The sequence below is a fragment of the Streptomyces sp. NPDC056161 genome, assembly GCF_042268025.1.
In the GTDB taxonomy this organism is placed as follows: Bacteria; Actinomycetota; Actinomycetes; order Streptomycetales; family Streptomycetaceae; genus Streptomyces.
In genome coordinates, this window is record NZ_JBHJUV010000003.1 from 130,712 (window position 1) to 185,437 (window position 54,726).

Below are 54,726 nucleotides of genomic sequence, written 5' to 3' on the forward strand. Positions count from 1 at the left end.
GGGGTCCACCCCGGGGCGGGGGGGGGGGGGGGGGGCCCCGGGGCGCCCCCGCGGGGGGGGGGGGCGGGCCCCCCCCCCCCCCCGCCGACTGCGTGTGGCGTTCAGCGAGCCGTGGGCTCGCGCACCGGCTCGGCCGCGGCGGCCACCGGCTTGCGGGGCGCCGGCACCACCCGCTGGGCGGTGGCCGGCGTCGTGGCCGCGGGGGCGGCCGTACGAGACTTGGGCAGGGGTACCGTCATGGCGACCAGCAGCCCCAGGACGAGCGCCGCGAGGGCGATCACGGCGATACCCAGTCCCGAACTCGTCTGCGACAGCAGCAGCATGGCGAGCGTCGAGAAGATGACGGTGCACGAACCGTAGGCGAGCTGTGCGGCAGTCGGACGAGGCATGGCAATCGTGTCCTCGGAGGATATCGGGGGTGAGGCGGTCAACCGGCCTGGCTTTCAGCCGACTTCCGGGCGTTCCACTTTCGACTCTATTCGCGTGCATGCCCGAGTGGAACGGTTGGTAAGCGTGGCCTAACCCACGGTACCGGGGCACGGGGGGCGCACGGAGTCATGCATCCGGCAAGTGCCCTGGCCCACGCGCCCGTTGGGTGCTCCGTCGGTGTCGCCGGGCCCGCTTCGCGTCGGAGTCCGTACATAGTCCAGTTGTCCTGCTCAAGTCAAGACCTGTCTTTTCTCCTAAACCTCTAGTCAAATTACGTCACTTGACTACACGCGTTGATCACGCACGGACCCCTCCATGCCCAGGACCCGTCCTGTTCGTGCGCGCGACGCTGGGGAGGAACTCAAGTGACCAGCAGACCCTGGACGTTCAGAGTCGCCGCGGTCGGTGTCGCGCTCGCGGCGGCGTCCGCCACGTTCGCGACGTTCGCCGTCGCGGAGGCGAGCACCACGGCCGCGTCGGCCGCCGCGAACCGGCACGACCCGGCCCCGGTGAAGCAGGAGACGCACGACCTCGACGGCCCGCTGAGCAGGACCCAGGACGCTCAGCGCCAGGAGGCGCTCGACCAGGTCATCGCCGGCCGGGCCACGGTGCAGGACCGCGACGGTTCGCAGGTCGTCCAGCTCAAGAGCAAGAAGGGCGACAGCAAGTACGTCGAACTGGGCCGGGAGAAGACCGACGAGATCTTCACGATCCTCGTCGAGTTCGGCGACCAGACCGACCCCCGCTACGGCGGCTCCGCCGGCCCCCAGCACAACGAGATAGCCGCGCCGGACCGCGCCGGTGACAACAGCACCGACTGGCAGGCCGACTACGACCAGAAGCACTACGAGGACCTCTACTTCGGCACCGGCAAGAACACCGAGTCGCTGAAGAAGTACTACGAGAAGCAGTCCTCGGGCCGCTACTCGGTGGACGGCGAGGTCTCCGACTGGGTCAAGGTCCCCTACAACGAGGCCCGCTACGGCAACAACGCGTGCGGCTCCAGCACCTGCTCCAGCGTCTGGAACGTGGTGAGCGACGGCCTGAAGTCCTGGGTCGCCGGGCAGAAGGCGGCCGGCCGCTCCGACGCCGACATCAAGGCGGACGTGGCCAAGTACGACCAGTGGGACCGCTACGACTACGACGGCGACGGCGACTTCAACGAGCCCGACGGCTACATCGACCACTTCCAGATCGTGCACGCCGGTGAGGACGAGTCCGCGGGCGGCGGCGCCCAGGGCGAGGACGCGATCTGGGCGCACCGCTGGTACGCCTACGGCACCGACGCCGGCGCCACCGGCCCCGACGACAACAAGCTCGGCGGCGCCGAGATCGGCGACACCGGCATCTGGGTCGGCGACTACACCATCCAGCCGGAGAACGGCGGCCTGGGCGTCTTCGCCCACGAGTACGGCCACGACCTCGGCCTGCCGGACGAGTACGACACCGCGGGCGGCGAGAACTCCACCGGCTTCTGGACCCTGATGTCCTCCGGCTCCTGGCTCGGCCGGGGCGAGGACGCCATCGGTGACCTGCCCGGCGACATGAACGCCTGGGACAAGCTCCAGCTGGGCTGGCTCGACTACGACGTGGCGAAGGCGGGCAGCAGGTCCGCGCACAAGCTGGGCGTCGCCGAGTACAACACCAAGAACCCGCAGGCGCTGGTCGTCACCCTCCCGGACAAGGAGGTCACCACCGAGATCGTCGCCCCGGCGCAGGGCTCGACGCAGTGGTGGAGCGGCAGCGGCAACGACCTCAAGAACACCCTGACCCGGTCCGTCGACCTGACGGGCAAGTCGTCGGCCACGCTGTCCCTGGACGGCTGGTGGGCCATCGAGGCGAACTACGACTACCTCTACACGGAGGTCTCCACCGACGGCGGCGCCAACTGGACCGCGCTCGACGGCACGGCGGACGGCCAGGCCATCGGTCGGGACGGCAGCGACAAGCCCGCCCTCACCGGGTTCTCGGACGCGTACAAGAAGCTGTCGTACCCGCTCGACGCCTACGCGGGCCAGAAGATCGACCTGCGGTTCCGTTACGCCACCGACGGCGGTGTGGCGGAAGACGGCTTCGCGGCCGATCAGATCGCCGTGACCGCGGACGGCGCGACGGTCTTCGCCGACGACGCCGAGAGCGCGGACGCGGCCTGGACGGCGAACGGCTTCTCCCGGATCGGCGCGTCCTTCACCAAGGACTACGCGCAGTACTACGTCGCCGAGAACCGCCAGTACGTGTCGTACGACACGACGTTGAAGACCGGCCCGTACAACTTCGGCTTCTCGACGACCCGTCCGGACTGGGTGGAGCACTACCCGTACCAGAACGGCCTGTTGATCTGGAAGTGGGACACCTCCGAGCAGGACAACAACACCGGCCAGCACCCCGGCACCGGCCTCATCCTCCCGATCGACTCGCACCCGGCCGCGCTGCGCTGGTCGGACGGCACGCTGATGCGGGGCCGCATCCAGGCCTACGACTCGCCGTTCAGCCTGGAGCGCACGGACGGCATCACGCTGCACAAGGCGGATGTGCCGACCCGGATCAAGTCGTCGCAGGGGGTGCCGGTCTTCAACGACCACACCAGCACCTACTACGACTCGTCGAACCCGGCGTCCGGTGTCAAGATCACTGACACCAACACCAAGATCAAGATCGACAAGCAGGCCCGTGATGGCTCGACGATCGACATCGAAGTCGGCCCCGCGGTGAAGTAGCTCGCATCCTCGCAGGTCAGAGACGTATCGGCGGCGACCCCTTGGCGGGTCGCCGCCGATCGTGTTTAGGTGCGTCCTGTGGCGCTCTTATTGACACCGACCGAAACGGGGATGTGACTGAATGGCCGCAGGAGGTTTCTGCAAGCTGCCGAACGGCACGGTGGTGGTGGCACTGAACCTGCCCAGCCCCGCCGCCGACGGCGCGCCCGCGGGCACGACCGCGGGTGTGGTGCGTGTGCTGGTGCACGCCCGGAACCGGGCCCGCGCCCTGACGCGGCTGCGCAACCTGGGCATGCGGGCGGTCTACCTGCGTGGCAACGCGGCTCCGCCGACGCCGGACGAGATCACGGCGGTGCTGCACCATCCGGACGGGCTGATATGGCGTACCGCGCCTGACAACGGTGTCGGGACGGCTGACCTGGTCACGGAGCTGTGGCATCCGATCAGGGCGCTGCGGCGCGCTCGCGCTCCGCTGGGTGGGCTGTGACGTGCGCTCCGCTGGGCGGCGCGCCGTGAAACGCCGGGTGCGGGTGCGTGGGGGCGGTGGGGCGTGAGGGGTGTCGGTTGTCTGCGGGTGCGTCGTGGCTGGGCGCTCCCCCAAGTTCTCGGCTTCGCTCGAACAGGGGGGACCCCCAGTTCCCCGCGCCCCTGTGGGGCGCGGCCCTCCGGGGCACTAGACGACCGGTTTGCCCGACAGTTCCACGCCTGCCTCTCGTAGGTCTTCGAGGGCGTGCTGGGTGGTGTCGGCGGAGACGCCCGCGGTCAGGTCCAGCAGGACGTGCGTGCGGAATCCCTCCCGCACGGCGTCCAGGGCGGTGGCGCGTACGCAGTGGTCCGTGGCGATGCCCACCACGTCCACCTCGTCGACCTCCCGGGCCCGCAGCCAGTCGGCCAGCGGGACGCCGTTCTCGTCGGCGCCCTCGAAGCCGCTGTACGCCGCCGCGTACGCCCCCTTGTCGAAGACGGCGTCGATCGCGCCGGAGGCGACCGCGGGGGCGAAGTTCGGGTGGAAGCCCACGCCCTCGGTGCCGGCGACGCAGTGCGCGGGCCAGGAGCGGACGTAGTCGGGGTCGTCGGCGAAGTGGCCACCGGGCGCGATGTGGCGGTCACGGGTGGCCACCACGTGCCGGTAGCCGGCCGGGTCCCCCGAGTTCTCGGCTTCGCTCGAACAGGGGGGACCCCCATGGCCGATCAGCTCGGTGATGGCGGCGGCCACATCGGCGCCCCCGGCCACCGCGAGGCTGCCCCCCTCGCAGAAGTCGTTCTGCACGTCTACGACGATCAAGGCGCGGCGCATGGTCGGTGTCCTTCGACTGGCGGTCCCCAGCTCGTGGCGGGCGGGGGAGTGTGAAGTTACGAGCCTAGAGACTTCTGCTCCGGGGCGGGAGGGGTGCGGCCGGGGCGGTCGGGGCGGTCGGCCCCGGCACGCCCACTAGTACCCCGGGCCTCCGTGTACGTACTCCGTCGCGAGGACGGGTTCCCCGCGCGACAGCTGGGTCGCGGACAGCGGCAGCCTGGCGCGTACGGCGATGTGCCGGTCGCGGACGACGTCCAGCGGCTCGTGGGCCACCACCTCGCCGCCCTTGGCCAGCTCGACCAGGAGCTGCCGGTCGGCCAGCTCCGCGGGCACCGGCCCGGTGCCGATGACCTCGGTCTCCGCCACCCCGTAGGCGTCCAGCCGGCGCGCGGCCCACTTGCGTCCGCCGATGGAGGTCTTGCCGCCGGTGGATCGTTTCGCCACCGGTACCAGCGGGGCCTGCGGGTCGGCCGACTCGGCGCGCGCCACCAGCTTGTAGACCATCGAGCAGGTCGGGTGCCCGGAGCCGGTCACCAGCTGGGTGCCGACGCCGTACGCGTCCACCGGGGCGGCGGCGAGCGAGGCGATGGCGTACTCGTCGAGGTCCGAGGTCACGATGATCTTCGTGTCGGTCGCGCCCAGCTCGTCCAGTTGCTGCCGCACCCGGTGCGCGACCAGTAGCAGGTCCCCCGAGTCGATGCGCACCGCGCCCAGCTCGGGCCCGGCGACCTCGACGGCCGTCCGGACCGCCTCGGCGACGTCGTAGGTGTCCACCAGCAGCGTGGTGCCCCGTCCGAGCGAGTCCACCTGGGCCCGGAAGGCGTCCCGTTCGCTGTCGTGCAGCAGGGTGAAGGCGTGCGCGGAGGTGCCCACCGTAGGGATGCCGTAGCGGAAGCCGGCGGCCAGGTCCGAGGTGGTGGTGAAACCGCCGATGTAGGCGGCGCGCGCGGCGGCCACCGCGGACAGCTCGTGGGTGCGCCGGGCGCCCATCTCGATCAGCGGCCGGCCCCCGGCGGCCGAGGCCATCCGGGAGGCCGCCGCCGCGATGGCCGAGTCGTGGTTGAGGATGGAGAGGATCACGGTCTCCAGGAGCACGCACTCGGCGAACGAGCCCTCCACCCGCAGCACCGGCGAGCCCGGGAAGTACACCTCGCCCTCCGGGTAGCCCCAGATGTCACCCGTGAAGCGGTACTCGGACAGCCATTGGAGGGTGTCCTCGTCGACGATCTGCCGCTCCCGCAGGAAGTCGAGGACGCCCACGTCGAAGCGGAAGTCCTCGACCGCGTCCAGCACCCGCCCGGTGCCCGCCACGACGCCGTAGCGGCGCCCGTTCGGCAGCCGCCGGGTGAAGACCTCGAACACGCTCCGCCGCCCGGCGGTGCCCGCCCTGAGGGCCGCCTGGAGCATCGTCAGCTCGTACTGGTCCGTGAAGAGTGCCGTCGACGGCACGCCCACCCGCCTGCCGCCACCGCCCCGGCGCGGCGGTGTCCCGCGCCCTTCGTCCTCCGGCAGCCCAAGGTCCGCTGTGTCCATGAACCCGCATGCTACCCCCATCTCGTCAGTGTGACGATTTTTGCTGCGCATGGCAGCATGGGCGATGTGACGTCACCCGCGCCCGTAGAGATCGAACGCACCGAGTCGGCGGAGGAGGTCTTCGCCGTACCCGAGCCGGACGTCCCCTGGGTCACGATCGTGCACAACGACCCGGTCAACCTCATGAGCTATGTCACGTATGTCTTCCAGACGTATTTCGGCTATCCCAAGGACAAGGCCACCAAGCTCATGCTCGATGTCCACCACAAGGGCCGGGCGGTCGTCTCCAGCGGCAGTCGCGAGGAGATGGAGCGCGACGTGCAGGCGATGCACGGCTACGGTCTGTGGGCCACCCTCCAGCAGGACCGGAAGTAACGACGCCACCGATGTCAGGACACTTCGAACCGCTCCCCGGCGGCGGCGCGGCCGTCGCGCTCGACGACGTCGAGATTTCCATCATCCGGTCGCTGGCCGTCCAGCTGCTGGAACTGATCGGTCCCGGCACCGCCCCCGCGGACGCCCCCGCCGACCCGCTCGCCGAACTGTTCACCGAGGGGCCCAGTGAGCCGCCCGCCGACCCGGTGCTGCGCCGCCTCTTCCCGGACGCCTACGGCGACCCCGGGCGGACGGCGGACTCGCCCGCCCGCGCGGCGGAGCAGGAGGCGTCCTCCGCCGAGTTCCGCCGCTACACCGAGAACGACCTGCGGGCGGGCAAGCGGGAGAACGCCCTCGCGGTGATCCGCGCCCTGGACGCGCTGGCCGCGTCCGGCGAGGGCGGGGCGGTCCTCAAGCTGTCGCCCGAGGAGTCCCGGCAGTGGCTGGGCGCGCTCAACGACCTGCGGCTGGCGATCGGCTCCCGGCTGGAGATCACCGACGAGGACGACACCGAACTGCTCTACCGGCTGGCGGACGACGACCCGCGCAAGCCGATGGTGATGGCGTACCTGTGGCTCGGCGGACTCCAGGAGACCCTGGTCTCGACGCTCATGCCCTGATTCGTCCGCATTCCCTGTTCATTCCCCGTTCGCTCAGAGGACGCTCAAATCCGGATAACGATCCCGTCACCAAAGTGACCGGTTTTGATCGGATTGCTTGCAATTTATCCCGTTTTTTCCTGTGCGGTGCGTCACAGTGCACCGGTGTGATCAGCGGGGCTGCCGTGGTACATCTTCACGACCGCCCGGCGGACACCATCCATGTCCCGTCAGGTGTGCGGCCGGCCGGTCGATCACCGGCAAGGCCCAGCTCCATCAGTCGTGGGGGGACCGGAATCCGGTTCGTGGTCGGCCGAAGGGCCCGGACCGGCGTGGAGAAAGGCACACCGCACATGACCCCATCGCAGGTCACCGAGGCACCGGAAGAGGGCTACGAGCGCGGGCTCGGCAGCCGTCAGGTCCAGATGATCGCGATCGGCGGCGCCGTCGGCGTCGGCCTGTTCCTGGGAGCCGGGGCGAACATCGCCAAGGCCGGACCCAGTCTCATCCTGATGTACGCCGTCTCCGGCGCCATCATCTTCTTCATCATGCGGGCACTCGGCGAGCTGCTGCTCTACCGGCCCGTCACAGGCTCCTTCGCCGAGTACTCACGGGAGTTCCTCGGCCCGTTCTTCGGCTACTTCACCGGCTGGACGTACTGGATGATGTGGGTGGTGACCGGCATGGCCGAGCTGACGGCCGCCGCGATCTACATCCACTACTGGTTCCCGTCCGTCCCGCAGTGGCTGACGGCCCTGGTCTTCCTCGTCGTCCTGTTCGTGGCCAACCTGATCTCCGTGAAGCTGTTCGGCGAGATCGAGTTCTGGTTCTCGATGGTCAAGGTCACCGCGCTGATCGGCATGATCGTGATCGGGCTCGGTGTGCTCACCTTCGGCTTCAGCGCCGCCGGTGACACGGCCACCGTCTCCAACCTCTGGCAGTTCGACGGCTTCTTCCCCAAGGGCATCGGCTCCTCCCTGATGACCCTCCAGGGCGTGATGTTCGCCTACCTCGCCGTGGAACTGGTCGGCGTCACCGCGGGCGAGTCGGAGAACCCGGAGAAGACCCTCCCGAAGGCCATCAACACCCTGCCCTGGCGGATCGCGCTGTTCTACGTCGGCGCCCTCACCGTCATCCTGTGCGTGGTGAAGTGGACCGAGTTCGCCGAAGGCGTCAGCCCCTTCGTGAAGGCGTTCGCCGTCATCGGCATCCCGGCCGGCGCGGGCATCGTCAACTTCGTGGTGCTCACCGCGGCCCTGTCGTCCTGCAACTCCGGCATGTACTCCACGGGCCGCATGCTGCGCACCCTCGCGGACAACGGCGAGGCCCCCAAGGCGTTCGGCCGGCTGTCGGCCTCGAAGACCCCGGCGTTCGCCATCACGGTCTCCGTCGCCTTCATGTGCATCGGCGTGGTCCTCAACTACGTCGTCCCGGAGAAGGCGTTCGGCTACGTCACCTCCGTCGCCACCGCGGCCGGCATCTGGACCTGGCTGATGATCCTGATCAGCCACATCCGCTACCGCCGCGCCGTCGTCGCGGGCCGGCTGCCCGCGTCCTCCTTCCCCGCGCCCGGCGGATCGGTGTGCAGCTGGATCGCCGTCGCGTTCCTCCTCTTCGTCACCGGACTGATCGCGTACGACGCCGACGCCCGGGTCTGCCTGTACGTGATGGCGGGCTGGGCCGCCGCGCTCGGCATCGGCTGGCTGTTCCTGCGCAAGGGCACCCCCGGGACCACCGACCGCCGCGAACCGGCGCTGGAGCAGGTGGGCTGAAGTCCGGCCCACCGAACACCGCGCCACCGAGGACGTCCGGCCGCAGCACACCCGACAGGGCGAACGCTGCGGCAGCCGCTCCGGACGTCCGTCATATGGGCCGCTCCGTACCGCCCCTCGGTACGGAGCGGCCCCACTGCTTATCCTGGCCCGCATGCTGACCCTCACCCAGGACCTGTACGACCGGATCGTCGCCCACGCCCGCGCGGACCACCCGGACGAGGCGTGCGGCGTGGTCGCGGGTCCGGCGGGCACCGGCCGCCCCGAGCGCTTCGTCCCGATGCTCAACGCCGCCCGCTCGCCCACGTTCTACGAGTTCGACTCGCAGGACCTCCTGAAGCTCTACCGCGAACTGGACGACCGCGACGAGGAGCCGGTGATCATCTACCACTCCCACACCGCGACCGAGGCATACCCGTCCCGCACCGACATCGGCTACGCGAACGAGCCCGGCGCCCACTACGTCCTGGTCTCCACCGCAGACACCGACGGCCTCGGCGAGTTCCAGTTCCGCTCCTTCCGGATCCTCGACGGCGAGGTCACCGAGGAGGAAGTCAAGGTCGTGGCGGCGTACTGACCGCAATTCGGTCAGAATTCATCCACCATGCGAGATCGCATTCCGGGAGGCGGACCGGGAATCGATACGATGTGCCCATGGTTCTCCACGACGTGAGCGAGAAAGCGCCGGGCATGCTGCTCGTGGCGCGGCTGCACGTCGATCTGTGCAGGCTGAACAGCGCCATCTGTTGACGTTTCCGTGCCGCCGTGCGGCCGTGAGCCGCGGCGCTCCCCCCCCCCACGTGCCGAAAGCCGGGGGACCCACCGTGCGCCCGATCCGATTCTTCCGACAGGAGCCCGCAACCATGGCCATCGAGGTCCGCATCCCCACCATCCTCCGCCAGTACACCGACGGCCAGAAGGCGGTGGAGGGCAACGGCGACACCGTCGCCGCGCTGTTCGCCGACCTCGAAACCCGGCACGCGGGCATCCAGGGCCGCCTCATCGACGAGGCGAAGGACGGCCAACTGCGCCGCTTCGTCAACGTCTACCTGAACGACGAGGACGTCCGGTTCGTCGACGGCATCGACACCAAGCTGTCCGACGGCGACGTCGTGACCATCCTGCCGGCGGTGGCCGGCGGCATGGCCTGACAGGCCCTGATCCCCATGCGCTACGACTCCCCGCTCGCCGCGGTGGGCAACACCCCGCTGGTGTGCCTGCCGCGCCTCTCGCCGTCCGCCGACGTCCGGATCTGGGCCAAGCTGGAGGACCGCAACCCGACCGGCTCGGTCAAGGACCGCCCCGCCCTGCACATGGTCGAGCAGGCGGAGAAGGACGGCCGGCTCACCCCGGGGTGCACGATCCTGGAGCCCACCTCGGGCAACACTGGCATCTCGCTGGCCATGGCGGCCAAGCTCAAGGGCTACCGCATGGTGTGCGTGATGCCCGAGAACACCTCGCAGGAACGCCGGGACCTGCTCGGCATGTGGGGCGCGGAGATCATCTCCTCACCGGCCGCGGGCGGCTCCAACACCGCCGTGCGCGTCGCCAAGGAACTCGCCGCCGAGCACCCGGACTGGGTGATGCTCTACCAGTACGGCAACCCGGACAACGCCGGCGCCCACTACGCCACCACCGGTCCGGAGATCCTCGCCGACCTCCCCTCGATCACCCACTTCGTCGCCGGACTCGGCACCACCGGCACCCTCATGGGCGTCGGCCGCTACCTGCGCGAGCACAAGCCCGACGTGCAGATCGTCGCCGCCGAGCCCCGCTACGACGACCTCGTGTACGGCCTGCGCAACCTCGACGAGGGCTTCGTACCGGAGCTGTACGACGCCTCCGTGCTCACCACCCGCTTCTCGGTCGGCTCGGCCGACGCGGTCACCCGCACCCGGGAACTCCTCCAGCAGGAGGGCATCTTCGCCGGCGTCTCCACGGGCGCCGCGCTGCACGCCGCGATCGGCGTCGGCCGCAAGGCCGCGCGGGCCGGCGAGAGCGCCGACATCGTCTTCATCGTGGCCGACGGCGGCTGGAAGTACCTCTCCACCGGCGTCTACACGGCGGCCACCACCGAAGAGGCCATCGAGACGCTGCACGGCCAGCTCTGGGCGTAGCGCCCCGCCCCAGCCCTTCGACCGCCGAGTGGCGGACCCCGGCCGGTGGAAACCGGCGGGGGTCCGCGACGGATCCGGACGGCCGGGTGGAACGTCATATCCGTACCGGTCCGAGACCTTCGCGGAAAGGCGGTCGCCCCATGCGCCGTACGACGATCCACCGGATCCACCGCACGACGCTCGCCGCCGCGGCGGCCGTGGCGCTGCTCGCCGGCTGCGGCACGGCGGGCGACGGCTCGGGCACGGGGGACAGCGCGGGCGGCGGACGCAGCGCGGGCAGCGGCACCCCCTCGTCGACCCCGTCCGGCCCGTCCGCACCGGCGACCCCGTCCACGTCAGGCACCCCCTCCGTACCCGGCAACCCCTCCGGCGGCTGCGTGACGCAGGCCGAGCTGACCGCCGCCGACGACGGCCACAGCCTGTGCCTGACGCGCGGCGGGGTGGTACGGATCGATCTGGCCGGCATCCCGGACCGCCCCTGGCAGCCGCTCACCGCCACCGGCAACGCGCTCAAGGCCGTCAACGCGGGCGTCGTCGTCCAGCCGGGCCACGCGCTCGCCGCCTACGAAGCCGTCGCCGCCGGCACCGCCCGACTCACCTCGTACCGCCCGCTGTGCGCCCAGGGCAGCCCCGGCCAGGTCGCCTGCCAGGGCCTGCAGAACTGGACGGTCACCGTACGGGTCCGCTGAGCCACCCGTCGGGCCCGCCGCCCGGACGCGCTCAGGTCGCCAGGTGCCGCACCTGGTCCCACAGCACCGGATCGACCACGCCCACCCGGCGCCGGAAGTCCCACACCGGCACCTGGCGCAACTCGTCCGTCTCCAGGAAGCTCTGCCGGCCCTGCGCGTCGCCCACCGAACCCGGCGGGAGCGGGATCACCCCGGCCTGTTCGTCGCGGTACCTGCTGGTGATCTTCGCGACCGTGGCCCGCTTGCCGTGCACCGCGAGCACCAGACAGGGCCGGTCCTCCGCCCGCCCGTCCCGCGCCGCCGCCCCGCCCGAGGCGCCGCGCGCGACCCCTTCGGGCACCGGCCCCTCCGGCTCGTGCGGCACGCTCGCCCACCAGATGTCACCCGGCCGCGGCCGCTCCACGCCGGCCCGGGGACCCTCGTCGCGCCCCGATGACCACGTCCTGCGCCGGGGCGGCCGGCGGCCGCGTCCCCAGCCGTCGACGAGCGTGGCGATCAGCGCGAGCAGCACCACCGCCGCGAGCGCCAGCCACCAGGACGTGTCCATAGGCTTGACGGTACCGGCGCGTGCAACCCCGCGCGCGCCCTCTGTCATATCGCCTGCGCCCCCGGTCCAGCCGAACCGGTGACACCACAGGTGAGTTCGCCCACAACGCCCCCTGGCAAAGGCGCGACCCGAGCTTTCGCGCTTTACGCTCGACGGACCGCACGACCCCTGTCTGCCTTTTTCCGAACCCCCTTTCGCCCCTAGTGGATCGTTCCTTCCGGTTCGGTCCAGCCGGATTCACCGCCAACGGAGGTTTCTGCTTCATGAAGCTCACCGTCGTCGGCTGCTCGGGGTCGTTTCCGTCCGCGGACTCGGCCTGTTCGAGCTACCTCGTGGAGGCCGACGGCTTCCGGCTGCTCCTCGACCTGGGCAACGGCGCCCTCGGCGAGTTGCAGCGCCACTGCGGTCTCTACGACCTCGACGCGATCTTCCTCAGCCATCTGCACGCCGACCACTGCATCGACATGTGCGCCTACTTCGTGGCGCGCTACTACCGCCACGACGGCGGACGCGCCGCCCCGATCCCCGTCTACGGACCCGAGGGCACGGAGCAGCGCCTGACCACCGCCTACGCCGACACCCCCACCGCCTCCTCCATGAGCGAGGTCTTCGACTTCCACACCATCAAGCCGTCCACGTTCGAGATCGGCCCGTTCACCGTGCACACCGAGCGGGTGCGGCACCCCGTGGAGGCGTACGCCATCCGGGTCGAACACGGCGGGAAGTCACTGACGTACTCCGGGGACACGGGTGTCACCGCGGCACTCGACGAGCTGGCCCGGGACACCGACCTCTTCCTGTGCGAGGCCGCGTTCACCCACGGCAAGGAGAACATCCCCGACCTGCACCTCAACGGCCGGGAGGCGGGCCAGAGCGCCACCCGCGCGGGTGCCCGGCGCCTGGTCCTCACCCACATCCCGCCGTGGACCGACCCCGAGGTCAACCTGGCGGACGCGCGCGCCGTCTTCGACGGCCCGGTGGAACTGGCGGCGCCCAGGGCGACGTACGAGATCTAGACCGTACGGGATCCGCGCGCGATCCGGACCGCACGGAGTCCAGGCCCGTGCGCACACCGGAGGGTCCCCACACCGGAAGGCCCCGGACACCGGACGGCCCCGGAACCGAGCATCGGTTCCGGGGCCGTCCGGTCGTTCCGGGGCGGGGCTCACGCCTTGGTGAGGTCCTCGACCTCCTCCTCGGGCTCACGGCCCGGGGTCTTCAGATCGAACTTGATGATCGCGAAACGGAAGGTCACGTAATAGATCACCGCGAAGACCAGACCGATCGGGATGATCAGCCATGGCTTGGTCGCCAGATGCCAGTTGAGCGCGTAGTCGATGAAGCCGGCCGAGAAGTTGAAGCCGTCGTGCACACCCAGGGCCCAGGTCACCGCCATCGACGCCGCGGTCAGCACCGCGTGCAGCACGTACAGGACCGGCGCGACGAACATGAAGGAGAACTCGATCGGCTCGGTGACACCGGTGACGAACGAGGTCAGCGCCAGGGAGACCATCATGCCCAGCACCACCTTGCGGCGCTCGGGACGGGCGCAGTGCGCGATGGCGAGCGCGGCGGCCGGCAGACCGAACATCATGATCGGGAAGAACCCGGACTGGAACAGACCGGCGGACGGGTCACCGGCCAGGAACCGGGTGATGTCACCGTGCACGATGTCGCCGGCCGAGTTCTTGAAGTCGCCGAGCTGGAACCAGGCCACCGTGTTCACGAACTGGTGCATGCCCACCGGGATCAGCGCCCGGTTCACGGCGCCGAACAGGGCCGCGCCACCCGAACCGAGACCGGTCAGCCACTCGCCGAAGTTCGAGATGCCCTCACCGACCGGCTTCCAGAGCAGGCCGAAGAAGACACCCATCACGAGGCCGACGAAGGCCATGATGATCGGCACGAGCCGGCGGCCGTTGAAGAAGCCCAGCCAGTCGACCAGCTTGGTCCGGTGGAAGCGCTGCCACAGCACGGCGGCGAGCAGACCCATGATGATGCCCCCGAGCACCCCGGGGTCGTTGTAGGTGGCGGCCACGTCCGGGCCGTTCTTGATCACCGCGTCGGTGACCGGGAAAGCCTGGAGAACCTTGCTGTACACGAGGAAGCCGACCACCGCGGCCAGCGCGGTCGAACCGTCCGCCTTCTTGGCGAACCCGATGGCCACGCCGATGCAGAACAGGATCGGAAGGGCGCCGGTCAGGGCGCCGCCCGCGTTGCTGAACACGGCGGCGACCTTGTCCCAGCCGAGGCCGTCCTTGCCGAAGATGTCGTCCTGGCCGAGCCGGACCATGATCCCCGCCGCCGGCAGCACGGCGATCGGGAGCTGCAGGCTGCGGCCGACCTTCTGCAGGCCCTGGAACAGGCCGGATCCCCGCTTCTTCGCGGGAGCCGCCGTCGCGGTGGCGGTGCTCATGCGTCCTCCATCGGGTGGTGGTCTACACCACTCAGTGGTGTAGACCTGTTGTAACACGGTGGAGGGCACCCACGGAACTGAGAATTCCATAGCATGGTGCCGGGTTTGGGTCACACTTTGGTGACGTTGCCGAAGGCCCGCCGACCAGCCCCCCGACACCGCACCGACACCGCACCGATCACGCCTCGGAGACGTCCTCGACCTCCTCCACCGGCTCCCGCCCCGGCGTCCGCAGCCCGAACCGGGCGATCGCGAAACGGAACACCACGTAATAGACGACGGCGAAACACAGACCGATCGGCACGATCAGCCACGGCCGCGTCGCCAGACCCCAGTTGATGACGTAGTCGATCAGACCCGCCGAGAAACTGAAACCGTCGTGCACCCCCAGCCCCCACGTCACCGCCATCGACACCCCCGTCAGCACCGCGTGCACCACGTACAACAACGGCGCGACGAACATGAACGAGTACTCGATCGGCTCGGTGATGCCCGTCACGAACGACGTGAGCCCCACCGACACCATCAGACCACCCACCTCCGCACGGCGGTCCGGCCGCGCGCTGTGCGTGATCGCCAGCGCCGCCGCGGGCAACGCGAACATCATGATCGGGAAGAAACCCGACGTGAACAGCCCCGCCTGCGGATCACCCGCCAGGAACATGTTGATGTCACCGTGCACCACCGTGCCGTCCGGCTCCGTATAACTGCCGAACTGGAACCAGATGGGCACGTTCAGGAACTGATGCAGACCCACCACGAGCAACGCCCGGTTCGCCACCCCGAAGACCCCCGCACCCCACGCCCCCAGACCCCGCATCCACCCGCTGAAACCCTCCAGCGCGGCACCGACCGGCGGCCAGACCCACAGACACAACGCCGCGAACACGATCGCCACGAACGCCATCACGATCGGCACCAACCGACGCCCGTTGAAGAAACCCAGCCAGTCCACCAGCCGCGTGCGATGGAACCGCGCCCAGAAGAACGCCGCCAGCAGCCCCACCACGATGCCCCCGAAAACCCCCGGATTCTGATACGTGAAGGCCGTCACCGTCCCGTCCCGCGCCTGACAGCCGACCGCCACCGCCCGCGCACCCGCCGCACAGCCCTGCGGGAACTGACGCAGCACGTTGTAGTAGACGAGGAAACCCACCACCGCGGCCAACGCCGTCGAACCGTCCGCCTTCCTCGCCATCCCGATCGCCACCCCGACACAGAACAACAACGGCAACCCCAGCGAACCGTCGAGCAGCGCACCCCCCGCCCCCGCCATCACCTTCGAGACGACCGTCCAGCCCAGCCCCCGCACCCCGAACACATCAGGCTGGCCCAGCCTGTTGAGGATGCCCGCCGCCGGCAGCACCGCGATGGGCAGTTGCAGACTGCGCCCCATCTTCTGCAACCCCTGGAACAGACCGCTCCAGCGCGCGCGGGCGGGAGAGACCGTGCTGTCCGCGCTCATCCCGTCCCTCCGCGCCCCTCGGCTCACAAGCGGGCTTGGCGACCGTCTCCCGGGTGGTGTAGACCAGTTTCGGACGGTTCCGCTGCCGTGAACGCCATCCTTAGATACGCAGGACAAGGACGCTCGCGAAGCTGGGCCAACTGTGGGTTACTGCGACAAAGCGGTTCAGACCAGGGAGAGGGAACATGGCCAGCAAGGCAGAGAAGATCGTCGCCGGACTCGGCGGCATCGACAACATCGAGGAGATCGAGGGCTGCATCACCCGCCTGCGCACCGAGGTCACCGACCCCTCCAAGGTCGACGAAGCCGCACTGAAAGCCGCCGGCGCCCACGGCGTCGTCAAGATGGGCACCGCCATCCAGGTCGTCATCGGCACGGACGCCGACCCGATCGCCTCGGAGATCGAAGACATGATGTGAGCCGCACGGCCCACCCGTGAGGGGCCCCGCCGCCTGCGGCCGGGCTCCTCACGCATGCCGGGCTCCTCACGCATGCCGGGCTCCTCACGCATGCCGGGCTCCTCACGGATGCCGGGCTCCTCACGGATGCCGGGCTCCTCACGCATGCCGGGCTCCTCACGCATGCCGGGCTCCTCACGCATGCCGGGCTCCTCACACATGCCGGCGCGCCTCCGGCACGGGCAAGGCACCGGGCCCCGGTTGTCGGCCAGTGCGCGAGCGTGGGAGCAGACCGCGCGGTTCCCGGGGCGCGCCGAAGGGCGCGTGCCCCGACCGCCCCCGGGAGACCCCAGGACCGACCCTCCCCGGCCGCCCCACACCCGGCCCGGCGCCCACCCGCCCAGGCACTAGGCTCAACTCCATGTCTCGAATCGACGGCCGCACCCCAGAACAACTCCGCCCGGTCACCATCGAACGCGGCTGGAGCAAGCACGCCGAAGGCTCCGTCCTCGTCTCCTTCGGCGACACCAAGGTCTTCTGCACCGCATCCGTCACCGAAGGCGTCCCCCGCTGGCGCAAGGGCAGCGGCGAAGGCTGGGTCACCGCCGAGTACGCCATGCTGCCCCGCGCCACCAACACCCGCGGCGACCGCGAATCCGTCAAGGGCAAGATCGGCGGCCGCACCCACGAGATCTCCCGGCTCATCGGCCGCTCCCTGCGCGCCGTCATCGACTACAAAGCCCTCGGCGAGAACACCATCGTCCTCGACTGCGACGTCCTCCAGGCCGACGGCGGCACCCGCACCGCCGCCATCACCGGCGCCTACGTCGCCCTCGCCGACGCCATCACCTGGGCCCAGGGCAAGAAACTGATCCGCCCCGGCCGCCGCCCACTCACCGGCACCGTCAGCGCCGTCTCCGTCGGCATCGTCGGCGGCATCCCACTCCTCGACCTCTGCTACGAGGAAGACGTCCGCGCCGACACGGACATGAACGTCGTCTGCACCGGCGACGGCCGCTTCGTCGAGGTCCAGGGCACCGCCGAAGCCGAACCCTTCGCCCGCGACGAACTCAACGCCCTCCTCGACCTCGCGGTCACCGGCTGCACCGACCTCGCGGCCCTCCAGCACAAGGCGCTCGACACCACCCTCGAACAGTAAAGGGCACGCCAAACAGAACCCTCCCGCGGGGCAACCCCGCCGACCTCCCCGGCGTCCCCATGGGTACGGGCGCACGACACAGGGGTGTGCGCCCGGCCAGCCCGAACCGGGGGAGGAACCCAGCCATGGCCGCGAGCCGACGCCGCCGTCGAGCCCGTATCACCGCCTTCGCCGCCGTGACAGCCGGCGTCGCACTCACCACCGGCCTCGCCACCGGATGCGACAGCGTCAACAAGGCCCTCGACTGCGTCCGCACCGCCGACTCCATCGCCGACAGCGTCACCCGACTCCAACAGGCGGTGGAGACCGCGACCACCGACCCCACCCAGGCCGCCGAATCCCTCGACGCCATCCAGAAGAACCTCGACAAGATCGGCGACACCACCGACAACGCCGACGTCAACAAAGCGGTCGACGACCTCGGCACAGCCGTCGACACCATCCGCACGGCGATCAAGAACGGCGACACCACCCCCGACGTCGGACCGGTCACCGACGCGGCGGGCGAACTGACCAAGGTCTGCACCCCGTAAACCACCGGCCGCAGCAAGGGATACTGGCCCCCATGACCCGCTTGATCCTCGCCACCCGCAACGCCGGAAAGATCACCGAACTGCGCTCCATCCTCGCCGACGCGGGCCTGCCCCACGAACTCGTCGGCGCGGACGCCTACCCCGACGTCCCCGACGTCAAGGAGACGGGCGTCACCTTCGCCGAGAACGCACTCCTGAAGGCACACGCCCTCGCCCAGGCCACCGGCCTGCCCGCCGTCGCCGACGACTCCGGCCTGTGCGTCGACGTCATGAACGGCGCCCCCGGCATCTTCTCCGCCCGCTGGGCCGGACGACACGGCGACGACAAGGCCAACCTGGACCTGCTGCTCGCCCAGCTCTCCGACATCGCCGACGAACACCGCGGCGCGCACTTCGCCTGCGCGGCGGCCCTGGCCCTGCCCGACGGCCGCGAGGCGGTGGTCGAGGGCCAACTGCGGGGCACCCTCCGCCACGCCCCCGCGGGCACCAACGGCTTCGGCTACGACCCGATCCTCCAGCCGGACGACGCCACCCGCACCTGCGCCGAACTCACCCCGGCCGAGAAGAACGCCATCAGCCACCGGGGGAAGGCGTTCCGGGCGTTGGTGCCGGTGGTGCGGGAGTTGTTGGGCTGAGGCGTACGCCGGAACGGCCTGCCGCATCGATCCTTCGATGCGCAGGCCGTTCATGTGCGGCGGAAGGGATTCGAACCCTCAAGCCCTTTCAGGGGCCACAGATCCTAAGTCTGCTGCGTCGCCATTGCGCCACCGCCGCCAGTCCCTGACATCGTACCGGGCGTCGTCGGCTGCCTTTGGCCTCCCCTGCACCATGTGCTGGTGATCGCGTGACAGTTCGGGCATAGCAGCCGCAGGTTCTCGCGCCGATTGTCCTTCCAGTCGCCGTTCACGTGGTCGATCTCCAGTGTCATGGGTTTCCCGAGCCACTGTGGTCCCACCCCGCACCCGGCGCACTTGTCTGGGACACCGACTGAATGGAGCGCACGGCGCAGCCGCGATGTTTGTGTCCGCTGCCCGTCTTCGCGCCGCACCAGAACCTCCTCGGGGTGCCGACTGTTCGGAGCCCGCTTCCCTCTCCGGTGTCCCTGTCCCACGAAGTGGGCGGTTGAAAGACGCTCCTCCGCGATCCGCTTCCTGAGGCCGGCGCGTTGCCCAGCGTTGTCCGGGCGGCCCAGGCGGCGAAGCACCTCCGCCAGGGAAGCCGACTCGGCTACTGCGTCGTGCAACTCGCTGGACGTGGGACGGGGGAGCCTGCCGACTGCGGGGAAATGCGAGACGTCGATGTCGAAGTCGGCGAATCGCTTCATGATGTACCGGCGGAGGCTCCCATAGGGTCGGGTGCCGAAGTGGGCGATGACCTCGTCGACGTCGGAGCATTGCTCGGCAGCCTCCGTCAGCCGCTCCCTGGTGTACCGCACGACCTCACTCACGAGGCGCCGTCCGTGACGGAACGGCTACCACGGCCTCGGTAATTGTCCGTCGTCGAGTGACAGTTGGGGCAGAGCAGCCGCAGGTTCTGGATCTCGTTGTTGCGCCAGTCACCGTCGATGTGGTCGACCTCAAGTGGCAGTGGTTCGCCCAGCCAGACCGGTGCCATGCCGCACAAGGCGCAGCGCTCGTCGAGACCGTGTTCCCGCATGGCCTGCTTGAGACGGCTGCTCTGCATTCGCCGGGCCGTGGCGGCTGACTGCTTCACCAGCAAACCCTCCGGCGCCCGACGGCGGCTCCCGTCTCCCTTCCGGGTCGGTAGCCGGAAGTGCGAGGTGTCGATGCCGTACGCCTTGATCCGACGGCTGATGTGCGTGTGATGCCCGCCCACCACGTCTAGGCCGAGACGGCGCAGCACCTCGGTCATGCTGGTCGAAGCCGACACCGCCGCTTGAAGGATCTCCCGGGTCCATCTGACCCCCTCCTTCTCGAAGTGCGACGTGTCGACCCCCAGCTTCCGCATCCGCTCCCTGAGGTAGTTCCTGGTGGAACTCCGCGGATCCACCCCCAGCCGCTCCAGGGCCTCGGACAACGTCCGCGCTCCCTGAACCGCGGCCTCCAGCCGCTCCCTGCTGTAGGCACTGCCCCCCATACCGATCCCCCTCCGTTCCCAGCCACTCGTTCGTGGCTCGTACGGAGTAACGAAGTGATGGTCGGATGGTCACGCGGGGGCGGGCAGCGGAACGGCCCGTGGCCGGGTGGGTTTCCGGCGCGGGCCGTCGGTGCGAGGTGCGGTCGTCGGGGTCAGATGCCCAGATCCTTGATGATCTTGGCGACGTGGCCGGTGGCCTTGACGTTGTACAGGGCGCGTTCCACCTTGCCCTGCTCGTCGACGATCACCGTGGAGCGGATGACGCCGACCACCGTCTTGCCGTAGAGCTTCTTCTCGCCGAAGGCGCCGTACTCCTCCAGGACCCGCTTGTCGGGGTCGGCGAGGAGGGTGACCTTCAGGGACTCCTTCTCGCGGAACTTCGCCAGTTTCTCCGGCTTGTCGGGGGAGACGCCGATCACGTCGTACCCCGCGCCTGCCAGTACGTCCAGGTTGTCGGTGAAGTCGCACGCCTGCTTGGTGCAGCCGGGGGTGAGGGCCGCCGGGTAGAAGTACACGATGACCTTGCGGCCCTTGTGGTCCGACAAGGACACCTCGTTGCCGTCGGCGTCGGGGAGGGTGAAGGCGGGGGCCACGTCCCCGGGCTGGAGTCGCTCGCTCATCGGTCTAGCGTAACGGGGGGTCCTGACAGTGCGGCGGCGCGGGAAGCTGACAGACTGTCCGAAACAGCACCAGCAGACTTCGGAGGCCGTACGGTGGCGGACACGTCGGACACCAGATCCCCGGCGCAGATCGAGGCGGACATCAGACGCCGCCGTGAAGTGCTGGCCGAGACGCTCGACGAGATCGGGGTGCGGGTGCATCCGAAGACCGTCGTCGGGGATGCCAAGGCCAAGGTCGTCGCCAACGTCGACCACACCCTGGGACGGGCTTATGTGCAGGTCAACCGGGTGATCAGCGATGTCAGGGCGCAGTTCGTCGACGAGGAGGGGGCGCCGCGGATGGAGCGCATCGTGCCCGTCGCGCTGCTCGCCGTCGGGGTGGTGGGCCTGGTCGCCCTCGGGTCCCGGCGCCGCAAGGGCTGACCCGGACTCCTACGGGTACGGCGAAGGCAGGTAGGTTCGAAGGCGTGAGCGCCAAAAGTAACGAGCACAGCAGCAGCTCCCAGCACGACAAGCTGCCCATCCGGATGCTGCACGACCGGGTCCTGGTGCGGCAGGACACCAGCGAGGGCGAACGGCGTTCGGGCGGCGGCATCCTGATTCCCGCCACCGCGGCCGTGGGCCGTCGGCTGGCCTGGGCCGAGGTCGTCGCGGTCGGGCAGAACGTCCGGACCGTGGAGCCGGGCGACCGGGTCCTGTACGACCCGGAGGACCGGGCCGAGGTCGAGGTGCGGGGTGTCGCGTATGTGCTGATGCGCGAGCGCGATCTGCACGCGGTGGCCGCGGACCGGTTCGAGGGCTCGGAGGACTCCACCGGCCTGTATCTGTAGCAAGCTCCGGGAAGTCTGTGATTCAACGGCCGGAGGGGCCGGTGGCCTTTGTCACCGGCCCCTCCGGCCGTTGTTTTGCTAGTTTTGGAGGAGCCCGACGAGACGCGCCGTACCGGGGCGCAGGCAAAGACGACGCACCCCCGTCCAGTCAGTGCGTATGTCCCGGAGGTGCCCGTCATGGCCTGGGTTCTGCTCGTCGTCGCCGGTCTGCTCGAAGTGGGCTGGTCGATCGGTATGAAGTACACCGACGGTTTCACCCGGCTGGTGCCCAGTGTGTTCACCGGGGCCGGCATCGTTGCCAGCATGGTGCTGCTCTCGTACGCCGCGAAGACCCTGCCGATCGGTACCGCCTACGGCGTGTGGGTGGGCATCGGGGCGGCCGGGGCGGCGGTGCTCGGCATGGTGGTGCTGGGTGAGCCCGTCACCGCCGCCCGGATCTTCTTCGTCTGTCTGCTGCTGGTCGCCGTGGTGGGTCTGAAGGCGACCTCCGGTCACTGACCGGGTGCCCGGCCCGTCCGGCGGGTCACTGCCTCCTGGTGAACGCGGACATCGGTCCCACCGTGCCGGTCGTGCCCGAGCCGCCCGGGTCGCCGGTGCCGCCGCCGGACGCGGTGCCGCCGTCGGCCGTACCGCCGGGGGTGCCGCCGCCCGATCCGGCGCCGTCCGAGGTGCCTGTGCTGCCCGTGCCACCGGTGCCGGTCCCGGCGTCGGTGCCCCCGCCGGTCGCGGTGCCTCCGGTGCCGCCCGTGCCGGTTCCGGCGTCGGTGCCGCCGGTGCCGGTGCCCCCGCCGGGCGTGCCGGTGCCGCCGGTGTCCTGGCCGGAGGTGGTCTGGCCCTGCGTCCGGCCCTGGTCGCCGTTGCCGCCGGTGCCGGTGGTGCCGGGCGTGCCGGTGGTGCTGCCGTTGCTCGGGTCGCCGGTGCCGGGCTGGGACGAGGAGGGGGCGCTGGGCGGCAGGGTGCGGTCGGCGCCCGGTTCCAGTTGGAGGTGGAAGGCGGCGGCCTGCTCGCCCTGGAGGGCGTCGCGGGTGTATTGGGCCCAGATCTCGGCGGACGGGCCGCCGCCGTTGATGCGTGCGAGGCCGAGCGCGCCGTAGAGCGGCATGTGCTTGGCCGTCACCGGGTCCTGGCCCATGACGGCGACGACCGTGGAGAGGTCGGGGGTGAAGCCGGCGAACCAGGCGGCGGTGTCGTTCTCGGCGGTGCCGGTCTTGCCCGCGGCGGGGCGGCCGGCGGCCTTGGCTGCGGTCGCGGTGCCGTTGTCGACGACGCTGCGCAGGATCGACGTGGTCGTGTCGGCGGCCTCGCGGCTGACGGCCTGCTTGGTCCGTTCGTCGGGCAGCTGGACGTTCTCGGTGCCGTTCTTGGTGATCTTGGCGACCAGGGTGAAGGCGGGGCGTTCGCCGTGGTTGGCGAGGGTGGCGTACGCCTCGGCCATGTCCAGCACGCTGGCGTTGGCCGTGCCGAGCGCGATGGACGGGTAGGGCTGGAGGTCGGTGGTGTCGGAGGGGATGCCGAGGTCGATCGCGGTCTGTTTGACCTTGGCCGGGCCGACGTCGACGGCCATCTGCGCGTACACCGCGTTGACGGACTTGTCGGTGGCGGTGCGCACGGTGATGTCGCCGTAGGAGACGTTGTCCTCGTTCTCGGGGGCGTAGGTGCCGCCGCTCCAGCCCTGGACGGGGCGTTTGTCGGTGCCGTCGTAGTAGGTGTTCGGGGTGATGGGCTGGCCGTTCTGGGTGGACGAGCCGTTCTCCACCGCCGAGGTGAACACGAACGGCTTGAAGGTGGAGCCGACCTGGAAGTCACCGCGGGTGGCGCCGTTGGTGTACTGCTTGACGTAGTCGATGCCGCCGTACATCGCGACGACCTTGCCGGTCTTCGGGTCGACGGAGGCGCCGCCCGCGCGGACGTAGGTGTCGACCTTGCGGTTCTTCTTGTCCAGCTTGGACATCAGCTGGTCGTCGACCGCTTTGACGAGGGCGTTCTGTTTGTCCTTCTCCAGGGTGGTGGTGATGCGGTAGCCGCCCGCGGCCAGTTCGTCGGCGCTGACGATGTCGTTCGTGGTGAGGTAGTGCTTGACCGCCTCGACGAGGTAGCCGCGTTGTCCGGACAGCCCGGTGGACGTCGTCTGTTCCTTCGGCATCGGGAACTTCAGGCCGGTCCGGTCCGACCGGCTGAGCCAGCCCTTCTTGACCATGCCGTCCAGGACGTAGTTCCAGCGGTCCAGGGCCTTGGCCCTGTTCTCGGGGTGGGCGATGACGTCGTACTCGCTGGGCGCGTTGACCAGCGCGGCGAGGTAGGCGGCGCGGGCCGGGTCGAGGTCCTTGGCGTCCACGCCGTAGTACGCCTGCGCGGCGGCCTGGATGCCGTAGGCGTTGCGGCCGAAGTAGCTGGTGTTGAGGTAGCCCTCCAGGATCTGGTCCTTGGACTGCGTGCGGTCGAGTTTGATCGCGATGAAGAACTCCTTCACCTTGCGGGTGACGGTCTGCTCCTGCGCCAGGTAGTAGTTCTTCACGTACTGCTGGGTGATCGTCGAGCCGGACTGCTTGCCCTTGCCGGTGGCGGTGTTCCAGCCGGCCCGGAGCATCGCTTTCGGGTCGATGGCGGACTCGCTGTAGAAGTCGCGGTCCTCGGCGGCGAGTACGGCGTGCTGGGCGTCCTTGGAGATCTGGGCGAGGGTGGCGTTCTCCCGGTTGACCTCGCCGTCGCGGGCCAGTTGGCTGCCGTCGGCGTAGAGGAAGACGTTGCTCTGTTTGATGGCGAGGGCGTTCGCCGGGGGGATCTTCACCAGGGAGTAGCCGAGGAAGAACAGGCCGACGAGCAGCAGGACGCCGATGACGGACGTGCCGAGCACCATGCGCCAGGTCGGCAGGAGGCGGCGCCAGCCGGTGCGCCTGGGCCTCTTGCCCCCCGCTTCGGGTGCCCCCTGTGGTTCTCCCGGTGCCAAGCCGTCGGTCGGCTGCTGCGGCTGTGGCTCGTCGCTCATCTCGTGCACGGACTCCTGTTTTCGCGTCGTACGTTCCCGTACGCCCTCGTAACGCCTTCTGCGCCCCCTGTTGAAGACTCTCGCACCCGGCGTTCCGTTCCCGGATTCCGGCGCGCTTCCGCAGGGAAAAATGCGTGGTCCGCCACATCGCCCGCCCACTAGGCTCCTGCGTTCGGTGTCGGTCGGTCCGGGAGGTCGGTGGGAGTGGGCGCGGGACGGTTGTATGCGGCCGTCGCAGCGGGCGGTTTCCGACGATACGCGACGTATCGGGTGGCGACCGCGGCCGGGGTGTTCACCAACACCTGTTTCGGGATCATCCTCGTGTACACCTACCTGGCCCTGTGGGACGAGCGACCTCACCTGGGCGGATACGACCAGACACAGGCCGTGACCTATGTGTGGCTCGGGCAGTGCCTGTACGCGACGCTCGCGCTCCAGGGCGGCGGCGTCGAGCGGGAACTGATGGAGCGGATCCGCACGGGTGCGATCGCCATCGACCTGTACCGGCCGGCGGATCTGCAACTCTGGTGGCTGGCGGGCGACTTGGGGCGGTCGCTGTTCCAGTTGCTGGGACGGGGCGTGATCCCGTTCGCCTTCGGGGCGCTGTTCTTCCCGATGGCGCTGCCGCGCGACGTCACTTCCTGGGCGGCCTTCCTGGTCGCCCTCGTGCTGGCGATGGTCGTCAGCTTCGGCATCCGCTACCTCGCGGCGCTGAGCGTGTTCTGGTTCCTGGACGGCATGGGGGTGTCGCAGGTCCTGATGGTCACGGGAGTCTTCTGCAGCGGGATGACGCTGCCGCTCAATGTCTTCCCGGGCGCGTTCGGTGACGTGGTCCGGGCCCTGCCGTGGGCGGCGCAGTTGCAGATGCCGGCGGACGTGCTGATGGGGGAGGCCGATCCGCTGGGCGCCTACGCGTTCCAGGCGGCGTGGGCGGTGGCCCTGCTGGCGGCGGGGCGGCTGATGCAGTCGGCGGCGACGCGGCGGGTGGTGGTGCAGGGTGGGTGAGCACAGTCGTGCCCTGGACGGGCTGCGGGCCTATGGGCTGATCGCCGGGATGTGGATCCGGTCCACGATGGCCTACCGTGCGTCCTTCGCCCTGACGATGGCCGGCAACCTGGTGGTGACCGGGCTGGACGTCGTCACGATCCTGCTGATGTTCTCGCAGGTCGACACGTTGGGCGGCTGGTCGCTGCCGGAGGTCGCGCTCCTGTACGGGCTGTCCGCGACGGCGTTCGGCGTGGCGGATCTGGTGCTCGGCTCGATGGACGCGCTGGGCGCCCGGATCCGTGACGGTTCCGTCGACACCTTGCTGGTGCGGCCCGCTCCGGTGCTCGCCCAGGTCGGCGCGGACCGCTTCGCGCCGCGTCGGCTGGGCCGGGTCGTCCAGGGCGCGTTGGTGCTGGGGTACGCGCTGGCCGCCGTGCACGTCGACTGGAGCGTGGGGAAGGTGCTGCTGGTGCCGGTGATGCTGGTCAGCGGTGCGGCCATTTTCTGCGCGGTGTTCGTGGCGGGCGGCGCCTTCCAGTTCCTGGCGGGGGACGCGGCCGAGGTGCAGAACGCGTTCACCTACGGCGGTACCACGCTGTTGCAGTACCCGCCGAGCGTGTTCGGGAAGGACTTCGTGCGCGGGGTGACGTTCATGCTGCCGCTGGCCTTCGTCAACTGGGTGCCGGCGAGCCGGCTGCTGGGCCGGCCGTATCCGCTCGGCCTGCCGGGGTGGACCGCGTTCGCGTCGCCGCTGGTGGCGGTGGTCTGCTGTGCGCTGGCCGGTCTCGCGTGGCGGGCGGCGCTTCGTTCCTACCGGAGTACAGGGAGTTAGCGCGTGACGGACGGCGACTTCATCGAGCTGGACGGCGTGGAGAAGGTCTTCGACGTCCGCAGGAAGGCGGGTTTCCTGCGGCGGGAGCGGCGTCAGGTGCGGGCGGTCGACTCGATCTCCTTCACGGTGGCGCGCGGCGAGATGGTCGGCTACATCGGCCCGAACGGCGCCGGAAAGTCGACCACGATCAAGATGCTCACCGGCATCCTGACGCCGAGCGGCGGGCGGCTGCGGGTGGCCGGCATCGAACCCGCCCGCGAGCGCAGGCGGCTCGCGCAGCGCATCGGGGTGGTGTTCGGGCAGCGTACGACGCTGTGGTGGGACCTGCCGCTGATCGACTCCTACCGGCTGGTGCACCGGATGTACCGCATCCCCGACCGGCGTTACCGCGAGAACCTCGACCGCTGCGTCGAACTCCTGGAACTGGCCGACCTGTTGGACGTACCGGTGCGCCAGCTCTCGCTCGGCCAGCGGATGCGCGGCGACATCGCGGCGGCGCTGCTGCACGACCCCGAGGTGCTCTACCTCGACGAACCGACGATCGGCCTCGACGTCGTCTCCAAGGCCAAGGTGCGTGCATTCCTGCGTTCGCTCAACGCCGACCGGGGCACGACCGTGCTGCTGACCACGCACGATCTCCAGGACATCGAGCAGCTGTGCTCCCGGGTGATGGTCATCGACCACGGGCGGCTGGTCTACGACGGCCCGCTCACCGGACTGCACGAGGTGGCTCAGGGCGAGCGGACCCTGGTGGTGGACCTGGAACGGGAGGTCCCGCCGATCGAGGTGCTCGGGGCGCGGGTGACCAAGGTGGAGGGGCCGCGGCAGTGGCTGGCCTTCCCGGCGTCCGCGTCGGCGGCGCCGCTGGTGGCGCGGATCGCCGCGGCCTACCCGCTGGCGGACCTGTCGGTGCGGGAACCGGACATCGAGCAGGTGATCGCCCGGATGTACGCCGGGGAGACGCGGGGGGAGGCGCGGGGAGCGGTGCCGTAGCCACCGTTCCCGGCCCCGGTCGGCTCGTCGGGCCCGGGGCCGCACAGCCGTCTCGTGGGCACGGTCGTCTCGTAGCACTGGACCCGGGGGAACTCGTAGGCTGCTCGGTATGACCGACGAAGCCCCGGAGTTGCGCGCCTCCGACGCCGATCGTGAGCGGGTCGCCGAGATCCTGCGGGACGCCCTCGCGGAAGGGCGGCTCGACATGGAGGAGTTCGGCGAACGGCTCGACGCCGCCTACAAGGCGCGTACGTACGGGGAGCTGGCCCCGATCACCAAGGACCTGCCCGCGAGCGGCACGGTGGCGCCGCCGCCCGCGGTCTCCATGCGCAAGGAGCCCGCACCGAACGGGAGTTGGACGGGCCGGATCGTCGGTGGCGAGGGCTCCTCGTCCTGGGCGGTCGCCGTGATGTCCGGGTTCCAGCGCAAGGGGCGCTGGACCGTGCCGCGCCGCTTCAACAGCTTCGCCTTCTGGGGCGGCGGCGAGATCGACCTGCGGGAGGCGGACTTCGCGGACCGCGAGGTCGTGATCAACTGCATCGCGATCATGGGCGGTATGCAGGTCGTGGTTCCGCCCGGGGTGGAGGTCGTGGTCCGCGGGATCGGCATCATGGGCGGCTTCGACCACCGGGAGGAGGGCGTGCTCGGTGACCCCGGCGGCCCGCGGGTGATCGTGACCGGCTTCGCCTTCTGGGGTGGTGTCGGCGTGGAGCGCAAGGTCACCCGCGCGGAGCGGCAGCGGCTGAAGGAGGAGCGCCGGCAGCAGCGGCTGGACCGGCGCGCGGAGCGGCGCGAGCTGTCGGAGGGTGGGCACGGCGGGCACGGCGGTTTCGGCCACCACTACGACCGCTACGACCGGGACCACCGGGACGACCGGGACGACCGGGACGACCGGGAGCGGCGCCGCCGCGGGGAGAACTGAAGGCCGGGTTTCCGGCGGCTGTGCCCGCCCCCGCCGCCGCTGTGTGCCTGCCCCGGCTGCGGCGGCTGTGGCTGTGGCTGTGGCTGTGGCTGTGCCCGCCCCGGCCGTCGCTGTGCCCGCCCCCGTCGCCGTGCCCGGTCGGCTACAACGCCGCCCGGCCCGCACCCTTGAGGTCCCGCAGGTCGAAGACCTCGGCCATCGCCCGGTAGCCCCGGTCGTCGGGGTGCAGATGGTCGCCCGAGTCGTACTCGGGGCGGAGCCGGCTCGGGTCTGCCGGGTCCCGCAGCGCCGCGTCGAAGTCGACCACCGCGTCGAAGACCCCGCCCGCCCGGATCCGGGCGTTGATCTCCTGGCGGACCAGTTCACGGGCGGGGGTCGACCCCCGGTGGCCGGCGAAGGGCATCAGGGTCGCGCCGACGACCTTGAGGCCGCGGGCGTGGGCCCGGCCGACCAGCGCGCGGAGCCCGTCGACGATCTTGCCGGGGTCGGCGAGCCGCGGGTTGCGGAGGATGTCGTTGACCCCCAGGTCGATGACGACGATCTTGACGTTCGTACGGTCGAGGACGTCCCGTTCGAAGCGGTCGAGCCCGCTCTGGTTGTCGGCGGGCCGGCCGAACCCGTCCGCCAGCACCTGGTTCCCGCTGATGCCCTCGTTGACGACGCTGTAGCGGGGCACGTCGCCGCCGTTCTCGACGGCCTCGCGCAGCCGCCGCCCGAGGAAGTCCGTCCAGCGGTGATCGGCGCTCTCGGTGGCGGTGACCCCGTCGGTGAGCGAGTCGCCGAGGACGACGACCGTGCCGTCGGCCTCGTTGCTCAGCACGTCCACGGCCGTCAGATAGCGCCAGACCGAGGTCCGCTCGGTGTAGGGGGCGGCCGTCGAGTCCTCGGTGTGGTCGCCCTGCGCGAGGTAGGAGAGCTGCCGCGCCTGCGGATGGCAGGTGACCGGGCCCGACGCGCTGGGGGAGTACGTGGTGACCAGGATGTCCGTGTCGCGCGGGACGGCCAGCCGTACGGCGTCGCTCAGCACCTGCCCGCCCGGCGGGATCACCACACCGGTGCCGCCGCCGAAGGTGAGCTGCCGCATCGTCCCGGCCGCGGCGGTCGCGCTGCCGTCGGCGGCCGCGACCGCGATGGACGCGTGCGTGAGGATCAGCGCCGACCGGCCGTACAGGTTGGACAGGGTGATGCGGGCGCTGCCGCCGCTGACGCCGGTGTGCACCACGTTGCGCACCGAACGGCCCGCCATGCCCAGTATCTCCGTACCCGGCTCGGCGCCCGCCGGCGCGGCGGACCAGGTGGCCACCCAGGTGCCCGCGGAGGCGGGGGCGGCGGCCGTGGGGCCGTGGTACGGACGGTGCGAGGCCACGGCCGCACGGGGCAGGCCGTCGTCCGCGGCGATGCCGGCCCAGAGGGCGGCGGACAGCCCCACGACCAGCGCGACGACCGCACTGAGCAGGACGTGTCCAGAACGCCTGGTCATGCTTGTGGTGTTCTCCTCGGCGAGGGGAGCCCTGGGCTCCGATCCGATGAGCCCATGATGTGTCATGGACCGGGGTGATCTGACAGGGCCCTGTCCAAACCCCCGCGCAGACGGACGACGGGAACTCTTGTTCCGTTCCAGGAGTCGGTCAGGAAGGGACAATGTGTGCGGGATCGCCGAACGGGTGGAGCCGAACGGGTGGAGCGAATGGACGGCACGGAGGACGGCGCGCAAGAAGGTACCGCGGCGCGCACACCGGACCAAACCGGTACGTCTGAGCAGGCACGTACGGCTGACCGGGCGCGCGCGGCGGAGGACGTAGGGAGGTCCGACAGGGTGCGTGCGGCGGAGGACGTCGGGAATTCCGAACCGGTGCGTGCGGCGGACGACGCCGGGCGGCCCGACCGGGCGCGAGCGGCGGACCCGGCGCTTCCGTCTGCCGCGTCTGCCGCGTCTGCCATGTCTGCCCCTGACCCGGCGGCTGCGGCGGACGCCACGGCGGCGGGCGCGGGGGAGACGGACGCGGGGACGGCAGACGGGGCGGCAGGTACGGCGGAGCCGGGGACCGCGGCGAGCATGGCGAAGTCGCGGACCGCGGTGGAGACGGGGACCGCGTCGGGCCGGGTGGAGACGGGGACCGCGGCGGGCCGGGCGGAGACGGGGACCGCGGCGGGAAGGACGACGGGCAAGGTGGCGCCCGAGTCCGCCGCGTCGCGCACCTACCGCGCCATGACCTCGTTCACCCCGGCCGACGCCGAGCGGCAGCGCGGCGTGCGGCGCATGAAGCTCACGGCGACCAGTCTCCTCCTGCTCGTGGCCGTGGTGTACGTCCTCGCGAGATGGGCGGGGAACGCGGGCGCGGGCCCTTGGGCGGGCTATGTCGCCGCGGCGGCCGAGGCCGGCATGGTCGGCGCGCTCGCCGACTGGTTCGCGGTCACCGCCCTCTTCCGCCATCCCCTGGGCCTGCCCATCCCGCACACCGCGATCATCCCGACCAAGAAGGACCAGCTCGGCGTCTCGCTCGGCGAGTTCGTCGGCGAGAACTTCCTCTCCGGGGACGTCGTACGGCAGCGGCTGCGCAGCGTCGGCATCGGCAGCAGACTCGGCGCCTGGCTGGCCGAGCCCGACCACGCGGACCGGGTGACCGCCGAGCTGGCGACGGCCCTGCGGGGCGCCCTGACCGTACTGCGGGACTCCGATGTCCAGGCGGTGGTCGGCGAGGCCGTCACGCGCCGTGCCGACGCCCAGGAGATCGCCCCCGGCATGGGCAAGATGCTGGAGAAGATCGTCGCGGACGGCGGCCACAAGCGGTTCGTGGACCTGATCGTCGGCCGGGCGCACGACTGGCTCGTCCTCCACGACGAGCAGGTCATGGACGCCGTCCAGGGCGGTGCCCCCGGCTGGACCCCGCGCTTCGTCGACAAGAAGGTCGGCGAACGGGTCTACAAGGAACTGCTGCGCTTCGTCACCGAGATGCGGGACATGCCCTCCCACCCCGCGCGCGGGGCGCTCGACCGCTTCCTCGGCGACTTCGCCTCCGACCTGCAATCCGACACGGACACCCGGGCGCGCGTGGAGCGGATGAAGGGGGAGGTGCTGGGCCGCGGCGAGGTCCAGGACCTGATCGCCTCCGCCTGGACGGCCGTACGATCCATGATCGTCTCGGCGGCCGAGGACGAGCGCAGCGAGCTGCGGCTGCGCGTCCGTGCCTCGCTGCTGTCCCTGGGCGCCCGCATGGCCACCGAGCCGAACATCCAGGAGAAGGTCGACAGCTGGGTCGAGGACGCGGCCGTGCACGTCGTGTCGACGTACCGCAAGGAGATCACCTCCCTGATCACCGACACCGTGGCCGGCTGGGACGCCGAGCACACGACCCGCAAGATCGAGGCCCACATCGGCCGCGACCTGCAGTTCATCCGGATCAACGGCACAGTGGTGGGTTCCCTGGCCGGCTTGTTGATCTACACGTTGTCGCGGGCGCTCGGCGCGTAGCCGGGGCGGCGGCACCGGCCGGCGGCACCGGCCGGCGGCGTCGGGCGCCGGCGCCGGCGCCGGGCGACGGCGGGGAACTCACCCGGGCCACCCAGGCCGCCCGAGTCCTTCGACGGCGCGCCGGGGCACGGGGATCCGGAGGCGGCGACGGATCGGGACGTTACTCGTTGTCCCGGTGTCGCGGCGTGCCGTCGTCGCGGCACCGCGACGACGAGGGAGCCCGTGCCCATGACCGCTGCCGAGGCCGCCGCAGGCCGGACCGTCACCACCGCCGTACCCGCCAGGCTGGACCGTCTGCCCTGGTCGCGCTGGCACTGGACGATCGTGATCGGCCTGGGCACCGTCTGGATCCTGGACGGCCTGGAGGTGACGATCGTCGGCAACATCGCGAGCCGGCTGTCCGAACCCGGCAGCGGGCTGGCGATCACCTCCGGCGAGGTCACCGGTGTGGCCGCCGCCCTGTACGTGGCCGGTGCCTGCTCCGGCGCCCTGTTCTGGGGCCGGCTGACCGACAGCCACGGCCGCCGGAAACTCTTCATGATCACCCTCGGGGTCTACCTGGCCGCCACCGCGCTGACCGCAGTCTCCTTCTCCTCCTGGTGGTTCTTCCTCTTCCGGTTCCTGACCGGCTTCGGCATCGGCGGCGAGTACGCGGCCATCAACTCGGCGATCGACGAGCTGATCCCGGCCTACTACCGCGGCCGGGTCGACCTGCTCGTCAACGGCAGTTTCTGGCTGGGCGCCGTCGGCGGTTCGCTGCTGTCGATCGTCGCGCTGAACACCGACATCCTGCCCGCCGACGTCGGCTGGCGGCTGACCTTCGCGCTGGGCGCCGTACTCGCCCTGGTCATCCTCCTCGTACGACGGCACGTCCCCGAAAGTCCCCGCTGGCTGCTGATCCACGGCCGGGAACAGGAGGCGGAACGGACCGTCGCCGCCGTCGAGCGGCGGATCACCGCGCAGCGGGGCGAGCCGCTGCCCCGGCCGCGCGGCGAACTGGTCATCCACCAGCGCAGCGGCATCACCTTCCGGGAGGTCGCCCGCACCATCTGCCACGACTACCGCAGACGCGCGGTCCTCGGCTTCGCCCTCTTCATCGGCCAGGCGTTCCTCTACAACGCGATCACCTTCGGCTTCGGCACGATCCTGACCACGTTCTTCGCGGTCCCCACCGGTGACACCGGGTACTACTTCGCCGTCATCGCGGTCGGCAACTTCCTCGGCCCGCTGCTGCTCGGCAAACTCTTCGACACCGTGGGCCGCCGGGTGATGATCTCCTCGACGTATCTGCTCTCCGGAGTGCTGCTGTTCGGCACGGCCTGGCTGTTTGGCCGGGGCACGCTGAGCGCCCTCACCCTGACGGCATGCTGGTGCGCGGTGCTGTTCTTCGCGTCGGCGGGTGCCTCCAGCGCCTATCTGACCGTCTCCGAGATCTTCCCGATGGAGACCCGGGCGATGGCCATCGCCTTCTTCTACGCCCTCGGCACCGCCGCCGGCGGGATCAGCGGCCCACTGCTGTTCGCCGAACTCACCGGCACCGGCCGGGTCGGCGACACGGTCATCGCCTTCCAGGTCGGCGCGGCCCTGATGTGCGCGGCCGGGCTGGTCGCGGCGGCCCTGGCGGTACCGGCGCAGCGGCGCGCCCTGGAGGACATCGCGCGCCCCCTGACGGCGGCGGACTGACCGCCCGCGCCCCGCTCCCCGGGGAGATCATGGCCAGTCGGCTCACGCGCCGGTGGTCGACCCCGGCCGGACGATCATCAGGACGGTCACGACCGCCCACAGGACGTTGAACATCCCGGTGAACATGGCGAGCCGCACGGTCGTCTCCGCCGTACCGGAGCCCGCCACCAGCGCATCCTGCCGGGGCAGCACCAACGCGATCAGGACGACGGCGGCGAGCACGGTCAGCACGATCGACGCGATCAGCCAGGCGCTGCCGAGCACCCCCATGGCGCTCGCGGTGGCGAACCCGAACACGGGCACGACGACGCCGACGAGGCCGTACACCTGGCAGATACGGTGCAGCACCGCGACGGTCCCGGTCGCCCGCGGGTCGTCCGGGGCGGCGAGGGCCCGGCGCGCGGCGGGCGGGAACATGCTGGCGGCGACGGTGACGGGACCGATGGCGACGATGGCGGCGAGCACGTGGACGGCGAGCAGGAACTTGGTCACGGCAGGACGCTAGACGGACGGCCGAAGCCGCAGAAGAGGCAGTAATGCCACAGCTGAACAGATTCTCGCCAACCTCCCTGCCTGGCCCTTCTGCCCTCCACTGTCCTTCACTGCCCTCCCTCCTCATCCCATCCGCTTGGCGACAACCCGGCGTGCGCTACGTTCCTGCCATGCACACCGTGGCCGTACTCGTCCTGGACCAGGTCATCCCCTTCGACTTCTCCGCACCGATCGACACCTTCGGCTTCGCCCGGCTGCCGGACGGCCGCGCGGCCTACCGGGTACGGGTCTGCTCCCCGGCGGCGGAGGTGAGCGCGGGCGCGTTCACGGTGCGGGCGCCCTACGGCCTCGAAGCGCTCGCGGAGGCCGACACCATCATCGTTCCCGGCGTCGCGGACCCGACGGTTCCGCCGCCGCCCGAGGTGGTGGACGCGCTGCGCGCGGCGGCGGCGAACGGCACACGCATCGCGTCGGTCTGCGCCGGCGCGTTCGTCCTCGCGGCGACGGGCCTGCTGGACGGCCTGCGCGCGACGACGCACTGGGTCGCGGCCCACCACCTGGCCGCGATGTACCCGGGCATCACCGTCGACCCGAACGTCCTGTACGTCGACAACGGCCAGTTCCTCACCTCGGCGGGCGCCGCGGCCGCGATGGACATGTGCCTGCACCTGATCCGCAAGGACCACGGTTCCGCGGTCGCCGCGCACGCGGCCCGCCTGTCCGTCATGCCGCTCGAACGGGAGGGCGGCCAGGCCCAGTTCATCGTCCACGACCTGCCTCCGGCCCCCGCCGGCGCCACCCTCGAACCGCTCCTGGAGTGGCTGGAGGACCACTGCGACCAGGACTTCACCCTGGAGGACATCGCCGCCAGGGCGGGCATGAGCACCCGCACCCTGAACCGCCGCTTCCGCGAGCAGACGGGCACGACGCCGCTCCAGTGGCTGCACCGGGCGCGGGTACGGCGTGCCCAGTACCTGCTGGAGACGACGGCACACCCGGTGGAACGCATCGCGCTACAGGCGGGCTTCGGCTCCCCGACGGCCTTCCGCGAACGCTTCAGAAGGGTGGTGGGGACGAGCCCTCAGTCATACCGGAGGGCGTTCCGGACGAGCGGAACGACCGGGACGGATCCGGGCCCGGGTCCGGTCGCTGGTGCCGCTGCTGCTGGTGCCGGTGCCGGTGCCGGTGCCGGTGCCGGTGCCGGTGCTGCCGGTGCCGGTGGTGAGAGGGCAGCCGATGTCCGAGCGCCGGTCGGCTCCGGAGCGAGCTGACGGACTGCCGGACGGCACCGCACCGACTCACCTCCGTACGGAGCCCGGCATCACGCGGGACCCGCACTGCTCAGGGGCCGTGCTGCTCAAGACCCGACCCGTACTACCCAGGCCACGTACTGCTCAGCGCCCGTAACGCTCAGAACCCGACCCGCACTCCTCAGACCACGTACTCCTCAGACCACGTACTGCTCGGGCCAAGCACTGCTCGGGGCATGTGCTGCACAGGTCATGTACTGCTCAGGCCCGCCGGTCGGCGACGGCCCAGGAGGCGAGGGCGACAGCCCCCGCGACCCCGAACACGGACGGCCAGGCGCCGACCTTCTTCGCCAGCGGATGCGACCCGGCGAAGGCGGCGACATAGGCGGCGCCGAGCGCCCCCGCGGCCTTCGCCCCGGCCGCCCTGTGCCACTGCTGCGCGGCAGCGGCCCCCGCGACGGCCAGCACGGCCCCACCGAGCTGCCGCTTCTTCGTCCAACGGGCAACGCCGTATCCTCCGACGAGCCCACCCGCGGCAATCACCGAACTGGGAACCTTGGCCATGTCTGCCTCCTTTGCGGTTGATTCAGAGACTAACTCCGGCGCCACAACCGGTGCTGGGCAGGCCGACAGCCGGGGGGTGGATCCTCGGCTGCCGTGATTCGGGTCCGTTCGCGCAGTCCCCGGGCCGGACGGTTCCCAGATCTCCGGGTACATGGCGACCGCTTGTAACGTGTCTGCTGCAACAAAGTCGCCGGCGGTCTTGGCGCTCACGAGGGTCGTAGCCTTTGACAGCCGAATTGCGAAAGCGACCCGTACCACCACCGCTGATTCCGGGTTGTTTGGGGGAACGACGATGTCCAAGGGCGATCTTGTCCTGAGTCTGGCCGGGCTCGACACACTGGCGGGCAGGTTGCGGTCGATCAAGAAACGCATGGACGACACCCGCCACGTCGACCGCAAGCTGGGCGACGGCGAGTTGGGATCGAGCTCGGCGTTCGACGCCATGGAAGCGTTCATGGACGGTTGGAAGGACGGACGCGAGGAGATCGATGCCGGCCTCGACAACGTGGCCAAGTCGGCACAGGAGATCGTCGACAAGATGACCAAGCTCGACGACGAGCTGAGAAAAGCCCTCCGTGAACACAAGAAGGAGGGGCGGAGTGGAAACTGAGGATCCCCTCACCGAAAAGCCGCTCACACAGGATCCCTTCGCCGGGGCGGCCGCAGGGGACGTCATCGGCGTCAACATCCAGGTTCCCAGCACCTGGTACGAGTTCGATGTCCATCCCGCCACGGTGAACCGTTCGATCCGTGAGGCGGTGGCGGAGCGGGTCAAGCAGAGGCCGGAGCTGGCGGAGCACCAGGCCGAGCTGGTCGGAACCCTGAAGAGGGCGGCACGCGAGGCCAGGCGAGGCAATGTCGTCTACTCCGGCTCCATGTGCGAGATCGTCGACGGCGAGCCCATGGTGGCGAGCGTCACGGTCAGCGTGACCACGGCCGTGCACGAGACCACGGGCGTGACCGTTCCCACCGGCCTCGACACCCTCATGGGAGTGCTGACCCCGATCGCTCCCGGCCGTCGGCCCACGGACCCGTGGCGCCGTGTGCGCGTAGTGGCCCTGCCCGAGGCAGGAGATGCCGCGCGCACCGAAGGCATCGAGGACATCGACATCCCCGACGACAACCGCAGCTATCGCGTGGTGATGATGCAGACCCTCGTGCCCTTCCCCGGTGCCGATCCGAAGGTCGCGGTCATCAGCGCCAGCACGCCGCAACTCTCCCTGCTCCAACCGATGTTGGAGCTTTTCGATCTCATCACCAGTACGTTCCGCTTCGTATACCGCGCCGACCTCGACACGGAGAGCTGAACCCGATGGCCCGCCCCACCGACTGGCACAACCTCGATCTGCACGACGACCCGACTCCCGGCGATCCGCACGAGGTCGAACTCCAGGGCCGGCGGTACAAGACCTTCGTCACGGACGTCTCCACGGTGCTCACGGGCCTGCGCACCGCCTCGAAGGACTCCGTCCTCCAGGACGTGGCCGGCAAGGCCATCGACGAGTTCAAGGAACAGATCGGTAAGCTGCCCGGCCAACTCCAGAAGCTGTACGACTCGTACGACATGGTCGCCGACGCCCTGCTGACCTACGCCGGGAAGCTGGAGCACACCCAGACGACCGCCGACCACGCGCTTGCCCGAGCCCGGACGCTGCGCGGTGACCTCTCCCGGGCGCGGACACAGCTGGCCGGCGCCACCACCGCGGCCGACCATGCCAAGTCCGCGCAGGACGGGCTGGAAAACCCGGTCGGCGGCCAAGTGCCCGCGCCGGACCCGGAGAAGGTCCGCAAGGCGGCACGCGACGCCAGGTACGCGAACGAGCACCAGCAGGCGGTGCAGAGCCAGGTCGACAACCTGTACGCCCAGTTGGCGGAGTTGAAGACAAAGGCGGAGGACGCCGGCAGGGATCAGGACAAGGCTGCCGACAAGCTCGTCAGGGACATTCAAGAGGCGTCCGATGCCGGGATCCACAACAAGAAGTGGTACGAGGAGGTCGGCGACTGGGTGGCGGATCACTGGGACGGTTTTGTCACGGTCTGTAAGGTTGTGGTGGCGGTTGCGGGTATTGTGGCACTCTTTGTGGCAGCTCCGTGGCTTGTGATCGTCATCGTGGCCGCCGCGCTGGTCGTCCTCGCCGACACGATTGCCAAGTTCGCACAGGGAAAGGCCGGCTGGGGAGATCTCGTCTTCGCGGTGTTGGACTGCATTCCCGTGGTCGGCCGGGTGGCGATGCTGGCGAAGGCCAGCAAACTGGTGGGCGGTTTCCGGATGGCGCTCAGGGTACGGAAGGCGGAGCTCGTATTCAGCAAGCTCATCAAGGTATGGCGTATGGGTGAGGACCTCAAGGGATTCCGTAAGGTCGGCTACGCGTTCGCCACGGGGGAACTCAAGACCACGCTGAAGGACGGCCTCAACGGCGGTTGGAGCGAGCTGAAGAAGAACGCGCTGGGAAATCTCGTCGGTAATGTGATCGGGGCCGGCGTGACCCCCTTGGTGGGCAAGGGATTCAGCAAGCTGCCCAAAATCATCAACGACAGCGGCTTCAGCAGTCTGACGCGCCGGCAGTATCAGCAGATGGCCATGACCTTCGCCGGGAAGACCTCGATGGGCCGGAGCGTCATCGGCGGTACCGAAGGCTTCGTGAAGAGCGTGACCCGGGCCACCGTGAATTCGGTGTTCTTCGGCGCGAACTTCGATACGAACGGCGTCATTCTGGACGGTTTGAGTGGCGCTGGTGGCGGCGGAGGCTATAAACCCGGCATCCTGCCGGCCAAGGCGGCGTTCAGTCAGTGATCGACTTGCGTGCGTCCTGGAACGCCGACATGGCCCTCGGCAGCTGAATCCGGTAGTCGATGTACTCGGCAGCTCCGCCTTTCCCGATCTCCGTGTATTCAGTTGGTGCCGTGACACGTGCCAGGAGGTCATCCGAAAGTTGCTGCGCCGCGATCCACACCGCGTCGGCGACGGCCTGCGGCGACGACTCGTCGATCACCGTCAGGCGACGCCTGACCGACATGACCTGGCCCTTCAGCTTGATTGTGAGCGGCAGTCCCAGGTCGGAGCAGGTAAATCTGCCGCGCCTCTGCCGAAGCAGACGTCCCACGCCATCGAGCAGGTCCACCAGGGCCGGGAAGAGGATGATCCCCATTCCGCCGTCCGGGTGCCGGGGGCTTCGCGTGGTGGCAGTGCCTGAATTACCCGTGACATCAAGGTGTCCCAGAAAGAGACCGTCATCGATCTGCTCCTGGTCGGCGAGCGGGGTGAAGATGAACTCAGGCACGGGAACCCCGCTTCCGAGCCGTGTTCAGTTGGCTTTGCTCTTCTTCGGTGAATGGTGATTCTCCGGAGACACCGGCTGCCTGGGCGCGTTCCCAGGCTCCCTCACTTACGCCGACAGGCCGGGTTCCCTTACTCGGGTTGAGCACATGTGTCGGCCGCGCGAAACCCAGTTCTCCTGGTCCGTCAAGTGCGATCACAGCCCCGAATCGTGGATCGCCGGCGAACTTGAATCCCTGACTTCTGGCGTTCGTCATTGCTTTACGCCAGCGCTTGCCTGAGAGTCCGTATCGTCGGACCACGACGCTGACACTCCTGCCCGGCTCATCGGGATGGGGGACTTTCAGATAGTCGAGGTCCGCGGGAACAACTGCCTTCAGTGGAGGGTGATCGAGCCAAGGATAGGTGGCCAGGATGCCCCGCATCTTCTTGAGCTGCACTCGGCGGACGTCCGATACGGCGATCCCGACAACCGAGACGAGGACGAGAATGATCACCGCGTACACAGGAAGCGAATCGCCCACGAACGACTCCCAGCCGATCGTCGCCAGGACGAAGAAGCCGGGCAGCGACAGCACCCAGAACACCGTCGCCGCGGTGGCCCGTCGCCGCGCACGTTTCCACGCGCGCAGTGTCGCCGGGTCGGCGAGTGCGGCTTCGGGTGCACGGTCGGTCATCTGGTGCGTTCCTCCCCGTACGGAAATCTGCGCCTTTCCTCCGGAGATCCGCCAACAAAGGCTGTGCGGACCTCGTCGGGAACCCCGGCGCCCGACGCTATCAGTGTGGATCCCGACTCGGGAGGTGTCTCTGAGGCGTCGCCAGTCCGGCAGTCCGGCTGCCTCAAACCCGGTCCAACGGCCGATGCGGCCCCTCCGGCAGTTCTACCTGGATGGTGTCGCCCGGCCGTACCCGGCCGCCCTCCTTCACGACGCTCATGATCCCGGCCTTGCGCACGAGGTTCCCGTCCGTGTCCCGCCCGACGACCTGCTTCAGCAGCCCGCTGCGGAAGTCGTCGATCTGCACACAGGGATTGCGCAGCCCGGTCACCTCGACCACGGCCTCGGCCCCGATCCGCAGCAGGGTCCCCACGGGCAGCCTCAGCAGGTCGAGTCCGCGGGTGGTGATGTTCTCCCCCAACTCCCCGGACCCCACCCGGAAGCCGGCCTCGCCGACCTCCGTGAACAGTTCCTCGTGTATCAGGTGCACTTGCCGCAGATTCGGCTGCGTGGGGTCCTGCGCGACGCGCGACCGATGCTTGACGGTCACCCCGGAATGCACATCCCCTTCGACACCGAGCCCGGCGAGAAGGGTGATGCTGCCCCGGTTGGGTTTGGTGAACGAGTAGTCGACGTTGCTGCTGACGGCCGCCACGATGCCCTGCATATGGAACCCCCCTGTTCGCATCAAGGCCCTATAGTGGCCTGCCGCTCCCAGGAACCGAAGGGCGGACCGCTCAGAGCTTGGGCTGGTCTTCCACGATGTGGCGATCGAGTTTCGCACCAGAGGCCCGCGCAGGGTCTTGACCTCAGCGCGAGCCGTGGGGTCTTGGACTTCAGCAGTCCAGCTCACGCCCCCGCAGGGCCCAAGTGAACGCGCGCCAAACCGGATCAGGAAGATCGAGCAAGGGGCCGTCCGCGGCCTTCGAATCGCGTATGAGAACGCCGGTCGAGACGAAGGCGGCCTCTACGCACTCGGTTGCGTTGCCGCCGCTGTACGACGACTTGAACCACCTGAGCGCGGGGACGGGCTGAGGCGCGGCGGGCATTCACAACTCCTTGAGGGCGCGATGGATCATGGCAGAGGAAGCTTCCATGTCCAACGCTTGTGCCTGGAGGTACTCGAACGCAAGTCTGTACCGATCCAGTTCCTCGTCCTTCTCCAGGAACAAAGAGCCCGTATGGAAGTCGACGTAGACCACGTCGAGTGCCGGCTCCGGCCCGCCGATGATGACGAAACTCCCTAGCGCCGCGGCATGGGCGCCCTTTGCGAAGGGCAGCACCTGGAGCGTGATGTGCGGAGCCTCGTTCGCCGAGAGCAGCCGATCGAGTTGCTCCTTCATGGTCTGTGGAGACCCGACAGCGCGGCGGATCACGGACTCATCAAGGATCGCCCACAGCCGCGGTGGCTGCGGGCGGGTGAGGATTTCCTGCCGCTTCATCCGGATGTCGACCAGTCGCTCGACCTCGGTCTGCTCCAGTGGGACTTCGTTAGCCCGCTGTACCGCAGTGCTGTAAGCCCGTGTCTGTAGTAGTCCTGGGACGTAGACGCAGCAGAAGTGGCTCTCGCGTACCGCTTCGTCTTCAAGGGTGAGCAGGAGGTTCATGCTTTCGGGGATGGAGTCGGCGAAGGAACTCCACCAGCCTTGCTGTTTGGCGTCCTTCGCAAGCGCGACAACGGCTCGGCGCTCGGCCTCGGTGGCCCCGTACTCGCGGCACAACGCGTCGACGACGATCCACTTGACCGGCCCCGCCTGAGTTTCGTACCGGCTGACGGTGGCCTTTGAGATACCGACGAGGTTTCCGGCCTCTTCGAGCGTCAGCCCCGTGCGTGCGCGCAACTTGCGCATCATGGCACCCAGTTGACGGCGGCGAGTTGTGGTGCGTACAGACATTCGGCTCCTTCGTCGAGCGCCGGGGACGCCCCGGAAACCCCACTCAGGCTAGGCAGGGCGAGGGCGGAGCCACCATCAGATTCACTCGATGGATTCTCGTGAGAAGTTACATGGAGAGATTTCTCTGTGCCATGCTCGATCACAGACCGCTACGCAGTGCAGTCGTACGGATACGGCAGGCGCAGCACGTGCGTGGCTCGGGAGGGAGGAGCGGTCATGACCGACCGCGAAGTCACCGAACCACCCCGGCTCCGCCATGTCCTGCCCTTCGAGGCGACGCCGGCGGGAGTGCCCATGCTGCGGAGAGCGGCCGTCAAGCAGTTGGGCCGGTGGAGTACGTCCATGGCCACTGACGAGGCCGAACTTCTGGTCACCGAACTTGCGACCAACGTCCTCAAGCATGTGGGTGAGGGCGTATCGGCGGCCTTGGTCCTCGAATGGGGCGGCGGGCGGCTACGGCTGGAGATGCACGACGGGAACCGCGTGCTTCCGATCCTCAGGTCGGCGAACTGCGACGAGGAGTGCGGCCGGGGCCTGCATCTCCTCGCCGCACTGGCTGCCGACTGGGGCACGGCCCTCACCGCCGCCGGCAAGGCGGTCTGGTGCGAGATCGAAGTGGACAGCACAGGCACGTGCCGACGTCTTGTGCGGGCTGCCGAGGTGCTTGAGAACTACCAGGGCGCGAGCGCAGCTCTGACTCGAAGCGGGCACGAGGCGGCCCTCGAAGAGTCAGCGATCGAACTGATCGCGGACCTACTTCACTGGACCGCTGCTCACGGCCATGAACCGGTCGACGTTCTCTATCGGGCCCAGATGTATTACGAGGATGGAGTGGGTGCGGCCTGACAGATAGGCATGCTGTTCTCGGTGGTTGCCACCGTCTCGGGTGGGGCAGCTGCGCCGCCGGCCGGTTACTTCAGGGCCGCGTGCAGTATGGCGCCGGCGTCAGCTACCGCCCCCTCCGCGTGTAGCTCCAGCGCAACCTCCATGACCTGTCGGTCTCCATGGTCTCGACCATAGACATGGATGAGGTTGTCGGCTAGGTGATCGTGCGCATGCTGCCGAAGCTCCATCATGACCAGCGCGGTCTCCGACGTGCTCAGCAACTCTGCAGTGCCACGCTGAAGAATGTTGAGCGCCATCTCCTCCTTTCCGGCGTTGTCCAGCTCGGTCGCCTGCTCTGCCAGTTGCCGCGCGACGGCCCGTTCTTTCGCGCTCCGCTGCCGGTCCCTCCGTCGAAGGGGGACCGGCAGCGGAGCTCTGGATGCCTGGGCCGCAGCCAGACGTTCTCGCAGGCCGGCTTCAGAAGTCTTCAGCTCGCGTAGGGCCGCCCGCATGGCGGCTACCTGTTCCTTGGAAGAGGCCAACTGGGCCGCGGTCTCTTCGCGTTCTTGCTGGTGGGCAGCTTGTTCCTGCTGGTAGGCCGTACAAGACGGGCAGGGAGTGTTGAGCTGCTTGGTGAGTGAATCGATTTCCCTGCCCAGCTCCGCGCAGCGCTGACAGGTACCCCGCCTCTCCGCTTCCGCCTTGACCCGGAGAGCTTGCAGGTCCTCAAGGCTAATGCCCACGTTCCGGCCGCTGGCGGCGGCGCCTACACAGGCCGCCTTGTACAGATCTTCGATAAAGTCGGGTTTGGGCACCCTTGGGTCGAGGCTCGCGAAGCGCGACAGTGAACTTGTGTTGATATTTAACTTTCTCCCTACCTTTGCCTGGGCAGGTGGCCTATCGGTCGATTTGGTCGAATCGTCCGCCATTGCCAGGCAGAACAAGGGTCGGAGGGCTAGTGCGAGCGCCCGTTTTCGTGGGAGTTGGCCGTCGTCCGGGAGTTCTTTCTCCAGCCACCCGCCCACCCGCGCCCGGCCCGTTCCTCCAGATGACATGCGCTTCTTCCTCCCTGAGCTGTCAAGTTGCCCTGCGAGCCAACAGCTCAGGGCCATCCGTGTTTTGGTCATTGTGCCCGATGGAGGCAGGCGCAACACCGGCTTTCTGCTTGCTTTTTCGCGGGCCAGCTTGCTATTTGCCGAGCAAGTTCAGAGCCTCTGCTTGCTTTACCGAGGCAAGCTGGCAAGGGGTGGACTTTCGTCCCTGTCGTGGTGTGAGCTACTGGATGAGCCGCTGGAGAGCGGGGGAACGCGGAGTCAAGTGCGTACTGACGCACGCTCCGAACTACGACGTGTCTGACCGGCGCGTTCATGGAGGCATCGGTGGAAGTAATTCCGTCTCACCAGGACAAGAAGTTCGGAAGCATGGCTCGGGCTGCGCTGTGGCTGCTTGCCGTGGTCAAGGAGGGCAACGTATTCACCAAGGCGCAACTACGTGAGGCGTTCCCGGACGTGGCACAGATCGACCGTCGGCTTCGCGACCTCCGGGACCACGGTTGGCGGATCGATACGAGTCGGGACGACCCCTCCCTGCGCCAGCAGGAGCAGCGGTTCGTAGCCAGGGGCGCTGACGTCTGGATTCCGGGCAAGTCGAAGGCTCCGAAGCACAAGGCCAGCTTGACCGCCGCCCAGCGGGCGAAGGTTCTACACGACGACAACTACCTGTGCCGCTCCTGCGGTGTGGGGGCCGGCGAGGCGTACGAAGACGGTGGTGGCATCGAGCTCTCCAAGCTCAACGTCGCCCGGCGCAGGGTGCTTCACTCCGACGGATCTGTTGAACATCAGCTCATCACCGAATGCAAGAGGTGCGGGGTTGGCGGAGGACCTGACCGTGAGGTCGACCTCGGGGCTCTGCTGGAGCTTGTCGAGAACCTCGCTCCGCTTGAACGACGCCTCTTCGCCAAGTGGATCGAGGTCGATCAGCGTACGTTCAGCCCACTTGAGAAGGTCTGGGGTATCTATCGGACGCTGCCCCAGGAGTCGCGCAATGCCGTGGCGCAGACTATCGATGACATGACCAGCTGACCTGGCACCGGCAACAGAAGCTGACAGGACCGGCAACAGAGAGGGACGGGAAGATCATGCTGCGGGAGTTCCCGCCACCGCCGCGCGCGGATGAGATCAGTGAGCGGATCAAGAAGAGGCTGGAGGAAGTGCGGGCCGCTGGCGGTACCAGGGAGACTGTTACGGTCGAATGGAACGAGCAGCAGATCCATGTCGAAGTGATCGACCTTCGGCTGAGTGACCTTTACCTTAACCCTGGAACTCACCGGATCCGCGCCCAGCGTACCCACAAGCCAGACCAAGATCAGAACCTGTACGAGGCGCCCTTCGGGAACGCTGGTCAGGACTACCTGCGAAATTTGCTCAAGGCATTGCCGTCTAATCCTGAGCTACGGGACCCCGCCTTCGACAAACTGAAGGAGGATCTCAATCAGTTCGGACAGAACGATCCCGGACTGGTCACTCATCATGGCGTGTTGGTGAACGGCAACACGCGCGCTGTCGCTCTGCGCGAACTCGGCCAGCAGTCGATGCGAGTGGGAGTACTCCCTCCATCATTCACTCAGGCCGATATTGACGCCGTAGAGTTGGCGCTCCAGTTGCGCCAGGACCAGCGTCGCGACTACTCATACATCAACCGGCTGCTCGCCATGGAGGAGCAGGCAGCGCTCGGTCGGACGCCTGAGCAGATCGCCAAGGCGTTCCGGATCCGGACAGCGACGTACCACCAGGAGCGGTGGATCCTCAGTGTGATTAAGGAGTTGAACGACCGCAGCGCGAGCGCGGGGGGTGTCGCGCTGCGACTGGTCGACTGGGAGGGGGCGCAGGAGCGGCTCAAGGAACTCCAGCGCCTCTACACGAAACTGGAGACCCTTGACCGGGATCAGGCCGAGATCTTGAAAGAGTGGCGCCTTGCGGCGATTCTGCTGAACTTTTCGAAGACGGATGTGCGTCACATCGACGAGGTGTTCCTGGGCGAGGAATATCTAGTGAAGGCACTGCCGACGGAACTGACGGACACAGGGACGGCTGCCCAGGCTGAATCAGTATCCATTCCTGGGCTGGACTTGGATGTGCCGGCGGCCTCGTCGACTGTTTCGGCCGCCCGCATGTTGAATGACCGAATCCTTCGTGCGGCAGCAACCGTGCGTAACACGGCGGCGGGGCTGACCGACAGTGAGAAGGCTAAGGCGCAAAATCTGCTTGATGGGGCGAGAGAGGCATTCGACAAGGCGATCGACGACCATGGCCGCGACGCTCGAATCCGCAAACGCAAGCAGCTTGCGCCGGCCCGGCTCGCGGACGCATGTGTCAACATCGACCAGTGCGTCATCGAACTCGTCCAGGCCCGCACTTCGCACAGCCTGGACGAGGAAGCATTTGACGAAGCCGTGCTGAAGCTCCAGGGCAGTTTGCGCAAGCTCGCTCAGCAGGCCGGGCGCGGTATCCCCAATCCCGGCGACGGTGTTTCATGGCTTCTCGCGGCTGCTAGCGCGGAGGGCTCCCAGTGACGGAAACGTCCCTGCACCTGGGGTTTGATGACTCACGTACCCGGGTGGTCCTGCGGACCACCGACCAGTACCGGCAGAACCTCGTTCAGCTGGCTGCCCGTTTCCGTACGGGCGGCCAGCTGGGTCCTCATTCCGCCTCGGTGGCCCTGGACGAACTCCTCGCGGACCTGACCGTCCTCAGCGGCTGGCCCCACCGCTCTGGTGTCGAGTGGGCTCCGGAACTCAGGAACCTCGTGTCCGGCGTGGTTCGCGACTCGCGGCTGGTCGCGGAGCGGCTGGCCGGCTCTGAAACGCCTGCTGAAGTCGCTGCCGACGAGGTGCTGAGCCTGCTGGGGGATACCTGGGGCGCAGATCTCAACAACTTCCAACGGCGGGACATCGCCAAACTGCTCTCTCTGGGGCATGGGGCGAACTTCAGTGTGCCCGGAGCCGGCAAGACCCGGGTGGCGCTCGCCGTATACGCGGCGCAGCGGGCTCAGGGCAAGGCCACCAGGCTGTTGGTGGTTTGCCCTAAGTCGGCCTACGAGTCGTGGCGTTACGAGACCGCGGTCTGCTTCAGCTACCCGTTGCGCACTCATGTGCTGGATGGATCCCTGGATCAGTGGGCTGAGGTTCTGATCGTCAACTACGAGCGGCTTGACCGCTCGCTGCCGCTGCTCGCGAACTGGCTGAAGTCCGCATCTTCGATGATCATCCTCGACGAGGCTCATCGGATGAAGCTCGGCGCGCGTGGCACGTATGGCGCTGCGTGTATGGCACTGGGACCGCTCGCGGAGCGACGATTGATCCTGACCGGGACACCGGCCCCGAACGGCTCCAAAGACCTGGAGAACCTTTTGGGCTTCGTCTGGCCGGGGCATGGGCAGCGCACGGTGACCCGGGCGGTGGCAGGTGGTGACCTCGCCTACGCGAGCACGGTTCTGCGGCCGCTGTTCACTCGTACGACCAAGCAGGAACTCGGACTGCCGCCGATGACGCTGCGGATGCGCTATGTCGACATGCCGGACCTGCATTCCGAGATCTACAGTTCACTGGTAGGCGGCATCTCCACCGGTACCGCTCGGGACGACCTCAGCGCGCTCGGCAAGACGGCCCTGCGTCTGCTGATGGCGGCGACCAGTCCCGCCTTGTTGCTGGAAGGCGCCACTAAATACGAGCCGTTGGCTTACCAGTTGCCCCCGCTGGACATCCCGGTCGGCAGTTCGCTGTACTCGCTGATGCAGAACCTCCCTGACTACGAACTGTCGCCCAAGTACAAGGAAGCGCTGGCGATCGTCGCTGAGAACGCCGCGCAGGGCCGCAAGACGCTGGTTTGGACGACTTTCGTACGCAGCCTGACGACCTTGGCACAGATGCTGGAGAAGTACGGGCCGGCCGTTGTGTATGGCGGTACACCTGACCGGGATGAGCAACTGCGTCGTTTCCGCGAGGACCCCAGTTGCATGGTACTGATCTCCAACCCCGCGACCCTCGGAGAGGGGATCAGTCTCCATCACGTGTGCCACGATGCCGTCTACGTGGACCGGGACTTCATGGCCGGCCGTTACCTCCAGAGTCTTGACCGGATCCACCGGCTGGGCCTCGCCCCCGACACGGAGACGCGGGTCACTGTGATCGCGGCGCGCGAGACGATCGATGAAGTGGTCGAGCTACGTCTGGACCAGAAGCTCGAATTCATGGGCAAGATTCTTGACGACCCCACGGTCCAGCAACTGGCTGACCTGGAGGAGGAACCGTCTGTGGCAGCGGGTCTCGCACCCGGTGACATCGAGGCGCTGCTACGGCACATCGGCGGCGGATAGCTCTGGCGCTAGGGTGAATGGCTCCTCCCCGCCAGCAGCCCTCCGCCCGGACGGAGAGGACTCGGCGCGGGCAAGGGCGGCGTTACACGACCTCACCGCTGGGCCTGTCGGTGGCCAGCGGTGAGACAGTGGGAGACTCGTGGGTGTTGAGTGCTCAAGAGCCAGCAAGTGATCATGGTCTCTGGAACACTTGAGAGCCGTTTTGAGTCACTTCTGGAAGGAGCGCCATGAGCGCCAGCGGTCGCGAACGTCCGCAGTTCACCCGGCCACTGACCTCGGTGGAGATCTGTGCCGGCGCGGGCGGACAAGCCGTTGGGCTTCACAACGCGGGGTTTGACCACCTGGCTCTCGTGGAGTGGGATCCGCACGCGGTGGCCACGTTGCGGGAGAACGTGGGCGGCTGGTCGGGATGGGACAAGGAACGCGCTAACGCTCTGGAACCTATGGATGTAAAGGAATTTCTTAAATCCGAGGTTCGCGAAAACCTTGTCATCCCTGGAGAAGGACTCGACTTGCTGGCCGGCGGAGTGCCATGCCCTCCATTCTCTCTGGCTGGGAAGCAACTGGGGGAAGATGATGAGCGAGATCTCTTTCCGGCTGCCCTGGATATCATTAGGGACCTCGCGCCGAAGGCTGTAATGATTGAAAATGTTCGGGGTATTCTGGAGCCCCCGGAGGTTTTCATTGACTATCGCAGGCGTATCCTAAGTGATCTTCGCGATCTCGGTTATGTAATTCCGGAGATCAAAGAGAGCTGGTCGGCCGCAGAGCAGGACAGTGTCATGCGTAAAGTCTGGCGGCGGGTCGATGCGGTGAATTTCGGCGTGCCACAATTGCGTCCGAGAGCCATTTTGGTTGTGCTTCACAAAAGCGTACTCAAATCCTCGGATGTTGGGTATCTTTGGCCGTCTGGAGTAAATGACGGGCAGGCCACCGTGTTTGATGCACTTGCCATCAGTATGAAAGAGCGCTGCCGGAAATACTGGGCGAAGAACAAATACGGAGAGCCCGCCAAGCCGGGGGAACGTACCGGGAAGGATGTATTTCAGGCGTGGGAGCGTAAGGCTTCTAGGGCCGCCGATTTGCGGAGAGGTGTCGCTCCGACTCTAGTCGGAGGTTCGAGGAAGCACGGTGGGGCGGACCTCGGGCCGACCAGGGCCAAGCGTGCGTGGGAAGCACTGGGCGTCGACGGGATGGGCATCGCCAACGATCCGGAGAACTGTGATCCGGAGCGGGATCTTTTTCGTCCCGCTGGTCCTATGCTGACCGTCGAGCAGGCTGCACTTATTCAAGGATTCCCGGAGGACTGGGATTTTCAGGGAAGGAAGACCGCGCAATACCGGCAGGTTGGAAACGCATTCCCGCCCCCTGTGGCCGAGGCTATAGGGCGTGCTATCGCAGCTGTGCTTCGACCGGAGCATGACCGCAATGAACTCCTTGGTGGCTATGAAATGGATGGCGTTGATTCCGTCCCGAGTGTGCCGCAATCAGAACAAATGACCTTGCCTGTGTCGGTCGAGCCGATTCTAGATAAGGCCGCGTCTGAGGTTGACCGTCGTGGCGATCTTGTCGGCACAGGTTTCTGAGCGCTCGTGCTCCCAGAAACGGAGCACGAGCCATCCGGCCTTTTCCAGACGCTGGTCGGTATCGCGATCTCGCTCAACATTGCGGATGACTTTTTCCGACCAGTACCCGGAGTTTGTTTTCGGCGGTACGTAATGCTCCGGGCAGCCATGCCAGTAGCAGCCGTCGATGAATACGGCTACCTTCGCCGGACGGAATACTAGATCTGCTGTACGGCGAAGGTCCGGCAAGGGGCGCGCGGCGACGCGATAACGCAGCCCCTGGGCATGGACGAGGCGCCGGATCAGCTTTTCAGGTTTTGTGTCCCTGCTGCGGATCGCCTGCATGTTGCGGCGGCGCGCTGCGGACGAGGCCCAGGAGCCTTCCGGTGCTTCCCACGGGGAATCGTTAGACACGTTGCAAGCCTAGTCCGCGGCGAATTACGACCCATGACACCCCTCATACGACGCTCCCGCCCCGCACCAACACCCCGCCCCCCGCTCCGGCGGCCAGGTCGTTGCTCGGCCTCGGGCCGCCAGTGTCGTTGCGTACTGCGGCAGCAGTTCCGCCTGCGTCGGTGATGACGCCTCCGACGCCGCGAATGCCTCGTACGACGGGACCGTGCCCGTGACGATGCCCAGGTTGGGCGTGCCGGAGGATGAGAGTTCGCGTAGTGCGGCTTCTATGGTCGACAGGTGCTGTTCGCGGGACGGGTACTCGGCCGTGAGGGACGGGTAGGCGGACAGGAGTTCCGCCAGTTCGTCGGCCGGCCAGTGCAGGATCGCGACCGGGAACGGGCGGGACAGCGCCTCCCGGTGGGCGTCGAGTTCCGCGCGCAGGCGGGAGATCTCCGCCTCCAGTTCCGCGGGGTTGTCGGAGCCCAGGGCCCACACGCGTTTGGGGTCGTGGAGTTCGTCCAGGGACACCGAGGAGGCCGAGGAGGACGAGTGCAGGGCGTCGGCCCGGTCGTCCCAGTCGTCGTGCGGGGCGCCCAGCATGCGGCCGACCCGGTGGCGGCCGAAGAGGAGGGGGTGGGTGGCGTACGGGGGCTCTGCGACGTCCGTCAGGAGGAGCGTCGTGGCCTGGGTGAACGTCTCGTGCGCCGCTTCCAGTTCGTCGTGGGACTCCAGGGCCTCGGCCACGATCACCCAGGGGGCCGGGTCCCGGGGCGCGGCGGTGCGGATGCCGTCGATGATGGCGCGGGCCTCCGCCTCGTGGCCGTACTCCCACAGGTTCGACGCCTTCAGGGCCCGTACCAGATGGGGGGTCTCCAGGGTGTCCGGGGCGGACAGCAGGCGGTCGTAGAGCGCGGTCGCGGCGGGGCGGTCGCCGGAGAGTTCCCGGTGGGCCGCGGCCCGGACGAGCAGGGCTTCGGCGTCCTCGGGATACAGATCGGCGGTCCGCTCCAGGCGTGCCGCTTCGGCGGTGTGGTCGACGTTCTCGGCGTTCTCGGCGTTCTGGGCGTTCTGGGCGTTCTCGGCGTTCTCGGCGGGCGTGTCGGGGCGCATGGGGGACACCGTACTGCCGTCGGCCGAAGGGGCGAGCGGCAAGGGGACCGGCGGAGCGCCGGGGCCGCCGGTCACGGGATCGGTGTCCGGCCGGGTGCGGGGACGGCCGCCCGCGGGTCCGTGGGCGGGTGGGGCCGGGTGTGTGTCGCGTACGTCATCATCGCCGGCCCGGCCTGACAAAGGGTGCGGGGTGGTTTCCGTGCCGCGTCGGGGCGCGGGTCTGGTGAGTTGGCGGCCGTGGGCCTATCGTGCGGGCGGTTTCGGGTGTGTGGGCGATGCGGGCGAGCAAGGGGGGCGGCGCGGGGGCGTAGGAGGCGGGGCGGGGCGCACGGGCGGGTGAGGAGGCGTACTGCGTATGCGGGCTTCCGGTGTGGTTCGCGGGGTGCCGGTCGTGGAGAACGGCACGCGGCGGCGGCGTGCCCGGCGCCGCCGGGCGGTGTGGAGCGGCGGCGAGATCCTGGTGACCGTCGGGGTGGTGCTCCTGCTGCTCGTCGTGCACCAGTTGTGGTGGACGAACCGGGAGGCCAGGCGCGGCGCCGAGCGGCAGGTTCAGGCGCTGGAACGGGAGTGGGGCTCCGGTGGTCCCGCCGCCGCGCCCGCGGGCACCGACACGGCTCCGGTGACGCCGCCCGCCCCCTCGCCCGCGAGCCAGGGAGGGGCCACGGACCGGCAGCGGTCGTCCGGCGGCACCGGTCCGTCCGGGACCGGCCGTTCCCTGGCGTACGCCGTCCTGACCATTCCGCGCCTGGGGCTGCGGGTGCCGGTCGCTGAGGGCGTCGACAAGCAGCAGGTCCTGAACAAGGGGTACGTCGGCCACTATCCCGGCACCCAGCAGCCGGGCCGGGCCGGCAACTTCGCGCTCGCCGGGCACCGGAACACGCACGGGGAGCCGTTCCGCCGGCTGCCGCGGCTGCGGGCCGGGGACACGATCGAGGTGGAGACGAGCGCGGCGACCTACTCGTACGTCGTCGACAAGACCCTGCCGCAGACATCGGCCCGGGACTCGGGCGTCCTGCGGCCGGTGCCGCGGTCGGTCGTGAAACCCGGGTACGGCTACACCGAGCCGGGCTACTACATCACCCTGACCACCTGCACGCCGGAGTTCACGTCCACGTACCGGCTGGTGGTGTGGGGGAAGCTGGTGTCGATGCGGCCGCGCTCCCCGTGACCCGGCCCACGGGGAACGATCCTGTTCCGGTGGCCTCCGGCGCGTGGTTCAGCCGCGGTCTCAGCCCGTGGTCTCAGCCGTGGTCTCAGCCGTGGTCCCGGGCTTGGTCCTGGTTCAGCCGCGGACCTGGGCGTGGTCTCAGTCGCGGTTTCAGTCGTGGTCCCGGGCTTGGTCCTGGTTCAGCCGCGGACCTGGGCGTGGTCCCAGGTGCGGTTTCAGGCGTGGTTCCGGGCTCGGTCCCGGAGTGCCAGCACGCTCACCGCGCCCAGTACCGCGAGGCCCGCGGACACCGTCATCGCGAGGTTCGCGCCCCGGGCCAGGCCGGCGCCGGACGACGTGGCCAGCGCGATGGTCAGGGCCACCCCGGCGCAGGAGCCGATGTAGCGGAACGTCTGCTGGGCGCCGGAACCCATCGCCGCCCGTTCGGCCGGTACCGACTCCACCGACAGCAGCGGGAGCGCCGCGTTGAGCAGACCGCTGCCCACCCCGCCGATCACGAGTCCCGGCAGCAGCCGCACCCAGGAGTCCGCGGCCAGTGCGCCCAGCATGGTCAGCATGCCGACCGCGTGCAGGGCGAAGCCGATCGCCAGTTGCCGGCGCGGCGGCACCCGGCCCGCGAGCCGCTTCGCCTGCAAGGCCACCGCGAAGGACAGCCCGGACCAGAGCAGGAACAGCCACGCCGTCTCCAGCGGCGACAGGCGCAGCGTCTGCTGCAACAGCGCCGGGAGATAGCTGAACAGGCCGATCACCGCCAGGCCGGTGAACAGGCCGCCCGCCGAGGACGCGAGGAAGCGGGGGCTGCGCAGCAGGTTCAGGTCGATCATCGGGGTCCGCACCCGCCGTTCGACGACGATGAAGACCCCGACCAGCAGCACGGCCGCCGCCAGCAGCAGGCCGACCGGCGCCCGCAGCCAGCCGTCCCGGCCCAGGGTGAGCGCCGCGACCAGGGCGACCAGTGCGAGGCCGAAGGCCGTGGCCCCGGCAGCGTCCGGCCGTCCGCCCCGCGGCGAGCGTGATTCGGACAGTCCGCGCAGGCCCAGTCCCGCGATCACCAGCGCCGCCGCGCCCAGGACCACGTACGCGAGCCGCCAGTCGGGCAGGGCGCCGGAGACCAGCGGGCCGACCGCGATGCCGCCGCTGACGAACGCGCCCCACACGCCGGTCGCGTGCAGTCGGCCGCGCGGGCTCGGGTAGGCGGTCACCAGCAGGCCCAGGCTGCTCGCCAGGATCGCCGCGCTCGCGGCACCCTGGGCGGCGCGGGTCAGGGTGAAGGCCCAGGTCGACGTGGTCAGGCCGCCGAGGGCCGTGGTGATGCCGAGGGCCAGCGTGCCGGAGAGGAAGATCCGGCGCCGGCCGTAGTCGTCGGCGAGGCTGCCGGCCACCAGGAGCAGGGCGGCGAGTCCCAGCGGGGCGCCGTTGAGGAGCCATGCCTGGGCGGACAACGGGGTGTGCAGGTCCGCCGCCGTGTCCGGCAGCGTGACCATCGGAGCGGTGTACGTCATCAGGGTCACCGCCGTCGCGGCGCTGGTCAGGGCCAGGGTGACGGCGGGCCGGGGGTGTCCTGACGGCTGGGCGGCGACGACCGGGGGGCCCGGGGTGTGCGGGGCGTTCCGGGGGGTCCGGGTCGTCCGTATCAGGGTTCGTTCATTGAACCTACTCATGTGCGGTACCGTAGCATGGTAGGTTCGTTCATTGAACCAAGATGTCGGAAAGTGGCTGAGGCGGTCCCCATGGCACTGGGCAAGGACTACGCGACGCAGGAGTGCTCGATCGCCCGCGCGCTGGAAGTCGTGGGCGAGCGCTGGACGTTGCTCGTCATCCGCGACGCGCTCTACGGCGTCCGCCGGTACAACGACTTCCTCGTCCACCTCGGCATCCCGCGCGCCGTCCTGTCGGCCCGGCTCAGGACCCTGACCGAGCAGGGGATCCTCGAAAGGCGCCGGTACCAGGAGTCGCCGCCGCGGGACGAGTACGTGGTGACCGAGCGCGGGGCTGAGCTGTGGCCGGTGCTGCGGACCCTCGGGAGCTGGGGGCGCGAGCACTTCCAGGAGATACAACTGCGCTCGTACCGGCACGTGGACTGCGGCACGGAACTCGGGCCGTACGGCGAATGCCCGGCCTGTGGAACCTTCGTGCCCGTCGCGGACGTTGTCGTCGTGCCGGGGCCCGGACTCGACCCCGATCCGGCCGATCCGGTCAGCCGGGCGCTCCTGCGGCCGAAGCGGCTGCTGGAGCCCCTGGCGATCGAGACCGGACCGTCGGGCGGGTCGGGCGACGCGATGTACGACAGGGTGTAGACGGGGCGTGGACGGGGTGTGGATCGCGGCGTGCGGGGCCGACTGCGGGGGTGCGGTGCGGACCGGCGGGGTTGCGGTATGAACGGCAGCACGACACGCAAGCGCGTACGAGCGGGGGAGGGCAGGTCGATGGTCCGTAGCCGGTCCAGCCTGCGTCCTGCCGTCGTCCTGATGTTCCTGCTGCTCGGCGTCGCCCTCCTCGACACCGGCGTCCTGAGCGCCACCGTCGCGCTCGCGGCGACTGCGGCCGCCGCCTCGGCGCTCGCCGTCTGCACCCTCGTCGCCGCCCGCTGCGCTCCCGCCGTACCGCCCACCCGGGTGCGTACGGTC

At 69.0% G+C, this 54,726-nt stretch carries 57 protein-coding genes, 1 tRNA gene and 1 riboswitch (1 of these 59 running past the window's edge); of the genes, 36 read left to right on the top strand and 22 right to left on the bottom strand.

The annotated features are described in order from the left end of the window. Window positions 1–101: 101 nt before the first annotated feature. Window positions 102–389, bottom strand: coding sequence for a hypothetical protein (locus tag ACFC09_RS04235; protein ID WP_376523821.1), 288 nt, complete (start codon window positions 387–389; stop codon window positions 102–104). Between the two features lie 405 nt (window positions 390–794). Here ACFC09_RS04235 and ACFC09_RS04240 point away from each other — a divergent pair, with 405 nt between their 5' ends. Continuing rightward, window positions 795–3,146 (top strand): immune inhibitor A domain-containing protein, encoded by a 2,352-nt coding sequence (locus tag ACFC09_RS04240; RefSeq protein WP_376523823.1) that lies wholly within the window; start codon window positions 795–797, stop codon window positions 3,144–3,146. 121 nt (window positions 3,147–3,267) lie between these two features. Further along, window positions 3,268–3,633 (top strand): hypothetical protein, encoded by a 366-nt coding sequence (locus ACFC09_RS04245; RefSeq protein ID WP_376523825.1) that lies wholly within the window; start codon window positions 3,268–3,270, stop codon window positions 3,631–3,633. Window positions 3,634–3,819: 186 nt separating this feature from the next. Here the strand turns inward: ACFC09_RS04245 and ACFC09_RS04250 are convergent, their stop codons facing one another. Together ACFC09_RS04250 and ACFC09_RS04255 are read right to left on the bottom strand one after the other, a co-directional pair. After that, entirely contained in the window at window positions 3,820–4,443 is a 624-nt protein-coding gene (locus ACFC09_RS04250) for an isochorismatase family protein (RefSeq protein ID WP_376523826.1), read from the bottom strand. A gap of 135 nt (window positions 4,444–4,578) precedes the next feature. Continuing rightward, window positions 4,579–5,976, bottom strand: coding sequence for a nicotinate phosphoribosyltransferase (locus ACFC09_RS04255; protein WP_376523828.1), 1,398 nt, complete (start codon window positions 5,974–5,976; stop codon window positions 4,579–4,581). A 57-nt stretch (window positions 5,977–6,033) separates the two neighbouring features. Between ACFC09_RS04255 and clpS the strand changes: the two genes are divergently transcribed. The 8 genes from clpS (at window position 6,034) to ACFC09_RS04295 (ending at window position 11,528) form a co-directional block, all read left to right on the top strand. Further along, a complete protein-coding gene (gene clpS, locus ACFC09_RS04260; RefSeq protein ID WP_121894012.1) occupies window positions 6,034–6,351 on the top strand; it encodes an ATP-dependent Clp protease adapter ClpS in 318 nt (105 codons plus the stop codon). 11 nt (window positions 6,352–6,362) lie between these two features. Next, the gene (locus ACFC09_RS04265) at window positions 6,363–6,971 is read left to right on the top strand and encodes a DUF2017 domain-containing protein (RefSeq protein ID WP_376523830.1); all 609 of its coding nucleotides are present in this window, start codon (window positions 6,363–6,365) and stop codon (window positions 6,969–6,971) included. 332 nt (window positions 6,972–7,303) lie between these two features. Continuing rightward, a complete protein-coding gene (locus ACFC09_RS04270) occupies window positions 7,304–8,722 on the top strand; it encodes an amino acid permease (RefSeq protein ID WP_376523831.1) in 1,419 nt (472 codons plus the stop codon). 154 nt (window positions 8,723–8,876) lie between these two features. After that, on the top strand, window positions 8,877–9,299 hold the full coding sequence (locus ACFC09_RS04275) for a Mov34/MPN/PAD-1 family protein (RefSeq protein ID WP_376523833.1): 423 nt from the start codon (window positions 8,877–8,879) through the stop codon (window positions 9,297–9,299). A 77-nt stretch (window positions 9,300–9,376) separates the two neighbouring features. After that, window positions 9,377–9,472: a putative leader peptide gene (locus ACFC09_RS04280; RefSeq protein WP_376523835.1), complete on the top strand. Its 96-nt coding sequence runs from the start codon at window positions 9,377–9,379 to the stop codon at window positions 9,470–9,472. Window positions 9,473–9,585: 113 nt separating this feature from the next. Next, complete coding sequence (locus ACFC09_RS04285; protein ID WP_376523836.1) at window positions 9,586–9,873, top strand: MoaD/ThiS family protein; 288 nt, start codon at window positions 9,586–9,588, stop codon at window positions 9,871–9,873. Window positions 9,874–9,888: 15 nt separating this feature from the next. Next, on the top strand, window positions 9,889–10,839 hold the full coding sequence (locus tag ACFC09_RS04290) for a PLP-dependent cysteine synthase family protein (protein WP_376523838.1): 951 nt from the start codon (window positions 9,889–9,891) through the stop codon (window positions 10,837–10,839). Between the two features lie 140 nt (window positions 10,840–10,979). Then, window positions 10,980–11,528 (top strand): hypothetical protein, encoded by a 549-nt coding sequence (locus ACFC09_RS04295; RefSeq protein ID WP_376523840.1) that lies wholly within the window; start codon window positions 10,980–10,982, stop codon window positions 11,526–11,528. A 31-nt stretch (window positions 11,529–11,559) separates the two neighbouring features. On the opposite strand, the gene ACFC09_RS04300 is transcribed toward ACFC09_RS04295, so the two are convergent. Continuing rightward, on the bottom strand, window positions 11,560–12,075 hold the full coding sequence (locus ACFC09_RS04300; RefSeq protein ID WP_376523842.1) for a type II toxin-antitoxin system PemK/MazF family toxin: 516 nt from the start codon (window positions 12,073–12,075) through the stop codon (window positions 11,560–11,562). A 263-nt stretch (window positions 12,076–12,338) separates the two neighbouring features. On the opposite strand from ACFC09_RS04300, the gene ACFC09_RS04305 reads away from it, so the two are divergent. Further along, window positions 12,339–13,091: an MBL fold metallo-hydrolase gene (locus ACFC09_RS04305; protein WP_376523844.1), complete on the top strand. Its 753-nt coding sequence runs from the start codon at window positions 12,339–12,341 to the stop codon at window positions 13,089–13,091. Window positions 13,092–13,240: 149 nt separating this feature from the next. Here the strand turns inward: ACFC09_RS04305 and ACFC09_RS04310 are convergent, their stop codons facing one another. Further along, on the bottom strand, window positions 13,241–14,491 hold the full coding sequence (locus ACFC09_RS04310; RefSeq protein ID WP_376523845.1) for a PTS transporter subunit EIIC: 1,251 nt from the start codon (window positions 14,489–14,491) through the stop codon (window positions 13,241–13,243). A 178-nt stretch (window positions 14,492–14,669) separates the two neighbouring features. After that, on the bottom strand, window positions 14,670–15,956 hold the full coding sequence (locus tag ACFC09_RS04315) for a PTS transporter subunit EIIC (RefSeq protein WP_376523847.1): 1,287 nt from the start codon (window positions 15,954–15,956) through the stop codon (window positions 14,670–14,672). A gap of 185 nt (window positions 15,957–16,141) precedes the next feature. Here ACFC09_RS04315 and ACFC09_RS04320 point away from each other — a divergent pair, with 185 nt between their 5' ends. The 4 genes from ACFC09_RS04320 to rdgB all read left to right on the top strand — a co-directional run bounded on the left by ACFC09_RS04320 (window position 16,142) and on the right by rdgB (window position 18,681). Further along, on the top strand, window positions 16,142–16,375 hold the full coding sequence (locus ACFC09_RS04320) for a glucose PTS transporter subunit EIIB (RefSeq protein ID WP_376523848.1): 234 nt from the start codon (window positions 16,142–16,144) through the stop codon (window positions 16,373–16,375). 400 nt (window positions 16,376–16,775) lie between these two features. Next, entirely contained in the window at window positions 16,776–17,513 is a 738-nt protein-coding gene (gene rph / locus ACFC09_RS04325) for a ribonuclease PH (RefSeq protein WP_376523850.1), read from the top strand. Window positions 17,514–17,638: 125 nt separating this feature from the next. Next, window positions 17,639–18,046, top strand: coding sequence for a hypothetical protein (locus ACFC09_RS04330; protein ID WP_376523851.1), 408 nt, complete (start codon window positions 17,639–17,641; stop codon window positions 18,044–18,046). A gap of 32 nt (window positions 18,047–18,078) precedes the next feature. Further along, entirely contained in the window at window positions 18,079–18,681 is a 603-nt protein-coding gene (gene rdgB, locus ACFC09_RS04335; protein ID WP_376523853.1) for an RdgB/HAM1 family non-canonical purine NTP pyrophosphatase, read from the top strand. Window positions 18,682–18,736: 55 nt separating this feature from the next. Here rdgB and ACFC09_RS04340 read toward each other — a convergent pair. From ACFC09_RS04340 to bcp, 3 genes are all read right to left on the bottom strand, one after another. Continuing rightward, a tRNA-Leu gene (locus ACFC09_RS04340) sits at window positions 18,737–18,820 on the bottom strand. A 669-nt stretch (window positions 18,821–19,489) separates the two neighbouring features. After that, on the bottom strand, window positions 19,490–20,143 hold the full coding sequence (locus tag ACFC09_RS04345) for an HNH endonuclease signature motif containing protein (RefSeq protein ID WP_376523855.1): 654 nt from the start codon (window positions 20,141–20,143) through the stop codon (window positions 19,490–19,492). 152 nt (window positions 20,144–20,295) lie between these two features. Beyond that, window positions 20,296–20,763 carry a thioredoxin-dependent thiol peroxidase gene (bcp, locus tag ACFC09_RS04350; protein WP_376523856.1) on the bottom strand — a complete coding sequence of 156 codons (468 nt, stop codon included), beginning with the start codon at window positions 20,761–20,763 and terminating at the stop codon, window positions 20,296–20,298. A gap of 93 nt (window positions 20,764–20,856) precedes the next feature. Here bcp and ACFC09_RS04355 point away from each other — a divergent pair, with 93 nt between their 5' ends. The 3 genes from ACFC09_RS04355 to ACFC09_RS04365 all read left to right on the top strand — a co-directional run bounded on the left by ACFC09_RS04355 (window position 20,857) and on the right by ACFC09_RS04365 (window position 22,091). Then, window positions 20,857–21,186 carry a DUF3618 domain-containing protein gene (locus tag ACFC09_RS04355; RefSeq protein ID WP_376523858.1) on the top strand — a complete coding sequence of 110 codons (330 nt, stop codon included), beginning with the start codon at window positions 20,857–20,859 and terminating at the stop codon, window positions 21,184–21,186. A gap of 44 nt (window positions 21,187–21,230) precedes the next feature. Further along, window positions 21,231–21,593, top strand: a complete 363-nt coding sequence (locus ACFC09_RS04360; protein ID WP_376523860.1) for a GroES family chaperonin — start codon at window positions 21,231–21,233, stop codon at window positions 21,591–21,593. A gap of 69 nt (window positions 21,594–21,662) precedes the next feature. Beyond that, window positions 21,663–21,732, top strand: a riboswitch (guanidine-III (ykkC-III) riboswitch). A gap of 38 nt (window positions 21,733–21,770) precedes the next feature. After that, complete coding sequence (locus tag ACFC09_RS04365) at window positions 21,771–22,091, top strand: DMT family transporter (protein WP_376523861.1); 321 nt, start codon at window positions 21,771–21,773, stop codon at window positions 22,089–22,091. 25 nt (window positions 22,092–22,116) lie between these two features. On the opposite strand, the gene ACFC09_RS04370 is transcribed toward ACFC09_RS04365, so the two are convergent. Continuing rightward, window positions 22,117–24,579, bottom strand: coding sequence for a transglycosylase domain-containing protein (locus ACFC09_RS04370; protein WP_376523863.1), 2,463 nt, complete (start codon window positions 24,577–24,579; stop codon window positions 22,117–22,119). 204 nt (window positions 24,580–24,783) lie between these two features. Between ACFC09_RS04370 and ACFC09_RS04375 the strand changes: the two genes are divergently transcribed. The 4 genes from ACFC09_RS04375 (at window position 24,784) to ACFC09_RS04390 (ending at window position 28,313) form a co-directional block, all read left to right on the top strand. Beyond that, entirely contained in the window at window positions 24,784–25,584 is an 801-nt protein-coding gene (locus tag ACFC09_RS04375) for an ABC transporter permease (protein WP_376524106.1), read from the top strand. A 49-nt stretch (window positions 25,585–25,633) separates the two neighbouring features. Further along, the gene (locus ACFC09_RS04380) at window positions 25,634–26,398 is read left to right on the top strand and encodes an ABC transporter permease (protein WP_376524107.1); all 765 of its coding nucleotides are present in this window, start codon (window positions 25,634–25,636) and stop codon (window positions 26,396–26,398) included. A gap of 3 nt (window positions 26,399–26,401) precedes the next feature. Beyond that, a complete protein-coding gene (locus ACFC09_RS04385) occupies window positions 26,402–27,391 on the top strand; it encodes an ATP-binding cassette domain-containing protein (RefSeq protein WP_376523864.1) in 990 nt (329 codons plus the stop codon). Between the two features lie 109 nt (window positions 27,392–27,500). Further along, window positions 27,501–28,313 carry a DUF1707 domain-containing protein gene (locus ACFC09_RS04390; protein WP_376523866.1) on the top strand — a complete coding sequence of 271 codons (813 nt, stop codon included), beginning with the start codon at window positions 27,501–27,503 and terminating at the stop codon, window positions 28,311–28,313. 142 nt (window positions 28,314–28,455) lie between these two features. Here the strand turns inward: ACFC09_RS04390 and ACFC09_RS04395 are convergent, their stop codons facing one another. Then, on the bottom strand, window positions 28,456–29,793 hold the full coding sequence (locus ACFC09_RS04395; RefSeq protein WP_376523867.1) for an SGNH/GDSL hydrolase family protein: 1,338 nt from the start codon (window positions 29,791–29,793) through the stop codon (window positions 28,456–28,458). A gap of 729 nt (window positions 29,794–30,522) precedes the next feature. Between ACFC09_RS04395 and ACFC09_RS04400 the strand changes: the two genes are divergently transcribed. Both ACFC09_RS04400 and ACFC09_RS04405 read left to right on the top strand, forming a co-directional pair. After that, a complete protein-coding gene (locus tag ACFC09_RS04400) occupies window positions 30,523–31,785 on the top strand; it encodes a DUF445 domain-containing protein (RefSeq protein WP_376524108.1) in 1,263 nt (420 codons plus the stop codon). Window positions 31,786–32,013: 228 nt separating this feature from the next. After that, complete coding sequence (locus ACFC09_RS04405; protein ID WP_376523869.1) at window positions 32,014–33,468, top strand: MFS transporter; 1,455 nt, start codon at window positions 32,014–32,016, stop codon at window positions 33,466–33,468. Between the two features lie 42 nt (window positions 33,469–33,510). Here ACFC09_RS04405 and ACFC09_RS04410 read toward each other — a convergent pair whose 3' ends face one another. After that, window positions 33,511–33,960 (bottom strand): hypothetical protein, encoded by a 450-nt coding sequence (locus ACFC09_RS04410; protein ID WP_376523871.1) that lies wholly within the window; start codon window positions 33,958–33,960, stop codon window positions 33,511–33,513. 170 nt (window positions 33,961–34,130) lie between these two features. Between ACFC09_RS04410 and ACFC09_RS04415 the strand changes: the two genes are divergently transcribed. Then, window positions 34,131–35,231, top strand: a complete 1,101-nt coding sequence (locus ACFC09_RS04415; protein ID WP_376523872.1) for a GlxA family transcriptional regulator — start codon at window positions 34,131–34,133, stop codon at window positions 35,229–35,231. Between the two features lie 240 nt (window positions 35,232–35,471). On the opposite strand, the gene ACFC09_RS04420 is transcribed toward ACFC09_RS04415, so the two are convergent. After that, window positions 35,472–35,774, bottom strand: a complete 303-nt coding sequence (locus ACFC09_RS04420; RefSeq protein ID WP_376523873.1) for a hypothetical protein — start codon at window positions 35,772–35,774, stop codon at window positions 35,472–35,474. Between the two features lie 292 nt (window positions 35,775–36,066). On the opposite strand from ACFC09_RS04420, the gene ACFC09_RS04425 reads away from it, so the two are divergent. From ACFC09_RS04425 to ACFC09_RS04435, 3 genes are read left to right on the top strand one after another with little or no spacing between them, the layout of a single operon-like run. Beyond that, window positions 36,067–36,384: a hypothetical protein gene (locus ACFC09_RS04425; protein ID WP_376523875.1), complete on the top strand. Its 318-nt coding sequence runs from the start codon at window positions 36,067–36,069 to the stop codon at window positions 36,382–36,384. Beyond that, entirely contained in the window at window positions 36,374–37,081 is a 708-nt protein-coding gene (locus ACFC09_RS04430; RefSeq protein WP_376523876.1) for a hypothetical protein, read from the top strand. The genes ACFC09_RS04425 and ACFC09_RS04430 overlap by 11 nt, the downstream gene beginning before the upstream one ends. A gap of 5 nt (window positions 37,082–37,086) precedes the next feature. Beyond that, a complete protein-coding gene (locus ACFC09_RS04435; protein ID WP_376523878.1) occupies window positions 37,087–38,568 on the top strand; it encodes a hypothetical protein in 1,482 nt (493 codons plus the stop codon). Here ACFC09_RS04435 and ACFC09_RS04440 read toward each other — a convergent pair. From ACFC09_RS04440 to ACFC09_RS04460, 5 genes are all read right to left on the bottom strand, one after another. Further along, entirely contained in the window at window positions 38,558–39,055 is a 498-nt protein-coding gene (locus ACFC09_RS04440) for a hypothetical protein (protein WP_376523879.1), read from the bottom strand. The two genes, ACFC09_RS04435 and ACFC09_RS04440, sit on opposite strands and share 11 nt — an antisense overlap. Continuing rightward, window positions 39,048–39,728, bottom strand: a complete 681-nt coding sequence (locus tag ACFC09_RS04445) for a hypothetical protein (protein WP_376523881.1) — start codon at window positions 39,726–39,728, stop codon at window positions 39,048–39,050. The genes ACFC09_RS04440 and ACFC09_RS04445 overlap by 8 nt, the downstream gene beginning before the upstream one ends. A gap of 163 nt (window positions 39,729–39,891) precedes the next feature. Continuing rightward, window positions 39,892–40,434, bottom strand: coding sequence for an MOSC domain-containing protein (locus tag ACFC09_RS04450; RefSeq protein WP_376523882.1), 543 nt, complete (start codon window positions 40,432–40,434; stop codon window positions 39,892–39,894). Between the two features lie 169 nt (window positions 40,435–40,603). After that, on the bottom strand, window positions 40,604–40,816 hold the full coding sequence (locus ACFC09_RS04455) for a DUF397 domain-containing protein (RefSeq protein WP_376523884.1): 213 nt from the start codon (window positions 40,814–40,816) through the stop codon (window positions 40,604–40,606). Then, window positions 40,817–41,662 carry a helix-turn-helix domain-containing protein gene (locus ACFC09_RS04460; RefSeq protein ID WP_376523885.1) on the bottom strand — a complete coding sequence of 282 codons (846 nt, stop codon included), beginning with the start codon at window positions 41,660–41,662 and terminating at the stop codon, window positions 40,817–40,819. It lies immediately after the preceding gene. Window positions 41,663–41,878: 216 nt separating this feature from the next. Here ACFC09_RS04460 and ACFC09_RS04465 point away from each other — a divergent pair, with 216 nt between their 5' ends. Continuing rightward, window positions 41,879–42,508: an ATP-binding protein gene (locus ACFC09_RS04465; RefSeq protein ID WP_376523887.1), complete on the top strand. Its 630-nt coding sequence runs from the start codon at window positions 41,879–41,881 to the stop codon at window positions 42,506–42,508. Between the two features lie 65 nt (window positions 42,509–42,573). On the opposite strand, the gene ACFC09_RS04470 is transcribed toward ACFC09_RS04465, so the two are convergent. After that, on the bottom strand, window positions 42,574–43,416 hold the full coding sequence (locus ACFC09_RS04470; RefSeq protein ID WP_376523888.1) for a hypothetical protein: 843 nt from the start codon (window positions 43,414–43,416) through the stop codon (window positions 42,574–42,576). 438 nt (window positions 43,417–43,854) lie between these two features. On the opposite strand from ACFC09_RS04470, the gene ACFC09_RS04475 reads away from it, so the two are divergent. From ACFC09_RS04475 to ACFC09_RS04490, 4 genes are all read left to right on the top strand, one after another. Further along, the gene (locus tag ACFC09_RS04475; protein WP_376523889.1) at window positions 43,855–44,568 is read left to right on the top strand and encodes a hypothetical protein; all 714 of its coding nucleotides are present in this window, start codon (window positions 43,855–43,857) and stop codon (window positions 44,566–44,568) included. 56 nt (window positions 44,569–44,624) lie between these two features. Next, window positions 44,625–46,058 (top strand): hypothetical protein, encoded by a 1,434-nt coding sequence (locus ACFC09_RS04480; protein ID WP_376523890.1) that lies wholly within the window; start codon window positions 44,625–44,627, stop codon window positions 46,056–46,058. Further along, window positions 46,055–47,860, top strand: coding sequence for a DEAD/DEAH box helicase (locus tag ACFC09_RS04485; protein WP_376523892.1), 1,806 nt, complete (start codon window positions 46,055–46,057; stop codon window positions 47,858–47,860). Before ACFC09_RS04480 ends, ACFC09_RS04485 begins: the two co-directional genes overlap by 4 nt. A gap of 227 nt (window positions 47,861–48,087) precedes the next feature. Continuing rightward, the gene (locus ACFC09_RS04490; protein WP_376523893.1) at window positions 48,088–49,446 is read left to right on the top strand and encodes a DNA cytosine methyltransferase; all 1,359 of its coding nucleotides are present in this window, start codon (window positions 48,088–48,090) and stop codon (window positions 49,444–49,446) included. Here the strand turns inward: ACFC09_RS04490 and ACFC09_RS04495 are convergent. Further along, window positions 49,387–49,770: a very short patch repair endonuclease gene (locus ACFC09_RS04495; RefSeq protein ID WP_376524109.1), complete on the bottom strand. Its 384-nt coding sequence runs from the start codon at window positions 49,768–49,770 to the stop codon at window positions 49,387–49,389. The genes ACFC09_RS04490 and ACFC09_RS04495 overlap by 60 nt on opposite strands. Before the next feature lie 93 nt (window positions 49,771–49,863). Next, window positions 49,864–50,931 (bottom strand): hypothetical protein, encoded by a 1,068-nt coding sequence (locus tag ACFC09_RS04500; RefSeq protein ID WP_376523895.1) that lies wholly within the window; start codon window positions 50,929–50,931, stop codon window positions 49,864–49,866. Between the two features lie 355 nt (window positions 50,932–51,286). Here ACFC09_RS04500 and ACFC09_RS04505 point away from each other — a divergent pair, with 355 nt between their 5' ends. After that, window positions 51,287–52,099 carry a class E sortase gene (locus tag ACFC09_RS04505; RefSeq protein WP_376523896.1) on the top strand — a complete coding sequence of 271 codons (813 nt, stop codon included), beginning with the start codon at window positions 51,287–51,289 and terminating at the stop codon, window positions 52,097–52,099. A 215-nt stretch (window positions 52,100–52,314) separates the two neighbouring features. On the opposite strand, the gene ACFC09_RS04510 is transcribed toward ACFC09_RS04505, so the two are convergent. After that, entirely contained in the window at window positions 52,315–53,760 is a 1,446-nt protein-coding gene (locus ACFC09_RS04510) for an MFS transporter (protein WP_376523898.1), read from the bottom strand. A gap of 69 nt (window positions 53,761–53,829) precedes the next feature. Here ACFC09_RS04510 and ACFC09_RS04515 point away from each other — a divergent pair, with 69 nt between their 5' ends. Together ACFC09_RS04515 and ACFC09_RS04520 are read left to right on the top strand one after the other, a co-directional pair. Continuing rightward, window positions 53,830–54,396, top strand: a complete 567-nt coding sequence (locus ACFC09_RS04515; RefSeq protein WP_376524110.1) for a winged helix-turn-helix transcriptional regulator — start codon at window positions 53,830–53,832, stop codon at window positions 54,394–54,396. A 129-nt stretch (window positions 54,397–54,525) separates the two neighbouring features. Beyond that, on the top strand, window positions 54,526–54,726 hold the 5' portion of the coding sequence (locus ACFC09_RS04520) for a DUF6412 domain-containing protein (protein ID WP_376523900.1). The gene runs 111 nt beyond the window's last position; the window shows 201 of its 312 coding nt (coding positions 1–201); it begins with the start codon at window positions 54,526–54,528; the stop codon falls past the right edge of the window.

Bases quoted from the DNA above. Each gene is read 5' to 3' on its own strand.
- ACFC09_RS04310 (WP_376523845.1), bottom strand. From the start codon at position 14,491: ATGAGCACCGCCACCGCGACGGCGGCTCCCGCGAAGAAGCGGGGATCC.
- ACFC09_RS04315 (WP_376523847.1), bottom strand. From the start codon at position 15,956: ATGAGCGCGGACAGCACGGTCTCTCCCGCCCGCGCGCGCTGGAGCGGT.
- clpS (WP_121894012.1), top strand. From the start codon at position 6,034: ATGGGCGATGTGACGTCACCCGCGCCCGTAGAGATCGAACGCACCGAG.
- ACFC09_RS04330 (WP_376523851.1), top strand. From the start codon at position 17,639: ATGGCCGCGAGCCGACGCCGCCGTCGAGCCCGTATCACCGCCTTCGCC.
- rph (WP_376523850.1), top strand. From the start codon at position 16,776: ATGTCTCGAATCGACGGCCGCACCCCAGAACAACTCCGCCCGGTCACC.
- ACFC09_RS04300 (WP_376523842.1), bottom strand. From the start codon at position 12,075: ATGGACACGTCCTGGTGGCTGGCGCTCGCGGCGGTGGTGCTGCTCGCG.
- ACFC09_RS04295 (WP_376523840.1), top strand. From the start codon at position 10,980: ATGCGCCGTACGACGATCCACCGGATCCACCGCACGACGCTCGCCGCC.
- ACFC09_RS04280 (WP_376523835.1), top strand. From the start codon at position 9,377: ATGGTTCTCCACGACGTGAGCGAGAAAGCGCCGGGCATGCTGCTCGTG.
- ACFC09_RS04470 (WP_376523888.1), bottom strand. From the start codon at position 43,416: ATGGCGGACGATTCGACCAAATCGACCGATAGGCCACCTGCCCAGGCA.
- ACFC09_RS04305 (WP_376523844.1), top strand. From the start codon at position 12,339: ATGAAGCTCACCGTCGTCGGCTGCTCGGGGTCGTTTCCGTCCGCGGAC.
- ACFC09_RS04510 (WP_376523898.1), bottom strand. From the start codon at position 53,760: ATGAGTAGGTTCAATGAACGAACCCTGATACGGACGACCCGGACCCCC.
- ACFC09_RS04475 (WP_376523889.1), top strand. From the start codon at position 43,855: ATGGAGGCATCGGTGGAAGTAATTCCGTCTCACCAGGACAAGAAGTTC.
- rdgB (WP_376523853.1), top strand. From the start codon at position 18,079: ATGACCCGCTTGATCCTCGCCACCCGCAACGCCGGAAAGATCACCGAA.
- ACFC09_RS04455 (WP_376523884.1), bottom strand. From the start codon at position 40,816: ATGCCCGCCGCGCCTCAGCCCGTCCCCGCGCTCAGGTGGTTCAAGTCG.
- ACFC09_RS04490 (WP_376523893.1), top strand. From the start codon at position 48,088: ATGAGCGCCAGCGGTCGCGAACGTCCGCAGTTCACCCGGCCACTGACC.
- bcp (WP_376523856.1), bottom strand. From the start codon at position 20,763: ATGAGCGAGCGACTCCAGCCCGGGGACGTGGCCCCCGCCTTCACCCTC.
- ACFC09_RS04320 (WP_376523848.1), top strand. From the start codon at position 16,142: ATGGCCAGCAAGGCAGAGAAGATCGTCGCCGGACTCGGCGGCATCGAC.
- ACFC09_RS04395 (WP_376523867.1), bottom strand. From the start codon at position 29,793: ATGACCAGGCGTTCTGGACACGTCCTGCTCAGTGCGGTCGTCGCGCTG.
- ACFC09_RS04465 (WP_376523887.1), top strand. From the start codon at position 41,879: ATGACCGACCGCGAAGTCACCGAACCACCCCGGCTCCGCCATGTCCTG.
- ACFC09_RS04450 (WP_376523882.1), bottom strand. From the start codon at position 40,434: ATGCAGGGCATCGTGGCGGCCGTCAGCAGCAACGTCGACTACTCGTTC.
- ACFC09_RS04255 (WP_376523828.1), bottom strand. From the start codon at position 5,976: ATGGACACAGCGGACCTTGGGCTGCCGGAGGACGAAGGGCGCGGGACA.
- ACFC09_RS04505 (WP_376523896.1), top strand. From the start codon at position 51,287: ATGCGGGCTTCCGGTGTGGTTCGCGGGGTGCCGGTCGTGGAGAACGGC.
- ACFC09_RS04425 (WP_376523875.1), top strand. From the start codon at position 36,067: ATGTCCAAGGGCGATCTTGTCCTGAGTCTGGCCGGGCTCGACACACTG.
- ACFC09_RS04265 (WP_376523830.1), top strand. From the start codon at position 6,363: ATGTCAGGACACTTCGAACCGCTCCCCGGCGGCGGCGCGGCCGTCGCG.
- ACFC09_RS04365 (WP_376523861.1), top strand. From the start codon at position 21,771: ATGGCCTGGGTTCTGCTCGTCGTCGCCGGTCTGCTCGAAGTGGGCTGG.
- ACFC09_RS04480 (WP_376523890.1), top strand. From the start codon at position 44,625: ATGCTGCGGGAGTTCCCGCCACCGCCGCGCGCGGATGAGATCAGTGAG.
- ACFC09_RS04460 (WP_376523885.1), bottom strand. From the start codon at position 41,662: ATGTCTGTACGCACCACAACTCGCCGCCGTCAACTGGGTGCCATGATG.
- ACFC09_RS04370 (WP_376523863.1), bottom strand. From the start codon at position 24,579: ATGAGCGACGAGCCACAGCCGCAGCAGCCGACCGACGGCTTGGCACCG.
- ACFC09_RS04435 (WP_376523878.1), top strand. From the start codon at position 37,087: ATGGCCCGCCCCACCGACTGGCACAACCTCGATCTGCACGACGACCCG.
- ACFC09_RS04275 (WP_376523833.1), top strand. From the start codon at position 8,877: ATGCTGACCCTCACCCAGGACCTGTACGACCGGATCGTCGCCCACGCC.
- ACFC09_RS04405 (WP_376523869.1), top strand. From the start codon at position 32,014: ATGACCGCTGCCGAGGCCGCCGCAGGCCGGACCGTCACCACCGCCGTA.
- ACFC09_RS04285 (WP_376523836.1), top strand. From the start codon at position 9,586: ATGGCCATCGAGGTCCGCATCCCCACCATCCTCCGCCAGTACACCGAC.
- ACFC09_RS04515 (WP_376524110.1), top strand. From the start codon at position 53,830: ATGGCACTGGGCAAGGACTACGCGACGCAGGAGTGCTCGATCGCCCGC.
- ACFC09_RS04500 (WP_376523895.1), bottom strand. From the start codon at position 50,931: ATGCGCCCCGACACGCCCGCCGAGAACGCCGAGAACGCCCAGAACGCC.
- ACFC09_RS04495 (WP_376524109.1), bottom strand. From the start codon at position 49,770: ATGCAGGCGATCCGCAGCAGGGACACAAAACCTGAAAAGCTGATCCGG.
- ACFC09_RS04235 (WP_376523821.1), bottom strand. From the start codon at position 389: ATGCCTCGTCCGACTGCCGCACAGCTCGCCTACGGTTCGTGCACCGTC.
- ACFC09_RS04415 (WP_376523872.1), top strand. From the start codon at position 34,131: ATGCACACCGTGGCCGTACTCGTCCTGGACCAGGTCATCCCCTTCGAC.
- ACFC09_RS04445 (WP_376523881.1), bottom strand. From the start codon at position 39,728: ATGACCGACCGTGCACCCGAAGCCGCACTCGCCGACCCGGCGACACTG.
- ACFC09_RS04345 (WP_376523855.1), bottom strand. From the start codon at position 20,143: ATGGGGGGCAGTGCCTACAGCAGGGAGCGGCTGGAGGCCGCGGTTCAG.
- ACFC09_RS04400 (WP_376524108.1), top strand. From the start codon at position 30,523: ATGACCTCGTTCACCCCGGCCGACGCCGAGCGGCAGCGCGGCGTGCGG.
- ACFC09_RS04390 (WP_376523866.1), top strand. From the start codon at position 27,501: ATGACCGACGAAGCCCCGGAGTTGCGCGCCTCCGACGCCGATCGTGAG.
- ACFC09_RS04250 (WP_376523826.1), bottom strand. From the start codon at position 4,443: ATGCGCCGCGCCTTGATCGTCGTAGACGTGCAGAACGACTTCTGCGAG.
- ACFC09_RS04420 (WP_376523873.1), bottom strand. From the start codon at position 35,774: ATGGCCAAGGTTCCCAGTTCGGTGATTGCCGCGGGTGGGCTCGTCGGA.
- ACFC09_RS04270 (WP_376523831.1), top strand. From the start codon at position 7,304: ATGACCCCATCGCAGGTCACCGAGGCACCGGAAGAGGGCTACGAGCGC.
- ACFC09_RS04290 (WP_376523838.1), top strand. From the start codon at position 9,889: ATGCGCTACGACTCCCCGCTCGCCGCGGTGGGCAACACCCCGCTGGTG.
- ACFC09_RS04380 (WP_376524107.1), top strand. From the start codon at position 25,634: ATGTGGATCCGGTCCACGATGGCCTACCGTGCGTCCTTCGCCCTGACG.
- ACFC09_RS04245 (WP_376523825.1), top strand. From the start codon at position 3,268: ATGGCCGCAGGAGGTTTCTGCAAGCTGCCGAACGGCACGGTGGTGGTG.